Origin of the sequence: Flavobacterium urumqiense (assembly GCF_900108015.1) — a bacterium.
GTDB classification, from domain to species: domain Bacteria; phylum Bacteroidota; class Bacteroidia; order Flavobacteriales; family Flavobacteriaceae; genus Flavobacterium; species Flavobacterium urumqiense.
The window spans coordinates 115,344-173,014 of sequence record NZ_FNVP01000001.1; the positions used below are offsets into that span (position 1 = coordinate 115,344).

The 57,671-nt window shown below is 34.5% G+C and carries 43 protein-coding genes and 2 tRNA genes (2 of these 45 cut by a window edge); 31 read left to right on the forward strand and 14 right to left on the reverse strand.

Translation table 11 applies throughout. The features are described from left to right. Nucleotides 1–1,811: the 5' portion of a S9 family peptidase gene (locus C4S35_RS00510; RefSeq protein WP_103998297.1), read on the reverse strand. Its footprint begins 358 nt before the window's first position; 1,811 of the gene's 2,169 nt are visible here — the first part of the coding sequence; the start codon lies at nt 1,809–1,811; its stop codon lies beyond the left edge, outside the window. A 178-nt stretch (nt 1,812–1,989) separates the two neighbouring features. Between C4S35_RS00510 and C4S35_RS00515 the strand changes: the two genes are divergently transcribed. Continuing rightward, the gene (locus C4S35_RS00515) at nt 1,990–3,306 is read left to right on the forward strand and encodes a hydroxymethylglutaryl-CoA reductase, degradative (protein ID WP_103998298.1); all 1,317 of its coding nucleotides are present in this window, start codon (nt 1,990–1,992) and stop codon (nt 3,304–3,306) included. Between the two features lie 102 nt (nt 3,307–3,408). Then, a complete protein-coding gene (locus tag C4S35_RS00520; RefSeq protein WP_103998299.1) occupies nt 3,409–4,326 on the forward strand; it encodes a GYDIA family GHMP kinase in 918 nt (305 codons plus the stop codon). Between the two features lie 112 nt (nt 4,327–4,438). Here the strand turns inward: C4S35_RS00520 and C4S35_RS00525 are convergent, their stop codons facing one another. From C4S35_RS00525 to C4S35_RS00550, 6 genes are all read right to left on the reverse strand, one after another. Further along, nucleotides 4,439–6,535, reverse strand: a complete 2,097-nt coding sequence (locus C4S35_RS00525; RefSeq protein ID WP_103998300.1) for a peptidylprolyl isomerase — start codon at nt 6,533–6,535, stop codon at nt 4,439–4,441. Nucleotides 6,536–6,643: 108 nt separating this feature from the next. Then, the gene (locus C4S35_RS00530; RefSeq protein WP_103998301.1) at nt 6,644–7,903 is read right to left on the reverse strand and encodes a hemolysin family protein; all 1,260 of its coding nucleotides are present in this window, start codon (nt 7,901–7,903) and stop codon (nt 6,644–6,646) included. Between the two features lie 3 nt (nt 7,904–7,906). After that, entirely contained in the window at nt 7,907–8,101 is a 195-nt protein-coding gene (locus C4S35_RS00535) for a hypothetical protein (RefSeq protein ID WP_103998302.1), read from the reverse strand. Between the two features lie 17 nt (nt 8,102–8,118). Further along, a complete protein-coding gene (lptC, locus tag C4S35_RS00540) occupies nt 8,119–8,673 on the reverse strand; it encodes an LPS export ABC transporter periplasmic protein LptC (protein WP_103998303.1) in 555 nt (184 codons plus the stop codon). Between the two features lie 46 nt (nt 8,674–8,719). Next, nucleotides 8,720–9,970 (reverse strand): BamG family beta-barrel-assembly machinery protein, encoded by a 1,251-nt coding sequence (gene bamG / locus C4S35_RS00545; RefSeq protein ID WP_103998304.1) that lies wholly within the window; start codon nt 9,968–9,970, stop codon nt 8,720–8,722. After that, on the reverse strand, nt 9,963–10,697 hold the full coding sequence (locus C4S35_RS00550) for a type III pantothenate kinase (RefSeq protein WP_103998305.1): 735 nt from the start codon (nt 10,695–10,697) through the stop codon (nt 9,963–9,965). The genes bamG and C4S35_RS00550 overlap by 8 nt, the downstream gene beginning before the upstream one ends. Before the next feature lie 99 nt (nt 10,698–10,796). On the opposite strand from C4S35_RS00550, the gene C4S35_RS00555 reads away from it, so the two are divergent. The 9 genes from C4S35_RS00555 (at nt 10,797) to acs (ending at nt 22,381) form a co-directional block, all read left to right on the forward strand. Then, nucleotides 10,797–10,869 (forward strand) — tRNA-Phe (locus C4S35_RS00555). Nucleotides 10,870–11,487: 618 nt separating this feature from the next. Further along, nucleotides 11,488–11,907 carry an IS1/IS1595 family N-terminal zinc-binding domain-containing protein gene (locus tag C4S35_RS00560; RefSeq protein WP_103998306.1) on the forward strand — a complete coding sequence of 140 codons (420 nt, stop codon included), beginning with the start codon at nt 11,488–11,490 and terminating at the stop codon, nt 11,905–11,907. A gap of 108 nt (nt 11,908–12,015) precedes the next feature. Next, nucleotides 12,016–13,311: a DcaP family trimeric outer membrane transporter gene (locus C4S35_RS00565; protein WP_103998307.1), complete on the forward strand. Its 1,296-nt coding sequence runs from the start codon at nt 12,016–12,018 to the stop codon at nt 13,309–13,311. Nucleotides 13,312–13,344: 33 nt separating this feature from the next. Beyond that, nucleotides 13,345–14,880 carry an MFS transporter gene (locus tag C4S35_RS00570; RefSeq protein WP_103998308.1) on the forward strand — a complete coding sequence of 512 codons (1,536 nt, stop codon included), beginning with the start codon at nt 13,345–13,347 and terminating at the stop codon, nt 14,878–14,880. Nucleotides 14,881–14,891: 11 nt separating this feature from the next. Next, nucleotides 14,892–15,116 (forward strand): DUF6814 family protein, encoded by a 225-nt coding sequence (locus C4S35_RS00575; RefSeq protein ID WP_103998309.1) that lies wholly within the window; start codon nt 14,892–14,894, stop codon nt 15,114–15,116. A 312-nt stretch (nt 15,117–15,428) separates the two neighbouring features. Then, a complete protein-coding gene (locus tag C4S35_RS00585; protein WP_103998311.1) occupies nt 15,429–18,134 on the forward strand; it encodes a sensor histidine kinase in 2,706 nt (901 codons plus the stop codon). 3 nt (nt 18,135–18,137) lie between these two features. Then, nucleotides 18,138–18,497, forward strand: a complete 360-nt coding sequence (locus C4S35_RS00590) for a response regulator transcription factor (protein WP_103998312.1) — start codon at nt 18,138–18,140, stop codon at nt 18,495–18,497. Between the two features lie 59 nt (nt 18,498–18,556). Beyond that, nucleotides 18,557–20,458, forward strand: a complete 1,902-nt coding sequence (locus tag C4S35_RS00595) for an AMP-binding protein (RefSeq protein WP_103998313.1) — start codon at nt 18,557–18,559, stop codon at nt 20,456–20,458. Between the two features lie 15 nt (nt 20,459–20,473). After that, complete coding sequence (gene acs, locus C4S35_RS00600; RefSeq protein WP_103998314.1) at nt 20,474–22,381, forward strand: acetate--CoA ligase; 1,908 nt, start codon at nt 20,474–20,476, stop codon at nt 22,379–22,381. A 114-nt stretch (nt 22,382–22,495) separates the two neighbouring features. Here acs and C4S35_RS00605 read toward each other — a convergent pair whose 3' ends face one another. The 4 genes from C4S35_RS00605 to C4S35_RS00620 form a co-directional block, all read right to left on the reverse strand. Next, a complete protein-coding gene (locus C4S35_RS00605) occupies nt 22,496–25,372 on the reverse strand; it encodes an alpha-amylase family glycosyl hydrolase (RefSeq protein ID WP_103998764.1) in 2,877 nt (958 codons plus the stop codon). A gap of 62 nt (nt 25,373–25,434) precedes the next feature. Further along, entirely contained in the window at nt 25,435–26,520 is a 1,086-nt protein-coding gene (locus C4S35_RS00610; protein ID WP_103998315.1) for a SusE domain-containing protein, read from the reverse strand. Between the two features lie 21 nt (nt 26,521–26,541). Further along, entirely contained in the window at nt 26,542–28,134 is a 1,593-nt protein-coding gene (locus C4S35_RS00615; RefSeq protein WP_103998316.1) for a RagB/SusD family nutrient uptake outer membrane protein, read from the reverse strand. A 17-nt stretch (nt 28,135–28,151) separates the two neighbouring features. Next, complete coding sequence (locus C4S35_RS00620; RefSeq protein WP_103998317.1) at nt 28,152–31,088, reverse strand: SusC/RagA family TonB-linked outer membrane protein; 2,937 nt, start codon at nt 31,086–31,088, stop codon at nt 28,152–28,154. 236 nt (nt 31,089–31,324) lie between these two features. Here C4S35_RS00620 and C4S35_RS00625 point away from each other — a divergent pair, with 236 nt between their 5' ends. From C4S35_RS00625 to C4S35_RS00670, 10 genes are all read left to right on the forward strand, one after another. Then, nucleotides 31,325–32,350, forward strand: coding sequence for a LacI family DNA-binding transcriptional regulator (locus C4S35_RS00625; RefSeq protein WP_103998318.1), 1,026 nt, complete (start codon nt 31,325–31,327; stop codon nt 32,348–32,350). Between the two features lie 279 nt (nt 32,351–32,629). Continuing rightward, nucleotides 32,630–34,159: an MFS transporter gene (locus C4S35_RS00630; RefSeq protein ID WP_103998319.1), complete on the forward strand. Its 1,530-nt coding sequence runs from the start codon at nt 32,630–32,632 to the stop codon at nt 34,157–34,159. After that, complete coding sequence (pgmB, locus tag C4S35_RS00635; RefSeq protein ID WP_103998320.1) at nt 34,152–34,808, forward strand: beta-phosphoglucomutase; 657 nt, start codon at nt 34,152–34,154, stop codon at nt 34,806–34,808. Before C4S35_RS00630 ends, pgmB begins: the two co-directional genes overlap by 8 nt. Nucleotides 34,809–34,920: 112 nt before the next feature. Then, on the forward strand, nt 34,921–37,224 hold the full coding sequence (locus C4S35_RS00640) for a glycoside hydrolase family 65 protein (RefSeq protein ID WP_103998321.1): 2,304 nt from the start codon (nt 34,921–34,923) through the stop codon (nt 37,222–37,224). A 236-nt stretch (nt 37,225–37,460) separates the two neighbouring features. Further along, nucleotides 37,461–39,266 carry a glycoside hydrolase family 13 protein gene (locus C4S35_RS00645; RefSeq protein WP_244175165.1) on the forward strand — a complete coding sequence of 602 codons (1,806 nt, stop codon included), beginning with the start codon at nt 37,461–37,463 and terminating at the stop codon, nt 39,264–39,266. Nucleotides 39,267–39,314: 48 nt separating this feature from the next. Then, complete coding sequence (locus C4S35_RS00650; RefSeq protein ID WP_103998323.1) at nt 39,315–40,973, forward strand: alpha-amylase family glycosyl hydrolase; 1,659 nt, start codon at nt 39,315–39,317, stop codon at nt 40,971–40,973. A gap of 88 nt (nt 40,974–41,061) precedes the next feature. Continuing rightward, nucleotides 41,062–41,739 (forward strand): glycerophosphodiester phosphodiesterase, encoded by a 678-nt coding sequence (locus tag C4S35_RS00655; protein ID WP_103998765.1) that lies wholly within the window; start codon nt 41,062–41,064, stop codon nt 41,737–41,739. A 103-nt stretch (nt 41,740–41,842) separates the two neighbouring features. Beyond that, the gene (locus C4S35_RS00660; RefSeq protein WP_103998324.1) at nt 41,843–42,250 is read left to right on the forward strand and encodes a GxxExxY protein; all 408 of its coding nucleotides are present in this window, start codon (nt 41,843–41,845) and stop codon (nt 42,248–42,250) included. A gap of 35 nt (nt 42,251–42,285) precedes the next feature. Beyond that, a complete protein-coding gene (locus tag C4S35_RS00665; RefSeq protein ID WP_103998766.1) occupies nt 42,286–43,494 on the forward strand; it encodes a BaiN/RdsA family NAD(P)/FAD-dependent oxidoreductase in 1,209 nt (402 codons plus the stop codon). A 124-nt stretch (nt 43,495–43,618) separates the two neighbouring features. Next, nucleotides 43,619–44,359, forward strand: a complete 741-nt coding sequence (locus C4S35_RS00670) for a hypothetical protein (protein WP_103998325.1) — start codon at nt 43,619–43,621, stop codon at nt 44,357–44,359. 53 nt (nt 44,360–44,412) lie between these two features. Here the strand turns inward: C4S35_RS00670 and C4S35_RS00675 are convergent, their stop codons facing one another. Next, nucleotides 44,413–44,889 carry a TspO/MBR family protein gene (locus tag C4S35_RS00675; RefSeq protein WP_103998326.1) on the reverse strand — a complete coding sequence of 159 codons (477 nt, stop codon included), beginning with the start codon at nt 44,887–44,889 and terminating at the stop codon, nt 44,413–44,415. Between the two features lie 113 nt (nt 44,890–45,002). Between C4S35_RS00675 and C4S35_RS00680 the strand changes: the two genes are divergently transcribed. The 8 genes from C4S35_RS00680 to C4S35_RS00715 all read left to right on the forward strand — a co-directional run bounded on the left by C4S35_RS00680 (nt 45,003) and on the right by C4S35_RS00715 (nt 54,437). Next, entirely contained in the window at nt 45,003–46,088 is a 1,086-nt protein-coding gene (locus C4S35_RS00680; protein ID WP_103998327.1) for a diphosphomevalonate decarboxylase, read from the forward strand. A 34-nt stretch (nt 46,089–46,122) separates the two neighbouring features. After that, a complete protein-coding gene (locus C4S35_RS00685) occupies nt 46,123–46,317 on the forward strand; it encodes a hypothetical protein (protein ID WP_103998328.1) in 195 nt (64 codons plus the stop codon). 50 nt (nt 46,318–46,367) lie between these two features. Continuing rightward, entirely contained in the window at nt 46,368–47,306 is a 939-nt protein-coding gene (locus tag C4S35_RS00690) for a mevalonate kinase family protein (protein ID WP_103998329.1), read from the forward strand. A 47-nt stretch (nt 47,307–47,353) separates the two neighbouring features. Next, complete coding sequence (locus C4S35_RS00695; protein ID WP_103998330.1) at nt 47,354–48,307, forward strand: geranylgeranylglycerol-phosphate geranylgeranyltransferase; 954 nt, start codon at nt 47,354–47,356, stop codon at nt 48,305–48,307. 258 nt (nt 48,308–48,565) lie between these two features. Then, nucleotides 48,566–49,474, forward strand: coding sequence for a pseudouridine synthase (locus tag C4S35_RS00700; RefSeq protein ID WP_103998331.1), 909 nt, complete (start codon nt 48,566–48,568; stop codon nt 49,472–49,474). Between the two features lie 86 nt (nt 49,475–49,560). After that, on the forward strand, nt 49,561–49,923 hold the full coding sequence (locus tag C4S35_RS00705) for a nuclear transport factor 2 family protein (RefSeq protein ID WP_103998332.1): 363 nt from the start codon (nt 49,561–49,563) through the stop codon (nt 49,921–49,923). Between the two features lie 303 nt (nt 49,924–50,226). Continuing rightward, a complete protein-coding gene (locus C4S35_RS00710; protein ID WP_103998333.1) occupies nt 50,227–52,494 on the forward strand; it encodes a glycoside hydrolase family 3 N-terminal domain-containing protein in 2,268 nt (755 codons plus the stop codon). A 182-nt stretch (nt 52,495–52,676) separates the two neighbouring features. Further along, on the forward strand, nt 52,677–54,437 hold the full coding sequence (locus C4S35_RS00715; protein ID WP_103998334.1) for a DUF885 domain-containing protein: 1,761 nt from the start codon (nt 52,677–52,679) through the stop codon (nt 54,435–54,437). A gap of 54 nt (nt 54,438–54,491) precedes the next feature. On the opposite strand, the gene C4S35_RS00720 is transcribed toward C4S35_RS00715, so the two are convergent. Then, nucleotides 54,492–54,573: transfer RNA gene (locus C4S35_RS00720), tRNA-Leu, on the reverse strand. A 106-nt stretch (nt 54,574–54,679) separates the two neighbouring features. Between C4S35_RS00720 and C4S35_RS00725 the strand changes: the two genes are divergently transcribed. Beyond that, nucleotides 54,680–56,068, forward strand: coding sequence for a dipeptidase (locus C4S35_RS00725; RefSeq protein ID WP_103998335.1), 1,389 nt, complete (start codon nt 54,680–54,682; stop codon nt 56,066–56,068). A 537-nt stretch (nt 56,069–56,605) separates the two neighbouring features. Then, nucleotides 56,606–56,857 carry a hypothetical protein gene (locus C4S35_RS00730; RefSeq protein ID WP_103998336.1) on the forward strand — a complete coding sequence of 84 codons (252 nt, stop codon included), beginning with the start codon at nt 56,606–56,608 and terminating at the stop codon, nt 56,855–56,857. A 445-nt stretch (nt 56,858–57,302) separates the two neighbouring features. On the opposite strand, the gene C4S35_RS00735 is transcribed toward C4S35_RS00730, so the two are convergent. Further along, nucleotides 57,303–57,671: the end of a saccharopine dehydrogenase family protein gene (locus tag C4S35_RS00735; RefSeq protein WP_103998337.1), read on the reverse strand. It continues 1,002 nt past the right edge of the window; only the last 369 of its 1,371 coding nucleotides appear in the window; its start codon lies off the right edge, out of view; it ends in the stop codon at nt 57,303–57,305.

Below are 57,671 nucleotides of genomic sequence, written 5' to 3' on the forward strand. Positions count from 1 at the left end.
TTCATTATACAATTAGAAGCCATAAATCCACCATAACTCCAGCCCCAAATTCCAATATTTGATTTGTCAACAAAGGCGTAATTTCCGATCACTTTGGCAGCATCAATTTGATCTTCTACTTCGAATTTACCTAACTGTTTTTGAGTACATTTTTTAAAATCAGCTCCTTTAAAACCAGTTCCGCGACCATCAACGCAGGCCACAATATAACCTTGTTGTGTTAACATCATAAACCAATACTCGTTAGAACTACCCCACTGATTTACTACTTGTTGTGATCCAGGTCCTGAATATTGAATCATAAATACGGGATATTTTTTGGTAGCATCAAAATCTTTTGGTTTCATGATCCAAGCATTTAACTCATTTCCTTTTTCTGTTTTCAAAACAAAAAACTCTTTTGAAGGCAAATTATACGCTTTCAATTTTGCAGCTAATGCTTCATTGTTTTCAATAACTTGCATTTGTTTACCCGTTTTAGCTTCATTTAACGTGTAGATTGTGGGCTGTGTTGCTGTTGAAAAAGTATTGATATAATATTGATAGTTTGGACTAAAAACAGCAGCATTTGCCCCAACATTCTTGGTCAGCCTTACTTTGTTTTTTCCGTCAAGACCTATTCTGTAAACATCTCTGTTAATTGAACCATTCTCCACTGATTGATAAAATACAGTATTGGTTTTTTCATCAAACCCATAATAATTCGTCACTTCCCATTTTCCTGCGGTAACTTGTTTTTTCAGTTTCCCATTTTTATCATATAAATAAATATGATTAAAACCGTCTTTTTCACTAGTCCAAATAAAACTATTGTCTTTCAGGAACGTTAAATTATCCGTCACATCTACATACGCTTTATCTTTTTCATTCAAAACCACTTTTGCATCTCCTGAATTTCCATCAATAAACAAAACATCTAAATTATCTTGATGACGGTTCAATACCTGTGCTGACAAAACATTAGAATTGTTTGTCCATTTCATTCTTGCAATGTAAAAATCATTGTATTTCCCTAAATTAACCTTTTTGGTTGCATTAGCATTTACGTCATAAATATGCAAAGAAACTTCTGAATTTTTTTCACCTGCTTTAGGGTATTTGAATGTTTCAACTGTTGGATACAAATCTTTGTGAAAGATTGACATAGAAAATTCCGGCACTTGACTTTCGTTAAAACGAATGTAAGCTAACTTTTTACTGTCTGTACTCCAATCGAATGCTTTTACGAATGCAAATTCTTCTTCATAAACCCAATCCGTAATCCCATTGATAATGGCATTTTTCTTGCCATCAGCAGTGATTGGAGATGATTGATTTGAAGCTAAATCGAATACATATAGGTTATTCTCTTTGGCGTAAGCTATCTTTTTTCCATCAGGAGAAAAAGTTGGTTCCTGAACCTGGAAATCAAATAACTTCTTTAACTGTTTAGTTGCTATGTTATATAAATAATAATCTGCTGTAAAAGAATGACGAAAAATTTGTTTGGTATTGCAAGCTAGCAAAATCATTTTTTCTTCCGCGTCAAATGTATAACTATCAATCACAGGCAATTCCTTATGATCTTTAGTGTCAATCAAAACTGCCACTTTTTTCAACGTAGCAAAATCATATAAATTAACCTGCATACTTTTAGAGGCCTGGTCAAAATTTAAAACTGAATATTGATTGCTATTTTTCATGGATTGCAATTCATCCATTCCTTCCGCACGAAAAGTGCCATTAAAAACTTCATCAATTGTGATTTTTTGCTGTCCAAAAACAGTAAAACACAAGAATAAAAGTAAGACTGTAATTCTATTTGAATTCATAAGATAGATTTAAAGATAAAAACCGTCAATTTTAGTGAAAAAATTACAATTAACGGCTATTTATTATGTTAAATGTAAAAAGCAATATTAAAAACAACAATTTAATGAATATAATTTGAGGTAAATAAAAGCGCTAAAACCGTATCTTTGCAACTAAACATCACATAATCTCTTGAGAATGAATAATGCAGTAACGGGATTTTCTAAATTATCCAAAGAAGAAAAAATAAACTGGATTGCCAACGAATACTTTTCTACTCCAACAGAAGCAATCGCATTGCTGAAAAACTATTGGAATTCCGACAAAAAAACACAACAACTACACGATGAATTCATCGAAAATACAATCACCAACTTCTATATTCCATTAGGAATTGCGCCAAATTTCTTAATTAACGGCCAATACAGCACTATTCCTATGGCTATTGAAGAGAGTTCTGTAGTAGCTGCAGCTTCAAAAACGGCTAAATTTTGGTCCACTCGTGGCGGATTTAAAGCAACAGTTATCAATACCGAAAAAATTGGCCAAGTCCACTTTATTTATAACGGCGATGTCTCCAAACTCAACTTATTTTTTGCCCAAACCAAAGCTGTCTTTTTTACCGAAACGGAAAGCATTACCAAAAATATGCAAAAAAGAGGTGGTGGAATTCTCGATATTGTTCTAAACGACAAAACCGACTTGCTGCCAAATTATTTTCAACTTCATGCTACTTTTGAAACTAAAGACAGCATGGGAGCGAATTTCATCAATTCTTGTTTGGAGCAATTTGCTAAAACATTAAAAGAAGAAGCTTCCACTTATGAATTATTTTCAGAAAAAGAAAAGGACATTCATGTTGTAATGAGTATTCTTTCTAATTACGTTCCTAACTGTCTTGTTCGTGCTGAAGTTTCCTGCCCAATTGAGGAATTAACAGAAAAACACATACAGCACCCAAAAGAATTTGCCGAGAAATTCGTTCAGGCCGTTCAAATCGCTGAAGTCGAACCCTACCGAGCCGTAACTCACAACAAAGGGATTATGAACGGAATCGATGCAGTGGTACTTGCTACCGGGAATGACTTCCGTGCTGTCGAAGCAGGAATTCACGCTTATGCCTCTCGAAACGGAAAATATTCCAGTTTGTCGCATGCAAAAATTGAGAATGGTATTTTTACTTTTTGGCTGGAAATTCCTTTAGCCTTGGGAACTATCGGCGGACTAACCACTTTACATCCTTTGGTGAAATTTTCTCTGGAAATGCTTAAGAAACCATCTGCAAAGGAATTAATGCAGATTGTGGCCGTTGCAGGTTTAGCTCAAAATTTTGCTGCTTTGCGTTCCTTGACCACAACAGGAATTCAGGAAGGGCACATGAAAATGCATTTAAACAATATCATTAATCAGTTTGAGGCCACTGACAAGGAACGTGTTTTGATACGAAAGCATTTTAAACACCATGCCGTTTCCCATAATGCGGTTGTTGACTTTATTGAGAATTTAAGAAAATAATAATCCTTTTTTAAGGAGCTATTCCCGCTATACGTTGCAATCTTTTTTCGGTAAAAACCTAAAAAAAGGATTTCCACTTTTATCGGGGCTAAAAAAATAAAAATGCAACAAACATTCTACAGTAACGGAAAACTTTTAATCACGGGCGAATATCTTGTTTTGGACGGCGCCAAAGCTTTTGCTTTACCCACCAAATTAGGACAAAATTTAATCGTGGAAAACGGAATCAATCACGAAATTCAATGGAAAAGTTACGACTCTGATGGTAGCATTTGGTTTGAAGATACCATTTCATTCTCTGATATTTCAAAAGAAAGAAATTTAGAAAGCGAATCCGTTAAATTAACATTAATCGCTATTTTACATGAAGCTTTTATATTAAATCCTAATTTTATAAATCTTTCAGAAGGATATATAATCACCACAGAACTTGGGTTTCCTAAAAGTTGGGGTTTAGGCACCTCATCCACTTTGATAAACAATATTGCACAATGGTTGCAAATTGATGCTTTTACGCTTCTTAAAAACAGTTTCGGAGGAAGTGGCTACGATATTGCCTGCGCTCAAAACGACACTCCTATTTTATATCATTTAGAACAAGGAAAACCAATTGTTGAAAAAGTGGTCTTTAATCCGCCATTTACTGAAAACATCTATTTTGTATATCTGAATAAAAAACAAAGCAGTAAAAACGCGATAACGGCATACAACATCAATAAAAAACACAATTTGGTCAGAACTATTACTTTAAACGACAAAATAACTTTTGACGCTTTGAAAGCAACTACCCTTAAAACATTTGCTTTAGCGATAGAAAAGCACGAGATTAATATGAGTAACATTTTGGAAATGCAAACCGTAAAAGAATCCTTGTTTCCTGATTTTAATGGCACAATAAAAAGCCTTGGCGCTTGGGGAGGTGATTTTGTTATGGCAATTTCGGATAAAAATCCTAGCGAATATTTTAGTTCAAAAGGCTACCATACAGTTATTCCTTATGATGAAATGATACTATTTTAATTTTCATCTTAAATTCTGTTCAAACTTTAAAACAAAACTTTATTAAAAACAAAATCCCGATACACTAAAAATGTATCGGGATTTTTTATTTGAATTAATTACCTGTAAAATATTAGTAATTGAATTGTTTTCTATTGTCTTCAATTTTAGCACTGCTTTTCAAAGCTGGAATAACTCTGTTCACATCGGAGGCAGCCTGTGCTTTTAATTTAGCCACATATGGAGCATGATTTTTCATAGCTGGCGCTTTTATTGTAGTTGTGTTTTTCACAACATAAACTCCAGTATTTCCCTCAATTGGAGCAGAAACTTTGTTTGCAGCTAATGCAAATGCATTTCCTACAACTTTAGGCTCTAAACCTGCACCCGCTAACATTGGATTTTCCATAGTTATATCAGATACTTGTTGAATTTTTGCACCAGTAGCTTTTGCGATAGCTTCTAATGAAGAACCTGTCATTTTAGCTTTGATCAATTCTGCTTTTTTCTTGTTTTTAAGAATCGGCTCTACATAAGGTCTCGCTAACGAAACGGTTACTAAACCAGATTTGTCTACATTTTTAAGTTTTGCAATTACATGCCCCAAATTAGCCACTTCAAATCTTTTTACTGCACCAACTTTAGTATCATCTTCAAATGCCCATCTCACTATAGTTCTTTGATTCCCTAAAGGTCCAAAAGTCTCATCCATAGCTTTCAAAGTTAACGGGGCGGCTACCGTAAGCTTCATGTCTTTGGCAATTTTACCAAAATCTTTATCAGTTGCGTCCATTTCAAATTTAGTCGCTTGTGTAAATATTTTGTCTGAAGTTGCTTCTGAAGCTTCAATTTTTTGAGCAACAGTTGCTAAACGAATTCCGTCTTGTTTATCCGTAATTTTAATAATATGAAAACCAAAAGGAGTTTCTACTAACCCAACTTTTCCAATTCCGTTATTGAAAACAAAATCATTAAAAGGTTTCACCATTTGATTTGGACCAAAATAACCTAAATCACCACCTTGTTGTGCTGAAGAATCATCTGAATTGCTAAAAGCCAACATCAAGAAACTGTCAGGATTTGCATTCACCTGAGCCAAAATAGATTCTGCTTTAGCTTTCGCTTCTTCTTTTGTTCTTTTCTCTTTTTTGTTAGGAACTTGTGTTCCTTCATAGCTGATTAAAATATGGCTTGCTTTTGCATTTACACCTGACTTCATTCCCATTGATTTAGAAATACAGTAGTATTTTCCAAACATATAAGGTCCGTATACTTCACCTGAAGCAAGATTAAATAATCTGTCTGCATCAACTGCCGGTAAATCTTTTTTAGCAATGTAAGTTGAATCGTAAGGAACATCAGAATTTGAATTCACAAACTCAATTGTATTTGTAGCATTTTTGAATCCTGCCAAAGTATCATTTTTACCAGTTGCCTGATTGTACACTACTCTTCCGGACAACAATCCGTTTATTTTAGATTTAACCTCATTTTCATCTTCTTTTGAAGCTTTATCTTCAATCAAAACATATTCTACTTCACGAGATTCGTCAGCTTTAAATTTCTTTTCGTTTTTCTTCATGAAATCTATAATTTCAGTATCAGTCACTTTTACATCACTGTCTTTAATCGTAGAATACAAACCAGCAACGTAAGCAAAATTTACTTTGTTGGCTTCCATTTCATATTTCATTTTTCCTTCGCTTTCAGTAGTATAAATAGCGGCTTTTATCAAGGTATTGTAAATTTGATATTTGGCATTCAACTCCGCATCTTTCTCTCTATCTTTCAAATATTGAGCTTGTGCTGGATTTGATTTAAAATATTCTTTAAATTTAGCAATATCAAACATCCCTGCTGCATTTAAAAATAATGGATTTTTACCAATATTTTCATCTGATTTTAAAACTTCCAATAGGTGTTTTTCACCCACTCTCAATCCTAATTTCTCAAATTCCGAAGACAATAAAGCTATAGAAACTTCCTGATCCCAAACTCTGTTTGCTGCTGCTGTTGAAGTAATCCCTTGACCACTTTTCTCAACATTGCTTACTTTGATTCTGAAATCTTCGAATGCAATATCTTTTCCATTGATACTACCTACATCTTTGGTGCTTTTACCAAAGCCACCTTTACCAATAAGATCTTGTATTATAAATGCAAATAATGCAAGTGCAATAACTGCTATCAATAAAGCGGAACGTTGTCTAATTTTTGCTAAAACTGCCATTTCTATTGTTGTTAATTTTTATATTCAATTTGCGAAAATACAATTATCTAATTAATAATTATACTTGTAGCGTGTTATTTTGCAAGAAAATTTAATTTTGTAAAAAAACTACTCGCGCACCGCCATTTTAACTAATTCTATTTTCTTGTTTGTGGCCTCTTCTATGACAAAATGAAAAGTTCCTATGGTCATTACAGCGCCTTTTTGAGGAATTTCTTTGGTAAAATCAACTATAAAACCACCAAGTGTTCCATAAGAATCTCTTTCCGGAATATGAAGTTTATACGTTTGATTTAAATATTCTACATCAAATCGAGCCGAGAAAAGGTATGTGTCATCTCCTAATTCCTTTTCAATTAATTCTTCTTCTGAATCGTGTTCATCTTCTATTTCCCCAAAAAGTTCTTCTACAATATCTTCTATCGTAATAATTCCGGAAGTTCCGCCATATTCATCCAAAACAACGGCTACGCTTTTTCGCTTTTTGGTAAGCAAATTCATGGCGTCTTTGATATAAATTGTTTCAGGTACAAATTCAACAGAAATCACTATTTCCCTGATACTATCCGGTTTTTTGAACAGATCAAATGAATGTACATAACCCACAATATCATCCAAAGAATTTTGATAAACCACAATTTTAGAATACCCGGTTTCAATGAACAATTTGTTCAGTTCCGCTATGGATTCATACAAATCAATCGCTACGATTTCAGTTCTCGGACTCATTACATCCCTCGCCTTTACCCCTGAAAACTCTAAAGCATTTTGAAACATTTGTATTTCAGAATCTACTTCTTCATTATCTTCAACAGTACTCATTTGTTCCGTTATGTAATTCCCAAGCTCCACTTTGCTGAAATAAATCTGCACCTGATCGCCTTCGGTTTTAAAGAATTTTTTTAAAACAAAGTCGGAAACCCAGATAAAAAAAGTAGAAATAAAATAGAATAATACATAAAAAGAATAGGCCGGAACGGCAAAAAACTTTATCAACGTATTGGCATAAATCTGAAAGAATACTTTGGGTAAAAACTCCGCAGTTATCAAAACTATTAATGTGGAAAGAATAGTTTGCAGTAATAAATCTATTAAACTTGAAAGATGATAACCAAATGATTCTATCCAGCGCATTAATAACTCACCCATAAAAAAACCATATGTCACCAACGCTATATTGTTCCCAATAAGCATCGCGGCAATAAATTTAGAAGGTTTTTCGGTAAGTTTAGTGAGGATTCTGGAAAGGAAATTATCTTGTTTTTTTTCTATTTCAAGATAAATTTTATTGGAAGAAATGAAAGCAATCTCCATTCCTGAAAAAAAGGCACATAGTATTAAACACAATATTATGATACTTATTTCCATAATTTAAGATTTTTTGCTTCTGTCTTCAAATTTTTTTCCAAATTTCATTCGGAAGAAAAACATAAATACCGCTACAGCTGCAATCCCAAAACTCAACCATGGTGTTGCAGCAGGATCATTGAATTTTGTAATGCCATCATAGATGAAGACGACTGCAAAAATCAAATAGAAGTATGGAATATATTTTAAGTAAGTCATAAATAGAATTTAATAATTTATTGAACAGATTCAAATTCACCAGTGATCCTCTGCGAATTAATCACTTTGAAATCTTTACTAAAATCGATTCCTTGTCCGTTCGAAGAACCTTTAAGGTCTGTTAATTTGAATTTTTTCTCCGTAAAAAACCATTCGTTTTTTTGATCGTAATACAACTGTTCCGTTTCGAGCATCTGCCCGTTCTCCGATTTAATTTTTACTTTTCCCTGCAAATCAATAATATTCGTAAGTTTATAGGAAACTGCATAATTTGCCGTTATAAACGTTCTTTTTGCTTTATTGTCATATAAAGTTACGTCTATTCCTTTGGGAAATTCGGTAAAAGGAAAATCAACATTGGAAAAATCTAACATTTTCGGACTAACCAAAATTGATTTAATCAATCCTGAATCAGTGTATTTTAAATTGACATCATCCGCATCGCCACCAGGAACAAAGTCTGAGAAATTAATTTTTTGAACTTCTTTAAAATTGCTTTCGCAACCAAAAAACAGAGTCACAGCAAAAACTGTGACTATTGTAAAAATTCTATATTTTTTTAGTAAAGTCATATGCTGTGCTTGACAAAGCGATGTGATTAAATTTACTTATCCCGTTCTAGTTGAATTTTCTTTTCTCGAACCATTTGTCGTTTAATGAAAAACTCACACTAAAATTAGCATAATTTTCTTGAACCAAATTTACATTTGTTGTTCCTTTTTTACCCAATTCGAAACCTAAATTCACATTAGAAAAGCTTCCTGTTATTGGCAATCCAACTCCAAGGGTTAATCCCATATCATTTATAGATTCTGAATTAATCATCAAGCCTGTTTTCTCATATTTAAGTCCCCCTCTGTAGACAATTCTTTTCGTATAACTTGAAAATGAATTATAGTTCGGAATGTAATAACCTCCAAGACTTACACTTCCGAATCTTCCATACCCCACATTACTAGCTTTATTATAGGTGTTCTCTTGACCATACGTTTTCTGGTATGCTATTTTTCCTCCCAAAAGCCATTTTCTTGATTCACCAATTCCCATACCAAATGATATTTTGCTTGGGTACCTCACATCAGATTGTGTTTTTTGCTCCCCATAGCTATCCACAACAGACAAATCAAAAGTCGAGTTATAAACTACCGTGGATATATTTCTTGTGTTTTTAGAAGTCAAAGTACCTTCTACAGTATAATTTAAACTACTATACAAAGACAACTTTTTGCTGATTTTAGTTTGATACATCGTTCCAATATTAAAATTCACACCCGATAACTCTGCAGTATTCAATTCGCGTGTACCTAAGGGGACATTTGTAATAATTTCTAAACTATTAGTTTCAATTTTACCAAAATTATAATTTGCATCAGCACCAATACTGAAATTCGGTGTTATTTTGTACCCAATTCCTAAAAATACTTTATTCAGACCACCAGTCCCGCTTAAGCGTTTGTTGGTTTCACCTACTTCTGAAGATAATTTTTGAATTCTATATCCTACAGAAGAATATGGAATTAATCCAAAACCTAAACCAAACTTTCCTAAAGGCAAACCAACCGCTAGATAGTCTAAAGTGGTTCTGCGAGCATTAGCTGACTCCGTGTTTGTTTTTAAAGTTTTAGTCCCATCAGTACCTCCCATGCTAAAAGTCGTAAGTTTTAAGCTAGAAAAACTTGCTGGATTTTCTAAATTAATGTGAATACTATCTTGCTCCACCGCAACTCCTGCCATAGAACGATTTTCAAGCGTTCCTTTAAATCTAATGTCGCCAATTCCGTAAAAAGAGTAAGGTGATGAAGTTCCCTCTTGAGCGATGGATACAAGTGACAAAAGTAAGCAAGCGCTTATTATAATTTTTTTAATCATTTTTGATTTTATATTGAAATGTTTGGTTCAAACTCTCCAAAAGAAAATTTGAATTGGCAAATATGGTATTTTTTAATCGTTTAGCCAAAAAATCTGCATCTCCACCCGTTAAAATTATTATAAAATTTAAATACCGGGATCTATATTCATCGATGAAACCATCAATCTCATAAACCAAACCATTTACTACTCCCGAATGAATGGAATCTGAAGTTGATTTTCCAATTACATCTTTAGGACTTTCCAAGGTTAACAAAGGCAACTTTGCGGTAAAATTATGCAATGACTGATAGCGCAATCGTAATCCCGGCGCAATTGCACCACCATGATACCTATTCTTATCATCAATAAAATCAAAAGTAACACACGTTCCTGCATCAATAACCAATTTGTTTTGTTTAGGAAACTGAAACGCTGCACCGGCTGCAAGAACCATTCGGTCAATCCCTAACGTTTTAGGGGTTTCGTAATCATTGAAAAAAGGAAAAGGATCCTCGTGTGATATAAAATGAACATTTACGTCCTTTTTAAACTCCAAAAAAGACTCTTTTTCAACATCTCCAACAGATGCAACTACCAAATCAGTTATTTTCTGGTGTGTTTTTAAAATATTTTTGATTTTTTTTTGGAAGTCTTTCTCAATAAAAAAAAAAGTATCGATTTGAGTATTGCCCTCAAAAACAGCACCTTTAATTCTGGTATTTCCTATATCAACAGTTAGAATCATAATTTATATTTTGATGTTGCGAAGGTACGAATTGATTTTTTTAAAAAAATGTTTTGGATATACTAAAAATCATCCTATATTTGCACCCGCAATAAGCACGGTACCTTAGCTCAGATGGTAGAGCAATGGACTGAAAATCCATGTGTCCCTGGTTCGATCCCTGGAGGTACCACAAAACCCACTCGTAACGAGTGGGTTTTTTGTTTTAAGTTCTATTTCAAAATACATTCTGCTTAAAAAGAATAATCTGTTTCTGTATCTCCTGAAGATTCGAGACTGGAGGTATCAAAAAACTCGAATAGAAATATTCGAGTTTTTTGTTTTTAAACCCTTTTTTGTAATTTATCAAATGCTAAATAGTTAAATTTTCAATGAATTTTTCTCTACTATCATTAAGAAACAATACCATCTTAAAATTAAAATAAATAATGAAGTACGTAGATTGGTAGTTCATCCAAACCGTGAAATTTTGAAACCATTCGATTAAGTTATATTTTATTTTAAAATTTTAGTTTTTGTCTCACTACAGGACTTAGTTTAAAAAAAAGACTAAACTCTTTTTTATTCGTAGGAAGCTATTGAAAGCATAATCGTAAAGAATTTTTAATTTTTACAATTCAAAACAGGTGTAGAATTTACTGTTGAAAAACTTTTTAAAAAACATTAATTTTAGTAATATCTGATAGTTTTACCAAGATAAATAGGGCTTTCATAATTATTTTTATATTTTTTAATGAAATTCGAAAATAAATAATTGCTAAATTACTATATTTATGCAAAATTTATATATATGGAACTTTTATCGTGTCCGAAATGCCAAAATGATAACATAGTAAAAAGTGGCGTAATCAACAGCAAACAAAGGTATTTATGTAAAAAATGCAAGTATTTTTTTACTGTAAATAAAATTGGAAAAAAAATAGATGATTACTATGTCACCAAAGCACTGCAACTCTATCTGGAAGGCTTAAGTTATCGAGAAATAGAGCGCATTATAGGCGTTTCACATGTAACGGTCAGCAATTGGGTAAAAGCATTTAATATCAAGAAACCCTCTCATGCCAATTACCATCCTACCTACAAGATTTTTAACCATTTGGAATTGGTGGAATACATAAAAAACAAAGAATTACTCTCAGGCGCAGGTATGATAATAACAGAGCTTGGAGATAAGTTTATGCTTATAAAATGGGAGCGCTTTAAAGACTAACTATATCAATTTACACCTATATATAACTAAATTTTTTTTATAAACAAAAAATTAGAATTTGGCACTGTTGAAACTAACCATTTCCCCTAACCAAATTTTTAGCTTGTTATGAAAAAATACTATTTAATCCTTGTACTGGGAATTGCCTCTCTAGAAGGATACGCTCAAACTCCTGCCCCAGCAGTAACGACACCACCCGAAAAAGAATGGGAAATTAGTCTTTATGGCTTTGTAAGAACGGATTACATTTGGGATACCCGAAAATCTGTTATGGCAAGAGAATATGAATTAAACTTATTCCCTTTAGATGAAGTTCTGGATGCCAATGGAAAAGACATAAATGCAGTAGGACAATCTAATTTTCTTTCTGTGACTTCCAGAATTGGCGTAAAAGTAAAAGGACCCAATGTTTGGGGAGCTAAAACATCATCCGTACTAGAAGGTGACTTTTATGGAAATGTAGAAGGATCATCTATTGGAATGTTACGATTAAGACAAGCTTATGTTAATATGGATTGGTCTAAAACATCTTTAACAATGGGACAAACTTGGTATCCACAATTTATTCCTGAATGTTTTCCCGGAGTTGCTAATTTCAATACAGGAATTATGTTCAACCCTTTTGGCTGGGCCACACAAGTAAAATTAAAACAGATGCTAAGCAAAGAGCTATCCTTAACCGTTGCAGCTTACAAAGAGAGAGAATATCCAACCGCTGCCGCAGGAACTGTAGCAGTAGGATCTCAAAACGCAGCTTCTATAAATTCTGCATTACCATCACTTGATGCGCAGTTGCAATACAAAGGAAAAAATGTATTGTTAGGTCTTGGAGCTGAATACAAATCATTGCAACCCTTGACAGTATACAACAATAAGGCTACTACCGAAAAAGTTAATAGCTCTTCTATTTTTGGTTATGCCAAATACACAAATGACAAAATCATTATTAAAGCATACGGAATTTCAGGTGGAAACTTAAATAATCTTGTTATGTTAGGCGGCTATACTGGAACTGTCGCAAACGGAATTCAATCTTACAATCCAGTTAAAACGAGTGCTTTTTGGCTAGACGTTGCGAGCAATGGTAAAACCATCGCACCAGGAATATTCTTTGGATATACAAAAAACAGCGGCTCAAGTACCGCTGCAACTGATTTTCCATCTATTTATATGAGAGGGATTACTATAATAGGAACCGGATCAACAGCAACAGCCAGAGTTGTAGATAATGTTTGGAGAGCTTCTGGAAGAATTGATTTCAAGAAAAATAAATTCAGAATCTCCCCAGAAATAGAATACACTGGAGCGACTTGGGGAAAAGCAGATTTTTTTGGCGAAGCAAACGGAGATAAAAAAGACGTTGGCAACCTAAGAGCGCTGGTTTCCTGTGTCTATGCCTTTTAAAACATTTAACCAAACCACTATAATATAAATTTTATGAAAGAAAAATCAACAAAAGGAATTTGGAAAGTCATTTCCGCATCCTCCATGGGAACAATGATTGAATGGTATGATTTCTACATTTTCGGTAGTTTAGCCGTTGTAATTTCAACTAAATTTTTCCCCGCAGACAATCCAACGGCAGCCTTCCTGGCAACCCTAGCCACTTTTGCAGTTGGTTTTGTAGTTCGTCCCTTTGGAGCACTTTTCTTTGGAAGATTAGGAGATTTAATTGGACGAAAGTATACCTTCATGGTTACCTTGCTATTAATGGGTGGAGCTACCTTCCTGATAGGTTGTATTCCCAGTTATGAAACCATTGGCTTTATGGCGCCTTTATTAGTATTAGTATTAAGAATGCTTCAGGGTCTTGCATTGGGCGGTGAGTATGGCGGTGCCGCAACTTATGTGGCAGAACATGCACCAGTAGGACAAAGAGGATATTGGACTTCCTGGATCCAAACTACGGCAACGGTTGGTTTGTTTATTTCCCTGATGGTCATTTTAGCCACAAGAAATGTTCTTACTCCCGCACAATTTGACGAATGGGGATGGAGAGTTCCGTTCTGGGTTTCGATCATTATGGTTGGGGTTTCGTATCTGATTAGAAAAAACATGGATGAATCTCCCGTTTTTGCAAAAGCTAAATCAGAAGGAAAAACAAGTACCAATCCTTTACAAGAAAGTTTCGGAAATCGTTATAATTTAAAATTTGTTTTATTGGCTTTATTTGGAGCTACCATGGGACAAGGCGTTGTCTGGTACACTGGGCAATTTTACGCCATGAGTTTCTTAAAAACAGTTATGTCTATTGACTCTTCTCAAGTGGATACTTTACTAGGAATTGCACTGATATTAGGAACGCCATTTTTTATTGTATTTGGTTGGTTAAGTGACAAAGTGGGTAGAAAATACATAATGATGGGAGGAATGTTATTGGCCATTTTATTATACAGACCCATTTACAAACAAATGTATGAAACAACATCTGTAAAAAATAAAACTGAAATTGTTGCTAATACAAAAGTAGTTTCTGAATTGAAAGAGAACAAGAAACAAACTATGGATTCAATTTACACCACTAACAAAGAGTATACGGACGGAACCACATTTCTTGAAGTAAAAACGGTATCTTTAGAGAATGGAATTGCTAAGATAGTTGATGGAAAACCTAAAATAGAAACCAAAACTACGATCAATATTAATTGGGACGACAAGTGGACTTTAATCTTTTTAATCTTTATACAAGTGATATTTGTAACGATGGTTTACGGTCCTATTGCAGCATTCTTAGTAGAAATGTTCCCGGTTAAAATCAGATATACCTCCATGTCATTGCCTTATCACGTTGGGAATGGAATCTTTGGGGGCTTACTTCCTGCAATCTCCACCTATTTTGTTATAAATGCAAAAGAAGCCGGAAATCCAGAATTTTATCTCGAAGGACTTTGGTATCCAATTGTTATTGCTGCAGTCAGCTTTGTAGTTGGAATGATTTACATTAAAAATAAAGATAAAAACGCTCACATTTAAAAAACACAGCTATGAATCAGATAAAAAGAGCTTTAGGATTGGTTTGGATCGCTTTAGCAATTGCAGCAGCTTATTTTTGCATCTTTACCTTTGGATTACCAAAATTCATGTCCGGTAAACAAGAGGATTTAGTATTTGGAATTATCATCTTATTTATATTAACGCCACTAATAGTTTTAGGGCTAGGTACCTTTGGGTATTTTTCCTTAATGGGTGATTATGATGAAAAAAAATAATTATCAAATTAATTTCTAATAGGCAGTCTCTACATTAAACGGTAGAGATTGCTTATTTTTATTACATATAGTCACATTAAAAAATGACGATACCATTTTCCGCTGAAAAGTAATATTATCTTCAAATGAAAAAAAGACACGAACAAAAGTTAGTTATACTTTCCATGCTAATGCTATTAGCGTTGAACATACCGCTTTTGCTTTTATTTGACAGTTCTAAACCGCTTTTTGGCTTTCCAATCGTGTACATCTATATTTTTTCGGCGTGGTTATTTTCAATTGCCATCACCTTCCTAATCATAAAAAAATATTATGAGTAGCATAGGACTTTTACTGATTTTAGCACTTTATGTGTCCATTCTTTTTTACATCGCCTATTGGGCTGAAAAAAGAAGCCATTCAAAATGGACGAACAATCCCTATATCTATTCTTTTTCCTTAGCGGTTTATTGCACCGCATGGACTTATTATGGAAGCATTGGTGTTGCTGCAGAATCTGGTTTAAGCTACTTGCCTATTTATTTAGGTCCAATAATAATTATCCCCACTTGGATGGTTATCCTCAAGAAAATAATCCGAATTTCGAGAGTAAATAAAATCTCCAGCATTGCCGATTTTATTTCTTTACGATATGGAAACAGTAGATTTCTTGGTGCATTGGTTACTATGATCTGTGTTTTTGGAATTGTTCCGTACATTTCTTTACAGTTAAAATCGATTTCAGATACCTTCCACATTGTTACCAAAACACAGTCAAGTGATAATATTTTTACCGATACCACAACATATGTTTGTCTCGCCTTGGCTTTATTTGCTTCTTATTACGGAACAAAATACGTTGATGCTTCCGAAAAAAGACGCGGAATTGTTACGGCAGTCGCAATGGAATCGATTTTGAAATTAGTTTTCTTTTTAATCATCGGGATTTATGTAACCTATTTTGTTTATGATGGTTTTGGGGACATTTACACTAAAGCAGCTGTTCTTGAAGATTTTGAAAAAAAGAATTCCATCGGTGACTTAACGAGTGGAATAAATTGGTTTTTCCTTTGCCTGCTGTCCATGTTTGCAATTTTTCTGTTGCCAAGACAATTTCACACGGCAATTGTTGAAAACAATAAAGAAACCCATATTCGAACAGCCATGTGGCTTTTTCCGTTGTACTTGTTACTTTTTAATATTTTTGTTTTTCCAATTGCCTGGGGAGGAAATATACTTTTTCAGGGAAAAGGACTAAATTCAGACACTTATTCCTTGTTGATTCCTCAATTTTTCAACAACAATTTCCTGACCGTTTTAGTATTTCTTGGCGGCTTTTCAGCTGCTATATCCATGATTATAGTTTCATCGATTGCATTGGCGACCATGTTAAGCAATAATCTATTGATTCCTTATGGCTTTATTGGTTCATTAGAAAATTCTTCACAGAAAAAAAATAGTAAACGAATTGTAAACAGCCGCAAAATAGGCATTTTTTCACTAATTATTTTGGCGTATGCCATCTACCGAATTTTCGTTTTAGATTACTCTTTGGTTTCCATCGGCTTGGTTTCATTTGTAGTTATCGGACAATTAGCCCCTTCTTTTTTTGGTGCATTATTCTGGAGAAGAGGTTCAAAAAAAGGAGCTATAACAGGAATCATTATTGGCTTTTTAATTTGCTTTTATACGTTATTGATTCCTTACGCCATTGGAATTACAAAATCTTCCAGCCTATTTATTCAGGAAGGCCCATGGGGAATTACATTGTTAAAACCGTTTCAACTTTTTGGATTGGATTACTTAGAACCTATTCCTCATGCAGTTTTTTGGAGTTTGTTTTTTAATGTTATCTGTTATGCTGCAATCTCTGTAAGTTTCAAAGGGAATTACAGAGAACGCAATTATGCCGAAATGTTTGTGGATATTGACAAGTATATCACCAATCATGAAGATGTATTTGTTTGGAAAGGAACCGCTTATATTTCTGATATTCAAAAAGTTTTGCAGCGATTTCTTGGCGAAGAAAGAACAAAAAGGGCCATGACCATTTTCAATTTAAAATACAACATTGATAAAAACATCACCACTGCCGATGCCCGATTTATAAAGTTCGCGGAGAATTTATTGACAGGACATATTGGTACGGCTTCCGCCAAAATATTAATATCAAGTGTCGTAAAAGAAGATAAAATTAGCCTGACTGAAGTATTGCGAATTCTCGAAGAATCTAAAGAGAATATTATTATCAACAAGAAACTAACGGACACTTCCAATGAATTAAAAAAAATATCCACTCAACTAAAAAATGCGAATCAGGAATTGGTAAACAAAGACATTCAAAAAGACGAATTTCTAGATACGGTTACGCATGAGTTGCGAACGCCAATAACCGCGATTCGTGCCGCAAGTGAAATCCTTCATGACGATGACGATATTCCAGAGGAATTAAGAAAACAGTTCTTGCAGAATATCATTTCCGAATCGGATCGATTGAATCGCCTTATAGATAAAATTCTGGATTTAGAAAAATTCGAAACGGGAAAACAAAAAATATATCTTTCGAAAAATAACATTTCTAAAACTGTTGAAAAAACAGTCCTTTCACTGAATCAATTGATTAAAAACAAAAAAATAAGGATTGAGTTCGATAAAGCTTCTAAAGAAATAAAAGCATTTTATGATGAAGAACGAATCATTCAGGTCATATACAATTTGTTATCAAATGCAATAAAGTTCAGCTCCGAAACAGACGGAAAAATCAACATCAGAATATCAGAGAAAAAAGATGTTGTTGAAGTCCGCATCCATAATAATGGTAAAGGAATTAAGGAAGAAGATTTTGAAGCCATTTTTGATAAATTTTATCAATCCCGAAATCAAAATGTAAAAAAACCAATAGGAAGCGGTTTGGGATTAGCCATTTGCAAACAGATTATAGAACATCATAAAGGAAAGATTTGGGCGGATAATACCGAGGTAAATGGAGCGACATTTATTTTTACTCTACCCAATTATAATACTACTGAAAATCATTAAAAAATGAAAAAAATTTTAATTGTAGATGACGAACCAAATATTGTTATGTCACTTGAATACACATTCAAAAAGAACAATTTTGAAGTTTTTATTGCACGCGACGGACAAGAAGCCTTAGAAATTCTGAAGAACCAACTTCCGGACGTAATCATTCTGGATGTGATGATGCCAATGGTTGACGGTTACGCAACATTGGAACAAATAAAAAAAGACGAACGACTAGAACATTGCAAAATCATTTTCCTAACGGCAAAAAACAAAGAAAAAGATATTGAAAAAGGACTTTCCTTAGGCGCAAATTTATATGTTCTCAAGCCTTTTTCAGTCAAAAAATTGGTAGAGCAGGTACAGGGATTGATTTAAACTATTTGGTTTTTGCAGTGATGCAGGGCTTTTTCAAATTATAAACAACAAACAACAAAATGAACTATAAAGATTTTTACACTGACAGCATTAATCAACCTGAAACTTTCTGGAAAAAACAAGCGATGGAGATAGAATGGTATAACAAACCAGAAACTATTATATCAAAAGATGAAAATGGATATCCGGTTTGGTACAAAGATGGAGAATTAAACATCTGCTATTTGGCATTAGACAAACATATTCAAGATGGTTACGGAGATCAAATTGCCCTTACTTATGATTCACCGGTAACACAAACGGTAAAAAAATATACTTTTTTTGAAGTAAAAACCGAAGTAGCGAAACTCGCGGGAGGAATGCTTTCACTTGGTTTAAAGAAAGGTAACACAGCAATCATATATATGCCAATGATTCCGCAAGCGGCTTTTGCAATGCTTGCCTGCGCCAGAATTGGCGTAACACATTCGGTAGTTTTTGGCGGTTTTGCACCACATGAATTAGCTATTCGAATCGATGATTGCAAACCCAGAGCTATCATAACTGCCTCTTCAGGAATTGAAATCGACCGATTAATCGCATACAAGCCATTAGTAGACGAAGCAATTGAGTTGGCTTCACACAGACCAAAAAAAGTGATCGTTTTCAACAGAAAACTAGGAGCAAGAGTTCCGTTTAAAAAATATGATGTTGATTATGACGCATTGGTTTACGGATCTGAAGAAACGCCTTGTGTTCCAGTAAACGCAACACATCCTTTATATGTACTTCACACTTCTGGAACAACAGGAAAACCAAAAGGAATTGTGAGAGATACCGGTGGTTATGCCGTGGCGCTTAAATTTTCGATGCAATATATCTATGGTGTCAAAGAAAATGAGGTTTTTTGGGCCGCTTCAGATGTGGGTTGGGTTGTTGGACATAGTTTTATTGTTTACGGTCCATTAATCAATAGAAATACCACCATTATTTTTGAAGGAAAACCAATTAAAACTCCTGATGCCAGCACCTTCTGGAGAATTATTGAGGAACATAAAGTCAATACCATGTTTACAGCACCTACCGCGATTCGTGCCATTAAAAAAGAAGATCCTAACGGAGATTTCATTAAAAAATATGATTTGAGTTCTTTGAAAACACAATTTCTGGCAGGCGAACGTTGTGATGTCGCAACATTAGAATGGTATTTAAAACACATTCCTGTTCCTGCAATCGACCATTGGTGGCAAACAGAATCAGGCTGGCCAATGATTGCCAATATGATGGGCGTTGAATATTTACCCATAAAACCCGGATCAGTAGGAAAAGCGGTTTGTGGCTTTGATATTAAAATATTTAACGAAAAAGGCACTGAATTAGGTCCAAATGAAGAGGGTTACGTAGTCTTAAAATTACCATTGCCTCCGGGAACTTTAATGGATTTATGGAATGACAATTCCCAATTTAAAGCAGGTTATTTAAAAAAATTTCCGGGTTATTATTTCTCCGGTGATGGCGGATTTAAAGACGAAGACGATTATATTTTTATTACCGGCAGAGTGGATGATGTGATTAATGTTGCAGGACATCGTCTTTCCACTGCCGAGATGGAAGAAATTGTTGCTTCCCATCATTCGGTTGCTGAGTGTGCCGTAATTGGAATAAATGATGCGTTAAAAGGACAAATTCCTCTAGCTTTGGTTGTAACTAAATTAGATGAAAGCATAGAACATTTTCAACTAGAGCAAGAAATTATAAAATTAGTCCGCCAACAAATTGGGGCTGTAGCATCGCTGCGAAATGTAGTAATTGTGGAACGACTGCCAAAAACACGTTCCGGAAAAACTTTGAGAAAACTAATGCAAAGTATTTCTGATGGAGAAAATTATCAAATCCCTTCAACGATTGATGATGAATCCATCGTTAGTGAAATAGTAACTGTTTTAAAAAAATATGAAATCGGAGTTTATAATACTAAATAAGAAAATATCACAACTATGAGTCGCTATAAAATTAACACGCTAGAAGAATACTTTAAAGAATATAAAAAATCAGTTCGTGAGCCTAAAAAATTCTGGGACAAAATTGCTGCCGAAAATTTTACGTGGTACCAACAATGGGAAAAAGTTGTCGATTTTAATATGGCTGAAGCCGAAATAAAATGGTTTGTTGATGCCAAAGTAAACATCACTAAAAACTGTATTGACAGGCATCTTGCTAAAAAAGGAGATAAAACTGCCATCATTTTTGAACCGAATGACCCCAATGAAGAAGCATTACACATTTCCTATAATGAATTGCACCAACGTGTTTGTAAAATGGCAAACGTATTACGGGAGCAAGGTGTAAAAAAAGGAGATCGTGTTTGTATCTATTTGCCAATGATTCCTGAATTAGCCTTTACCACTTTGGCGTGCGCGAGAATCGGAGCGATCCATTCGGTTGTTTTTGCAGGATTTTCTTCCTCTGCTGTTGCAGCAAGAATAAATGACTGCGATTGTAAAATGGTCATTACTTCCGATGGTGGTTATCGTGGTAATAAAACGATTGATTTGAAAGGAATAATTGACGATGCATTGACCGGTTGTCCTGGAGTTTCGAACGTATTAGTGGTCAAAAGAACGGATACTTCTGTAAATATGAAAGAAGGTCGTGACCAATGGTTGCAACCTCTTTTAGACCAAGCATCAGACAATAATGTAGCCGAAATCATGGATGCCGAAGACCCTCTGTTTATCCTTTATACTTCAGGTTCGACCGGAAAACCAAAAGGTATGGTGCATACTACAGCTGGTTATATGGTTTATACTGCTTATACTTTCAAGAATGTTTTTAGCTATGAAGAAAATGATATTTTCTGGTGTACCGCTGATATTGGCTGGATTACCGGACATTCCTACATTCTTTATGGCCCGTTATTGAACGGAGCCACGACTGTAATTTTCGAAGGAGTTCCCTCCTATCCTGACTTCAGCCGCTTTTGGCAAACAATTGAAAAGCACAAAGTAACTCAGTTTTATACCGCTCCAACCGCCATTAGAGCCTTGGCAAAAGAAAGTATTGAATACGTACAACGCTACCAATTAACCTCTTTGAAAGTCCTTGGTTCCGTAGGAGAGCCTATAAATGAAGAAGCTTGGCATTGGTACAACAATCATGTGGGAGATAAAAAATGTCCAGTAGTTGACACGTGGTGGCAAACCGAAACCGGAGGAATTATGATTTCACCAATTGCATTTGTAACCCCTACGAAACCTACCTACGCTTCGCTTCCATTACCCGGAGTTCAGCCTGTTTTAATGGATGAAAGACGCAACGAAATCGAAGGAAATCAAGTTACGGGTAGTTTGTGTATTAAATTTCCTTGGCCGGGAATTGCAAGGACCATTTGGGGCGATCATCAACGATATAAAGACACTTATTTCTCTGCCTTTCCAGGCAAATATTTTACAGGAGACGGCGCTTTGCGTGATGAAGTTGGGTATTATAGAATTACGGGTCGTGTAGATGACGTAGTTATTGTTTCAGGGCATAACCTGGGAACGGCACCAATAGAAGATGCCATCAATGAGCACCCGGCAGTTGCGGAATCAGCCATTGTAGGTTTTCCTCATGACATAAAAGGAAATGCCTTGTATGGTTTTGTAATTTTAAAAGAAACCGGAGAATATCGTGATAGAGAAAATCTTAGTAAAGAGATAAACCAACACATATCTGATCACATTGGACCAATTGCAAAACTCGATAAAATCCAGTTTGTTTCCGGTTTACCAAAAACCCGTTCCGGAAAAATCATGCGTAGAATTTTGCGTAAGATAGCGGAAGGGGATTATTCAAATTTTGGTGACATCTCCACTTTATTAAACCCTGAAATCGTAGAGGAAATCAAAAACGAAAAAGTATAATTTTTTTTTAGTTGTGGTAATTTGTTGAAAACTGCTTCCTTTAGGGAGCAGTTTTTTTGTACAAAAAAAGGCTGCCCTTTTTAGAGACAGCCTGCTTAATGTTAATAGTAAATATTACTCTTTTATAAATTTCAGCACTTCAGTTTCATTATTATCATTCAGCACTTTTACAATATAAAGTCCTTTGCTCAAATCACTGATTGCAAAAGGAGTATCTTTAAAATGATTCGTATTAAAGCTTTTTACCAATTGTCCGGTGGTAGAGAAAACTTGTACTTTAACGGTATTTGTATTTAAAGTAAAATAACTTGAAGCTGGATTTGGATACAAATGAATGGCATTGGTTTTTTCATAATTAGCAATTGCTAAGTTTGCTACTTTATTGCCGTAAATTCTAAAGTCGCCTGCAGGAATACTAATCGGAGCATTCACATTAGTGACCGTAATTGAAGAATTATCCATCAAGTTGTACCAAGTACCTGTGTAAGGAAAACCCGTAGGTACATCTTTCGTAGTCAAATCAAAATTAGCTAATACTAACACATCTTTAAGTTGCGTTCCCGCCAAAATGCTGTTGGTAATCTTAATATTAGGCGTTAATGAAGTTCCACTTGTTATAGTTGCCGTTCCAGAGAATACAGGTTCCGCTATTTTCATACTAATCATTTTAGCCCAATCCGTGTAGATTTTATTTCTTCCTGCGTCTCCTAACCAATTATTATCCCATTGCGGTTGTGGTTTTTTATCTAATTTACAATCACCGGAAATACCATCCGAAGAAGTGTTCACCGTACCGTCATTGCAACTAAAAATAGAAATATCCCAACCTAATTCACCAAATTGCCAAATCATTTTAGGTCCAGGAACTAATAAAGAAACGGCTCCTAAAGCTGACATTCTTGACAAAGCCGTTGCCGGAGTTTTTACACTGTAACCCCCAAGACTATTTCCATATTGGATATTTTTGTACATCAATCGCTCTTCATCGTGACTTTCAGCATAGCCCATCAATCTGTTTGCGGTAAATCCATGACTGGCACTATTCATTCTTGAGATATCATTGCTAGAATTATATCCCATCGTCAACTGATTGTATGGATCAGTCATTTTACCCCACATCATTATACCTTTGCTAGGAGCTTCGTCAATTCTATAATTTGCCCATTCTTTTTCCTCAGTATCGCCTCCTAAATGTTCAAAAATAGTATGATGTGTCGGATCCAGACTCCAGGAATAATCCGCATAATCTTTTAAGATGGCAACTCTGTCCGCTTGATACGCATTAGTGCAATTTTCGTCATTAGCCGTACAATTTTGCGTAAAACCTTTAGTTAAATCCCAACGAAAACCGTCAATTTTATATTCTTCGATCCATTGTTTAACTACTCTTTTTACGTAGTTTTTTGTCAAAGCAGAAGTATGATTGAAATCGTTACCTACACTATAACTGTGTTTTGCAACCGTATTAAAATAAGGATTCTCCGCTGATGGTGACCCCCAACCGTCATTATCAGGATCGTTCATCCACATTCTGACCATTGGATTTCTATCAAAAGCATGATTCAAGGCTACATCCAGAATTACTGCAATTCCATTTTGATGACATACATCTATCAATTCTTTCAATTTGCTTGAAGTACCGTAAAACTTATCTAATGCCATGTGAAAAGAAGTGTTGTAACCCCAACTTTCGTTTCCTTCAAATTCCATTACAGGTAATAACTCAATGGCATTTATTTTCAAATTCTTGAAATAATCAATTCTGTTAATTACATTTTGGTAACTTCTACCTGCATCAAAATCTCTTACCAACAGTTCATAAACTACTAATTTTTCCTTTTCCGGTTTTACAAAATTAGTCGTTGCAGTTGTCCATGGATAAGTCGTCTGACCCGTTTGCAAAACGGTCACTTCTCTCTGCTGACCTGCAGGATATATCGGCAAATTTGGATACGATACCGCCGGAATGTAAGGATCATCATCCGCCGATAGCACCAAAGTAGAATACGGATCTGCTGTCTTTACCAAAGATGGTGTCCCTGCAATAGGAGTTGCATCTACTACCCAATATTGATAAGTATAATTGGTACCTGATATCAATCCGGTTAATTCCAACCAAAACTTTCCTGAAGTTGGATCTTTTTTCATGGCATAGCTCGCATCCGGTTGCCAGTTATTAAAACTACCTGCAACGTATACGAAATCCTTTAACGGAGCATCTAAAACTAAAGTAGCTTTTGTAGCATCGGAAGTATAATTGATTCCGTCCAGTAAACCAGTAGGCATTGCTGCGCTAACGGTTCCTGGATTTACTATGACTGTAAACTTTTTGGTGACAGTAGCGCTTCCTTGCGTTACCTCCAAAACATAATTTCTATTACTAGTTATATTAGTATCATTAAAAGTATAACTTGAAGTACTTGGATTTGTATTCATACTTGTACCATTCACTTTTAAGTTATAGCTGGCGTTTCCATTGGTATTGTTAGCTGAAATATTTTGACTGCCGCCAGAAGTTATAATTACAGAGCTGTTTTCAGCTGGGGAAGTAAGGTTTACTTGAAAAGCTCCAACTTCAGCATAGGTATCCTGTGATTTTTTGTCGCCCGTACCATCCTTTGCTTTAACAAGAAAACCTATTTTACCTATTCCATTTCTATTGTAAAAAGCATTTGGGGTAAATGTAATTCTATAGATATCCGCACCTGCGGTGTAGATTAATTTATTAGCTTCATTAGATGCTGTCCATGAACCATTTGTTGGGCAATCTAAACTGTTGGCATCATTCGTATCATAAGACCAAGCCCACAGATACAAAGAATGATCAGAAATTCCCCAGGCAGCTTCATCTACAGAACTTCCGCTAATAGTTATCGTAATCGCTGTTGTCTCTTCAAAAGGATTTGGGCTAATAGTATTCGCTACCGTTTGCTGCTGAGCCGAAGCGAATATCGACAAGAAAAGCAGGACTAAAAGTATAGTTTTTTTCATAGCTTTTGGTTTTATAAAAAAAGGGCTATCCATCAGATAGCCCTTTCAAATTTAAAAAAATATTAATTTTTTGTAAGCGTATATTTGTAATTTCTAGGTGAACTTAAATCTAATGTTATGGTATAATTTCCAGCAGAAGGAACTTTGATATTTGCAGCATTTCCTGGTTCTAATGAACCATTTGCCCCATCATCACCATAAGCTAAATCCCAACCATCATTAGCTCTAAATTTTATTTCTGCAGCAGACAAATTTAAAGTAACAGTCCAAACTTTAGTCGTTGGGTTGTAAGTCATGTTGTGATCTTGAACTCCATTATCAGGCCATCCGTTTGGCGTACTTGAACCTGTAACTGCCCATGAAGTAGCAGTAGCTTTGTATGTTAATTTCTCTGTATCTACTTCAATTTTGTAATAACCAGAAGCAGGAATTTTAAAATTTGGTCCAGATAAAGCAATAGTACCCGGTGCAGTCCCAGCAGCATACTCGCCTTTCCATTCTGGGAAACTTGTAAATTTATATTCATCCTCTTCTTTCACTCCTTTAAAAGGAGCAAAATAAATATATCCTTCAAAATCTACTTTGCCATAAGCAGAAGCAGAAAGTTGCGGAGAGGTAGCAGGATCCCAATTGTTTGGATATCCAGATGCTTTTGCATAACCACCAGGAACCCATAATTTAGGATTTTCAGTTGTATAAGGAGTAATTACGATTCCAACTACGTTAGAAATCATTACTACAGTTCCAACGGTTGCTTTAACTCTAACTTCAAATTCAGCTTGAGTAAAAGGAGTACTTTTTAATGCTAATGCAGCACCATTCATAATTTCAACTGAAACTGACGCTTGGTTTTCAGATTTTCTAGATGCTAATTCTTTTGGTGTTTTAAAAGCATTTCCTTTTTTGTCGATTTCAACACTGTAAACAACCTCTACACTACCACCAAAGTTAGCAGATTTCCATGTAAAACGCTCTGCTTGTGCAGTAGCATTTACTGGTGATAGAACATAAGCAGCACCAGAAGTTGGAGCTGTTAATACCGGAGAGTCAACTCCTTCGATAACGGGTCTGTCTTGAACATCTTGTACGGTACAAGAGAAAGCAACTACTGCAAATAAAGCAATTATTGATTTAGTTATATTTTTCATTTTTATATATTTTTAAAATTATTAATATCCAGGGTTTTGTTGTAATTTACTATTTGAAGACAAAGCTGTCGCAGGAATTGGGAATAAATCTCTGTAAGACTGTGTTGGAGATCCTCCAGCAACATTTCCTTTCCAAGGCCATAAATAACTACCTCCAGAAAACTTACCAAAACGAATTAAATCCGTTCTTCTATGTCCTTCCCAGTGTAATTCTCTAGCTCTTTCGTCAAGAATAAAATTTAAGTTTAAATCCCCTTGAGTTACTGCTGTTCCTTTAGCTCTTGTTCTTAAAGCATTAACATAATCAGTTGCTGTAGTCATACTACCACCTGCACCTCTTACTGCGCATTCAGCATACATTAAATAAGCATCTGCTAAACGGAACATAGGAAAATCAGCATCAGAGAAGTTACCTCCTTTATCTGAACCTTGTTTACCATTCACATCTACATTTCTAAACTTTTGAATTGCATATCCGTCGGTGAAATTACCAACGTTTTTGATTTCTTTAGTTTGTCCGTCAGTATAGAATTGTCCACGTGTGTCCGCTGTATTTGAAGAAAACTTATCTACAAATGCTGAAGTAGTTCTAATACCACCCCAACCACCGTTGATTCCGAATGAAGCTGCATTCATAGTACCACCAACTGGTGCGTGAGTCAAGAAAGTAGTTCCACCATACGTTTGAGTGCGAAGACCATCAAATGCAATAGCAAAAATAAATTCGTTTTGAGCTCCATTTTTATCATTGTCAGCTAAAAACAATTGATTGTAATTTGTATGCAACTTATAAGCTGAACCCGTAATTTTTGTAATTAAAGGAACTGCTGCTGCATAATGATCTGTACCTGTATATACTTTTGCATTCATATACAATTTTGCTTGTAACATCCAAGCTGCAGCTTGATCTACTCTGTAAGCCTCATTTGATTTTGCTGCTTTTAATAATGGGGTAATCGCTGTTAACTCCTCATCAACAAATTTGTATAATTCTGCTCTTGTAGCATATTCCGGGTAAAAGAATGTACTTGGAGAATTTTCAGTTACTAAAGAACCACCACCAAACATATCAATTAAATGCCAATACGTCATCGCTCTCAAGAAACGAGCTTCAGCTCTGTAAATAGCGATTTCTGCTTTCAAAGTAGCATCTACTCCTCTAGCTGCTAATTTCTCGTCAGTAGTTTGTCTCAAAAACTCATTACAGTTCACGATTTGGAAAGAGTAACGTGCAAAAACAGCAGTTACAAAACGGTCCAAAGAAGTCCATGTTTGTGAATGAAGATCTTTTATAGTCCCGTCATTCCAAGCAATAATTGCCTCATCAGTGGTTAATTCCTGTAATAACCAATATCCTCTCACATATTGACTTTCTCCCTCATCTATTCCAGAGATATCTGCTGTTCCTGAAGGACCTGATTGTCCTGAAGTTGCAAATCCAGCATATAATTTGGCAAGATTTTGTTTATACGACTCCGGTGTGCTGAAAAATTGGTCAACCGCAATGGCGTCACCAGCTTCTGGAGATTGGATCAAATCATTAGTACATGACGGAAACAAAAATACCATCATTAACAATGAAATACCCAATAATTTTATTTGTGTCTTTTTCATTTTTCTTGTTATTTGTATTAGAAATTAACGTTTAAACCTAACGTGAAAGTAATTGGTCTAGGATATAAATTATTATCTATACCATTCGAAATCTCTGGATCTAAACCATTATATTTAGTAATGAGCAGAACATTTTGCGCTGATAATGTCAATTTAACTAATGAACTTGAATTTGGCTTTTGATTAAAAGTATAACCAACATTTACATTGTCTAACCTTATAAAAGAAGCGTCTTGGATGTAATAATCAGAATGCAATTGAAAGTCATCTGTTTTAGTAAAACCTGTTTCTAAAAGATTAGCAACACCATTAGATAAATCCGTTTGTCTTAATAGTACATTGTTATAAGTTCCAAAATTAGAATCTACATTATTGTACATATAATTCCCCCAAGATCCTCTCCAAGTCATACCCATATCAAAGTTTTTATAGGTTACGCTTGTATTGAAACCGTAGAAAACATCTGCTGCTGGTTTGTGGAAACGGTATTTATCTTGTTCCGTAATGAGTCCATCTTTGTTTCTGTCAACAAAAACTCCATCAAGTGGTTTCCCGTTTGCTCCATAGGCTTGCTCATATACATAAAATGAATTTGGCGCATACCCCACTTGGTGATTTTGGATTTTATTTCCTGTTCCTCCAGCAATATCTCCTTCAGGAATACCCGGAGTATTTGGTTGAGTAGTAGTCAACTTAGTGATTTTAGAATCTTGAAAAGTAACGTTACCGCCTATTCTCCATTCTAAATTATCCGTACGAACCGGAATAACTTCCGCTAACAATTCAATCCCTTTATTGTCAATGTTTCCAATATTATAATTGTCTGTATTTGAAAATCCAAAGAAAGAAGGATTATATGTTTCCAGCAATAAATCTTTAGTGGTTCTTTTATAAACGTCAACACTACCTGTAAATCTATTGTTGAACAATCCATAATCAAGACCAGCATTAACAGTCGTAGTTTGCTCCCACTTCAGGTTACTGTTGTACTTTTGCGGTCTGTAAGTTGTGTAAAAAGTATTACCCAGTTGATATTGCGCTGTAGTATTTGAAGCTAAGTACAAAGGAATAGAAGGATAAATCCCAATATTCTGCTGTCCAGTAATACCCCAACCTCCTCTAAGCTTTAACGTAGAAATACTACTTACATCTTTCAAGAAACTTTCTTCATTCAATTTCCATGCTACTGCAACAGCAGGAAAATTACTCCATCTGTAATCTGGCGTGAATCTAGAAGTTCCATCACGTCTGTAAGAAGCAGTCAAGATATATTTATCAGCAATAGTGATATTAGTTCTGGCAAAAAAGGATTGCAAGTTAATACGAGATGGAGTAAATGACTCTATCGTTGTAACATCATTTTGAAAGTTATAATTAGATTTGTTCTTTGAGTCTTGAAAATCTTGGTACGTATATCCACCAGTCACATCAATTTGTGTATTAATCGCATCTACTTTCTTGTTGTAGTTCAAATACAAATCCATTACTTTATTCTTTCTGGATTCAATATTCTTGTAGGTATTACTATATCCTGAACCCTTAAGTCCGTTCAGATAATCAGCATTAGTTCCACCACTTCCAGTACCAGTTAATTGGTCGTAACCAAAGTTAGCAACCGCTTTCAATTCTGGCAAGAAATGCATTTTATATTCCGTTTGGATGTTTCCAATGCTTCTGTATGAATTACCAAAATTATTTTGTTGGTTAATCAAAGACAATGGATTTCTTCCTGCTAATTGATTAATTTCCGTAGGTGAAGCATACCACTGGAAGTAAGTATCATCGGCATTTCTAACCGATTGGGTAGGATCAAAACTAATCGCAGCACCAATCGCTCCTCTGTTACTATAATTGCTTTTAATTAAAGAAGTATTGTTGTTTACTTCAATTTTTAAATGTTTGTCCAAGAAATTTCCTGTAACACTAACACCAAGAGTACTTCTTTCCATGTTATCTCTTTTTAAGATACCATTCAAGTTAGTATATCCTACAGACGCTCTGTAAACTACATTATCCACACCGCCGCTTAAAGCAATGTTATGATCTGTACCAATAGCAGTTCTGTAAATTTCATTTTGCCAATTAGTATCCGCAGTGCCAAGTAATTTTATTTGAGCTGGAGTTCCATTAGCAGTAACAAAATCTTTAAATTGAGTTGAAGACAAAGCATCAACTCTGTTAGTAACTTCAGAAACTTGTAAATTCCCGTTGTAACTTACTTGAATTTCACCTGCTTTTCCTTTTTTGGTAGTAATAATAATTACCCCATTAGAAGCGCGAGATCCATAGATAGCAGTCGCGGAAGCATCTTTCAATACCGTAATGGACTCAATATTATTTTGATTGATAGTAGATAAAGGATTTTTACCACCTTCTATTCCGCCGTTATTAACCGGAACGCCATCAATAACATATAAAGGATCATTTCCTGCAGACAATGAGGAACCACTTCTAATTCTTATTGTCGCACTTTCACCTGGAGAACCACCTCCATTAATGATTTGCAAACCAGCTACTTTACCTTGAATCATTTGATCCGCAGAATTCACCGGTCCTTTATTAAAATCCTTAGCTGTCAGTACTGTTACTGCGCCCGTTGCATCTTTTTTCTTAACGGTACCGTAACCTACCTGTATAACGACCTCTTTCAATTGATTTTCATCTTCTATTAAAGAAACCATTACTGATTTTTGAGAATCATAAGTAACTACAGAAGCCTTATAACCAATAAAAGAAAATACAATCTTATCGCCTTTCTTTATATTAGACAATTGAAACTTTCCGTCAAAATCTGTAGAAACACCATTTGTAGCGCCTTGTACATTTACATTTACTCCCGGAATTGGCTGTCCTGACACTTGATCAAGAACAGTTCCATTTACAGTATTCTGAGCCAGAATACTAAGAGGCAGTAGCAGTAATAAAAATAACAACTTTTTATAAATTGTTTTCATACTTTTTGTTTAAATTAATTTGAAATTTTGTTGTGTTTTTAACTTTTAATTTTACTTCGAATGTTAAATTTATGTAAATTTTGTCACGCCCGACAAACACTGTTTTTTTTTGGTTTACGAAAACGTGATAGTGTTGAAAACTTTCTTTATTATCTAATTATTTAAGGGATAAATTGCCATTAATAAAAACAAATTATATCTTTATTACGAAAATAATTATTATCAATTTTACAATTATGAAAAGGAAGGTAACGCTTAAACAAATTGCTAAAGAACTTGATGTTTCGATTTCTACGGTTTCAAAATCTTTAAGAAATAGTTTAGAAATTGGAGAAGATACCAGATTAAAAGTGCAAGCTTTTGCCAAATTTTACAATTACAAACCCAATAATATTGCCCTGAGTTTAAAGAATCGAAAAACAAAAACTATAGGGATCATCATACCAGAAATTGTTCATCATTTTTTCTCCACTGTCATTAATGGAATAGAACAGGTTGCAAACGAAAACGGATACAGCGTAATCATATGCCTATCCGACGATTCTTTTGACAAAGAAGTACTTAACATGGAAATGCTTGCTAATGGAAGTATCGACGGTTTCATTATGTCCCTTTCTAAAGAGACCCAGTTCAAAGGCGATTTTCATCATATTACAGAAGTAATTGACCAAGGAATGCCTGTTGTAATGTTTGACAGAGTTACCAATGAAATTCTTTGTGATAAAGTTATCATTGACGATAAACTTTCCGCTTATGAAGCAGTTCAAAGCCTTATTGATAAAGGAAGAAAGAAAATTGCTCTGGTTACCACTGTCGATTACGTTAGTGTCGGTAAACTGCGCACCGATGGGTATATAAAAGCACTATTAGACAACAACATCCCTTTTGATGAAAATCTAATTATTAAAATCGAAGACGTAGATACTTGCGAAATAATAATCGGAAAACTACTGGAAGACAAAGCTATTGATGCCGTTTTTGCCGTTAATGAACTTTTTGCTGTAATCTGTATAAAAACAGCGAACAAAATAGGACTGAATGTCCCAAAAGACTTGGCAGTTATAGCCTTTACCGATGGAATTATTTCAAAATATTCCACTCCTACCATCACAACCGTAAGTCAAAGCGGTATAAAAATGGGAAACAAAGCCGCAAAAATGTTGATTGAGCGATTAGAATCCGAACATGAGGACGAAGAGGAAGAGAATTATAAAACAGAAGTAATTGAAACCCATTTAATAGAAAGAGAATCTACTTCTTAGAATTTATCAGTTTTCAGTCGCAGTTTCAGTTTTCAGTTGCTTTCTGAAAACTGAAACTAAAATATGTGACTGGTTTTTAAAACAAATAGCAAATATTCTATATGATATTCATTACTACAACCTTGTAGTAAGAAATATTTCTTTTTATTTGTTTATAATAAATAAAAGTTTGAAATATATTTTTATATTTACCTCATCAAAGCTTTTACTTTTACTTCGAAAATAAGACAAGTTTTGATAAGCATAGCGCTTATCGTATTAATTTTTTAAATTACGATAATGGAAAAGCGTAAATTAAGTTTCTGGCAAATTTGGAACATGAGTTTCGGATTTCTGGGAATTCAAATGGGTTTTGCCTTGCAAAACTCTAATGTCAGCAGAATATTTCAAACTTTAGGTGCAAATATTGATGACATCCCAATTTTATGGGTTGCTGCTCCTTTGACCGGATTAATTATTCAACCAATTATTGGCTATTTTTCAGATAGAACCTGGACAAAATTAGGACGAAGAAAACCTTATTTTTTAGCAGGTGCAATTTTAGCATCGGGAGCCTTATTTATAATGCCTAATTCTCCAGTGCTATGGTTTGCAGCAGGAATGCTTTGGATCATGGATGCTTCTATCAATGTTTCAATGGAACCATTTCGTGCTTTTGTTGGAGACAACCTCCCAGAAAAGCAACGCACAATGGGATTTGCAATGCAAAGTTTTTTTATTGGTATTGGTGCTTATTTCGCTTCAAAACTACCTTTGATTTTTACTCATTTAGGAGTTCAAAACACAGCACCCCTTGGAATCATTCCTGATTCAGTAAAATATTCCTTTTATTTGGGTGGAATTGTATTTATCCTAACGGTACTATGGACCGTTATTACTTCTAAAGAATATTCCCCAGAAGAATTAGAAGCTTTTGAGAAACACAAAGAAGCAACTTTTATAAAAGAAGAACATTCTGCTGATTGGTTTGCATCTAATGCAAAATCGCATTTAACAAAGGGAATTTCATTTCTAATTGTTAGTGTACTATTTTCGTTAGCCATCTTTCAATTTGATTTAAAGAAAGATTTATACGTTTTATCACTTGGGCTTATTGGTTTGGGCGGCTTGGCAATGTTAATTTCGGGATTAATGCAAAAAACAAATAATACTGAAAATGGATTTGTAACTATTATGAATGATTTTCAGTTTATGCCAAAAATCATGAAACAATTGGCCTGGGTTCAATTCTTTTCCTGGTTTGCGCTTTTCTCGATGTGGATTTACACCACTCTAGCCGTTACTCAACACATTTACGGCACAACAGATACTACTTCTACTGCATACAATACTGGCGCAAATCAAGTAGGTGAAATGTTTGCTAATTACAATTTAATTGCGGCACTTGCTTCTTTTTTACTGCCTTTGTTAGCCAAATATACCAGTAGAAAATTTACCCATTTTGCGGCATTAGTATGTGGCGGTCTTGGTCTCATATCGATTTATTTTATAAAAGAACCAACCACATTTACGATGGAATGGCTTCCAATGATTGGTGTTGGAATTGCTTGGGCAAGTATTTTATCTATACCATACGCCATGCTATCCGGCTCATTGCCAGCTGCCAAGATGGGATATTACATGGGAGTTTTCAACTTCTTTATCGTAATTCCACAATTAGTTGCCGCATCCATTTTAGGATTTTTAGTCTCTAAATTTTTTAACAGCGAACCTATATACGCACTTTTAATTGGTGGAGCATCAATGATTCTTGCCGGAATTATTGCACTTACCATTAATGACGAATCAAAAATTATAATAAATGAATAAAAAAGCATTCATCTTCGACCTTGACGGAGTTATTGTTGACACCGCCAAATACCATTTTCTGGCTTGGCAAAAAATTGCAAAAGAATTAAATATTGATTTCACACTCGAACATAACGAACTTTTGAAAGGAGTTAGCCGAGTACGTTCCTTAGACATAATTTTAGAATTAGGCAAAGTAAAAGCTTCGCAGGAAGACAAAAACAAATGGTTGATTCAAAAAAACGAGGACTATCTAACTTATCTGGTTGACATGGATGAAAGTGAAATTCTTCCCGGTGTTTTTACAATTTTAAAATTTTTAAAAGAAAAAAACCAACCTGTAGCTTTAGGTTCCGCGAGTAAAAATGCCAGACCTATTCTGGAGAAAACAGGTATCTTAAGTTATTTTGATGCTATTGTAGATGGAAATGATGTTACCAATGCCAAGCCTGATCCGGAAGTTTTTCTTACAGCGGCTAAACTATTAAACATAAGCCCTGAAAACGCACTAGTTTTTGAAGATTCAGTGGCCGGTGTACAAGCCGCCAATATTGGAAAAATGACCAGTATAGGAATTGGTGAAGAATCGATTTTGCATGAAGCAAAATACATCTTTAAAGACTTTATAGCCATAGATACCAATTTCATAGAAGAATTAATTAGAAAATAAAAAGATAGATTAAAAAGAAACAAGAAGCAAGAGGTTAGAAAAACTGCGATGAATTTGAACAACTCTAAACTTCTAGACCTTAAACTTTTTAAACTTTAAACAAAAGTAAAGAATGAACCAAGATTATATAAAGCCGGACAATTGGTCGATCATTGAAGAAGGATTTGATGTAGAGAGCGTAAAATCATCTGAGAGTCTTTTCAGCATTGGTAACGGAGCGATGGGACAACGTGCGAATTTTGAAGAAAATTATACCGGTGAAACATTTCAAGGAAGTTATATTGCCGGAATATATTATCCTGATAAAACCAAAGTGGGTTGGTGGAAAAATGGATATCCTGAATATTTTGCCAAAGTTTTGAATGCTCCAAATTGGATTGGAATCAACATCGAAATCAACGGCGAAAACTTGGATTTGAATACGTGTAAATCAGTTACAAATTTTCGTCGGGAATTAAATATGAAAGAAGGCTGGTACGACCGTTCCTTTGAGGCGACTCTAAAAAACGGAACTGAAATTTCAGTAAATATCCGTCGTTTCCTATCTATAGTTCTAGATGAAGTTGGCATCATCAATTATGAAATCATACCTTTAAATAAAGATGCCAAAATAATTTACAAACCTTACATAGATGCTGGGGTATCCAATGAGGACGCTAACTGGGAAGAAAAATTCTGGGAACCACTAGATGTAAAAAAGGCAGGAAACGAGGGTTTCATAACTGCACAAACATTCAAAACGCATTTCAAGGTAACTACTTTTATGCAAAACAGTATTCTGATTAATGGGGAAAAAACAAGTATTTCTCCTTCAAGTATCGAAGCTGTTTCGGATAAAATTAAATTTAATTATGACGTTGTTGTGGCTCAAGGCCAAAAATCATCTATCCAAAAAATTGGTGGTTACACCGTTTCTTTAAATCATGCAAATACGCAAACTGCCGCCGAAAAAGTAATCCAAACAGCACTTGCAAAAGGGTACGATACTATGTTACAAGACCAAATTAATGCTTGGGCAAAAATTTGGGAAATGTCTGATATTACGATTGAAGGTGACGTGAAAGCGCAACAAGGAATTCGTTTCAATATTTTTCAGTTGAATCAGACCTATTTGGGAAAAGATTCTCGTTTGAATATTGGACCAAAAGGATTCACAGGAGAAAAATATGGGGGATCTACTTATTGGGATACTGAAGCCTATTGCATTCCGTTTTACATGGCGACCAAAGACCAAGAAGTGGCACGAAACTTATTGACGTACCGCTACAATCAATTAGACAAAGCTATTGAAAATGCTGCAAAATTAGGTTTTACAAACGGCGCAGCTTTGTATCCAATGGTGACGATGAATGGCGAAGAATGCCATAACGAATGGGAAATTACATTTGAAGAAATTCATAGAAACGGAGCTATTGCATTTGCCATCTATAACTTTTATAGATACACTGGCGATTACAGTTATATTCCAGAAAAAGGACTGGAAGTATTGATAGGGATTGCACGTTTCTGGCATCAAAGAGCGAATTTCTCGACTAATCTTGATAAATATGTAATCCTAGGAGTTACAGGACCAAACGAATATGAAAACAACGTAAACAATAATTTCTATACCAATTATATTGCAAAATGGTGTTTGGATTACACATACGAACAGATTCAAAAAGTATCATTAGAATATCCATCGGATCATAAAAGAATTACTGAAAAAGTAAAAATCGCTGAAACGGAATTACAGTCTTGGAAAAAAGTTGCTGATAATATGTACTTCCCTTTTTCGGAAGAGCATAATGTTTACCTGCAACAAGATGGATTTTTGGATAAAGATTTAGTTAGAGTAGCTGATTTAGACAAAAGCCAAAGACCAATAAACCAAAAATGGTCTTGGGACAGAATTCTACGTTCCCCTTATATTAAACAAGCCGATGTTTTGCAGTGTTTCTATTTTTTTGAAGATCATTTTTCTAAGGAACAACTAAAAAATAATTTTGAATTTTACGAATCATTTACGGTTCATGAAAGTTCACTTTCGCCATGCGTACACTCGATTCAGGCTGCTTTATTAGACAAAATGGATATGGCCTATACGTTCTATTTGAGAACTTCACGTCTTGATTTAGATGATTACAATAAAGAAGTAGAAGAAGGTTGTCATATCACCTCAATGGCCGGAACTTGGATGAGTATCGTTGAAGGTTTTGGAGGAATGAGAATTAAAGACGATAAACTTCATTTTTCTCCAAAAATCCCGAAAGAATGGAACGGCTATTCCTTTAAAATAAATTTCAGAAATCAAATTTTGAAAGTGGACATTACTCATGAAGAAACTTCATTTTCAATCGATGGTCAAAAAGAGCTGTCAATAATTGTCAATGGAAAGGCAATTGTTGTTTTGGCTAATAAATCAGTATCCGTGTAAGAAAATTAATTGTTGGAACTTGTAGTCAATTCTATCATTTAATAAGGTGCCCCTCAAGGCTCACAGACAATCCCAATTTTTATTGGGATTGTTTAATTACCAACCGTTTTTAAAATTCAGTTTTCTGCTAACGCAAATTTAATATCCCTAAAAAGTATATAATAATGAATAAAATTGGTACATTCCCGTTCATAAATAGGAGCTTTCTAAAAAAAATAATCTTATTCCTTTTCTTTATGTCTTTATCCTTAAACGCTCAAATTCAAAGGATCGAACCTCCTTTTTGGTATGCGGGTATGAACAATCCGGAATTACAAATTCTGTTTTACGGTAAAAATATAGCTGAATATCAAGTTTCAGTATCTAATGCAATAAAAATCATTAACGTTACCCGAACTGAAAATCCAAATTACATTTTCATCACAATTGATACGAAAAAAGTGCTGGCAACTAATTTGACTTTTACTTTTAAAAACAACAATAAAGAGTCGTTCACACAAGAATATTCTCTAAAGAAAAGAAGAGAAAATTCAGCGCAACGCAAAAGTTATGATTCCTCAGATATGATGTATTTGCTGATGCCAGACCGTTTTGCGAATGGAAATAGAAATAATGATAGTGAAAACACCACAACTGAAAAATACAATAGGGAATTACCTGGAGGCAGACATGGTGGTGACATTGAAGGGATTATAAAAAATCTGGATTACATCTCTTCTTTAGGAGCAACAACCATATGGAGCACGCCACTTTGCGAAGACAACGACCCTTCTTTTTCGTATCACACTTACGGTCAATCTGATGTTTATAAGATAGATCCTCGTTACGGTACCAATGAAGATTATATACGTTTGTCTTCTGAAATGCATAAAAAAAACATGAAATTGGTTATGGATTATGTAACCAATCATTGGGGAATTAAACATTGGATGATGAAAGATTTACCTACAAACGGATGGATCAATCAATTTGATAATTATACCCAAACTAATCATAAAAGAACGGTTATCAGCGATACCCATGCGTCTAAAATTGACACAGAAACCTGCTTAAACGGATGGTTTGCACCAGCAATGCCGGATTTAAACTTATCTAATCCTTTGACATTAAAGTACCTTATCCAAAATGCCCTTTGGTGGATTGAATATGCAGATTTAGATGGTTTTAGAGTTGACACCTATAATTACTCTGATCCAGTAGGAATTGCAAAATGGACAAAATCCATTACAGATGAATATCCAAATTTTAATATCGTAGGGGAAGTTTGGATGCAAAGCCAAGCGCAAATGGCCTATTGGCAAAAAGACAGCAAAATAAGCCAAATTCAAAATTATAATTCCCATTTACCAAGTGTAATGGACTTTACATTATATGAGGCAACAACAAAAGTTTTCAATGAAGATGATGGCTCTTGGGACAAAGGAATGATAAAATTCTATGACAATTTTACCAATGACTTTCTGTATCCTAACATCAACAATATGTTGGTTTTTGTTGAAAACCACGACACCAATCGGTTCAATCAGACGTACGGAAACGACATTAGAAAATATAAAATGGCAATGAGTTTACTGGCAACCATCCGTGGAATTCCGCAATTATATTACGGAAGCGAAATTGGCATGACAGGCGATAAAAACAAAGGTGATGGAGATATTCGCCAAGACTTTCCGGGCGGCTGGGAAGGAGACCAAAACAATGCTTTTATAAAAGAAGGAAGAACTCCTGGGCAACGTGAATATTTCGATTTTACGGCTAAGTTATTCAATTGGAGAAAAAGCAAATCAGTAGTTCATTTTGGAAAAATGACACATTTTATTCCAGAGAATAATGTCTATACCTATTTTAGATACAATGCCAATGAAACTGTTATGGTTTTAATAAACAACAGTAATGAAACCCATAAAATAAACACACATCGTTTCAAAGAAAACATCAAAGATTTTAAAACCGGAAAGGATGTAATTTCGGAATTAACATTTGATGTTACAAACGAAATTATTATTGAACCAAAATCAGTTTTGATTTTAGAGTTGAAATAATTCAAACCTAATAAGGCAGTTAAGAAAATAATCATTTAATTATAGAAAATGAAAAAATATTCAATTCCACTTTTACTATTAACCATGACAATTCTAAGCAGTTGCTCCATTACAAAAACAGTTTCTGAGAGTACCAAAACACCTTTCGTTTGGGAAGGAGCGAATGTTTATTTTCTAATGACGGACCGTTTTAATAATGGTGATACTTCAAATGATATAAACTTCAACAGAACTAAAACACCGGGGAAACTTCGTGGTTTTGAAGGAGGAGATATCATAGGAATTTCTAAAAAAATAGAGGAAGGCTATTTTGACAAACTGGGAATTAATGCTATTTGGTTTACACCAATTGTAGAACAAATTCACGATGGTGTTGATGAAGGAACGGGTTTAAGCTATGCCTTTCATGGGTATTGGGCCCGAGATTGGACAAATTTGGACCCTAACTTTGGAACAAAAGAAGACTTAAAAGCATTAGTAGAAAAAGCACACGCCCACGGAATCCGAATCATTCTTGACGGGGTGATCAATCATACAGGACCGGTAACGGCTGAGGATACGGTTTGGCCAAATGACTGGGTGAGAACAGGACCAACTTGTGATTATAAATCCTTCGTAAATACAACTGCCTGCACATTAGTAGAGAATCTTCCGGATGTAAAAACAGAAAGTATGGAAAATGTGGATTTACCTCCTTTTTTAATCGAAAAATGGAAAAAAGAAGGACGTTACAACCAAGAAATGAAAGAATTGGATGTATTTTTTGCCCGTACCGGTTATCCTCGAGCGCCCAAATATTACATCATTAAATGGTTGACTGATTATATTGCCGATTACGGAATTGACGGCTACAGAGCCGATACTGCAAAGCATACTGAGGAAACGGTTTGGGGTGATTTTAAAACACAATGTAATTATGCCTTTACAACTTGGAAGAAAAACAATCCTGCAAAAGTGTTAGACAACAATTCTTTTTATACAATTGCAGAAGTGTATAATTATGGAATAAGTGCAGGACAAACTTTTGATTTTGGAGATAAAAAAGTCAATTATTATGAAAATGGCTTCAACAACATGATCAATTTCGAATTCAAATGGGATGCGCAAAAAGACTATGAATTTATATTCTCCAAGTATTCTGATAAGCTAAACAATGACTTGAAAGGATATAGTGTTTTAAACTATTTGTCTTCGCATGATGACGGCGGACCTTTTGATGCCAAAAGAACAAAAAGCAAAGAAGCAGGAACTAAATTATTATTAAGTCCCGGACTTTCTCAAGTATATTACGGTGATGAAAGTGCGCGTTCTTTAGTGGTTGAAGGCACTCAAGGTGATGCGACATTGCGTTCGTTTATGAATTGGGATACTATTAAATCAAATCCTTCAACACAAAAAACGTTGTTGCATTGGCAGAAATTAGGACAATTCAGAAAAAATCATCCTTCAGTAGGTGCCGGAATCCACAAACAAATTTCGGCTCAGCCGTATGTTTTTTCCAGAACTTTTGCTCAAGGTGAATTTACAGACAAAGTAGTAATTGGATTGGATTTGGCAATTGGATTAAAAGAACTTACTGTAGGTTCTATTTTCAGTAATGGAACGACCGTAATGGATACCTATTCTGGCAAAGAAGCAATAGTTTCCAATAGAAAAGTAAGTATCGATTCAGAATTTGATATTGTTTTATTGGAATTGAAAAAATAGAAATCTAAATCTTTACAAAATAGAATCAAAAACGTCTTTAGAAATGAAGGCGTTTTTTTTATGTTTACCTTTACAGAAAATAAACAAAATGCTCAAAATCGGTCATCGTGGTGCCAAAGGACATGAATCGGAAAACACATTGATTTCCTTCCAAAAAGCATTAAACATGCAAGTAGACGGAATTGAACTGGATGTACATCTGAGTGCTGATGGCGAATTGATGGTTATTCATGATGAAACAATTGACAGAACGACCAATGGAAAAGGTTTTGTAAATAAACTATCTTTGCGCGAATTGAAGACTTTTCAAATTGATGATAAGCATCAAATTCCAATGCTAAAGGAAGTTTTTGATCTGGTAAACCAAGACTGTTTTATCAATATTGAACTCAAAAGTTATGATGCCGCAGAGAAAGTAGTTTCCCTTATTGAGAAATATGTAACTAAAAAAGGATGGAAATACGACCGTTTTTTAGTTTCCAGTTTTGATTGGAATGCCCTGCAACAAGTTCGGTTTTTAAATGAAGAAATTCCTATTGGTATTTTAACAGAAACTGATTTAGATTTGGCTTTGGCTTTTGCCAAATTCATTCAGGCAAAATCAATCCATCCCTATTTCCATTTATTGACAAAAGAGAATACGGCAAAAATCCAGGAAAAAGGAATTCAGGTTTACCCTTGGACCATTAATGAAATAGAAGATATCCAAAAAATAATAGCTTTCAATGTAAACGGAATTATTACAGATTTCCCAAATAGAATATGAACCAAAATTTGACATTATTATTTCCATTTTTCCAAATAGGATTTTATTTTTAAACCATTAAGTGAGTTAAGTCAATTAAGTAGCTAGCTAAATAGTACAATTTATGACAAAAAAAGAGATAACGCAATTATCCTATGAAATTATTGGTTACGCCATAAAAGTTCACAAAAAACTAGGACCAGGTTTATTAGAAAAAATTTATGAAGAATGCTTAAAATATGAGTTAGAAAAAAACGGGTACAATGTTAAGCAACAATTTAATGTAGAAATCGATTACTACGATTTAGAACTAGCACATCCATTACGATTAGATTTATTAGTAAATGATTGTATTATTGTAGAGTTAAAAACAGTTGAAAAATTCCACCCCATTGATGAAGCCAAATTATTAAAGTACATGAAACTATTAAGTGTTCCACAAGGATTACTTATTAATTTTAACACTACCAACATCACAAAATCGTGCAAACCCTTAATAAACGAATATTTTTCAAGGCTAGCTGATGATTAAACTTAAAAATCTTAACTTTCTTAATGGTTAAAAAAATGAATCAGAATTTTGATATAATAATAGTAGGAGGTGGCGCAGCAGGTTTTTTTACGGCAATAAATATTGTGGATAAAAACCCAAAATTAAAAGTTGCCATTCTGGAACGCGGTGCAGAAGTATTGAATAAAGTTCGTATTTCTGGTGGCGGAAGATGCAACGTGACGCACGCTTGTTTTGAGCCTAATGAATTGGTTAAGTTTTACCCGCGTGGCGAGAAAGAATTACGCGGACCTTTTCATCAGTTTAGTTCTGGTGATACGATTGAATGGTTTGAAAAACATGGCGTAGAACTCAAAATTGAAGCGGACGGACGAATGTTTCCCATTTCTAATTCTTCGCAAACCATTATCGATTGTTTCTTGACGGCTACTCAAAAACTAGGAATTGCAGTGCTTACGGGGCAAAGTGTACAATCTATTTTTAAGAAAGAAAACACATGGAAAATAGAAACGCAAAGTGAAAATTATCTTGCCGAAAAACTAATTCTGGCTACAGGAAGCAATCCTAAAGTTTGGGAAATGCTTCAAACTTTTGGTCACGCTGTCGTCAACCCGGTTCCTTCCCTGTTCACTTTTAATATCAAAGATTCAAGAATAAAAGAATTGCCCGGAGTTGCAGCTCAAGTTACTGTAAAAGTAAAAGATACCAAACTCACATCAACAGGACCTCTGTTGATCACGCACTGGGGAATGAGTGGCCCGGCGATATTGAAACTCTCTGCTTGGGGCGCTCGCATCTTGCATGACAAAAATTACCAGTTTACCATTTTTGTAAATTGGTTGAATGATGAAGACACCGCGGATGTTGAGAAAAAGCTAAAAGACTTAAAACAAGAACACGCTAAAAAATCCGTTTCTAAAAAATCCCCTTTTGAATTAACCAATAGATTATGGGAAAGTTTAGTGCTCGCTTCAGGAATTGAAGCAGAGACAAAATGGGCCGATTTGTCTAAAACACAATTGCAAAATTTAGCGAATCAATTGACTAATTGTACTTTTCAAGTCAACGGAAAAAGCACGTTTAAAGAAGAATTTGTGACTGCCGGCGGAATTGATTTAAAAGAAATTAATTTCAAAACCATGGAAAGTAAACTGCATGAAAACTTATATTTTGCAGGTGAAATCGTCAATATTGATGCTATTACCGGTGGATTTAACTTTCAGAATGCTTGGACTAGCGGGTTTATTGTGGCGAATGCTGTATAAATAAAAGTCACTAACCTGTAAAACTTTAATTAAGAGAACTTTAGTTTTTGATTAACATGAATTTATTATTCTGATTTAATTTTGATAGAATGATTTGAATATGTTTGTAATCAAAATATTACGAATGATAAAAATCTACTTTTCTTTTCTATTACTGTTTTTTGTGTTTCAATCTACTTTTTCACAAACCGAAAAATTAATTGACGGCAAAGTTTTGCACGAACGATTTCCTGTCGGAAAAGTTGAAGTGGTCAATTTTAATTCTAAAAAAACTACAATTACAAATGCAGCCGGTGAATTTTCTATAGTAGTAAAAACGGGCGATGCACTCCTTTTTGTCTCAATAAACCATGATATCAAAAAAATTGTAGTGGATCAAAATACCATTGACAAAAACAATCTTCTTATTTCATTAATTCTTAAACCAGAGCAATTAGACGAAGTTGTTGTTACAAAACTGCCTTCTATTAAATGGGAAAAAGATAAGAAATGGGAACAAGGAAAGATTGATCAATACGCTGTGGAGAAAGCAGCAAGAACTCCAAAAATCCTTGGGATTAATAATGGAACTATCGAAAACGGAATGGATTTTATGCGAATTGGCGGAATGATTTTAGGCTTATTCGTAAAAGAAAAAGAAAAAATCAAAAAAAGTCCCCCAAAAATCGAATTCATAGCATTAGCAAAAAGCAGCTGTGATCAGAAGTTTTATACAGAAACTTTAAAATTAAAACCAGATGAAATACCTCTTTTCCTTCAATTTTGCGATGCAGATCCTAAGTCGAAAACACTAATTGAAAATCACAACATACTCAGCATGATGGATTTTTTATCCACCAAGAATATTGAATTTAAGAAGCTGTAAGACTTTGAGAAATAGATGAAATTATGATCACAAGATAAACTGAAAACTGCCAACTACTTATTTAGCCACCAAATACTTGCATTTAAAACAGCAGCAAAACTTACCCAAGCCAAATACGGAATGAATAAATAACCCGCAATTCTATTGATTTTAGAAAACTGTATATAGGTTTCATAAATCATTAGCAACAACACAATAATCTCTAAACCGGCCAGCATTGGGTTGTGTAATCCAAAGAATAAATACGACCACAATGCATTTAATGCCAATTGTATGGCAAAGAAAATCAACGCTTTTTTGACAATTTCTTTTTCAAATTCGATTCGGTTCCAGACTAATCCTGCAGCAACACCCATCATGATATAAAGCATACTCCAAACGGGTGCAAAAATCCAATTGGGCGGATTAAAACTTGGTTTTACCAAAGTTGGGTACCAAGTCACAATTGCAGAACGGGTAACCATTCCAGAAAAATAACCAATCACAAGACAGGTTACAACCATCGTTAAAATTCGAGTAATCTTAGTCATAATTATATTTTTCTAATGTGGGTCAAATTTAATCAAAACTTTAGTACAAATCGATAAATAAACAAATCAAAGGATAAATCAAAAAAAGTATCTTTGCATAAATTTTATCATTCATGTTTACAGCAAACGATTTTATTCCAAAAAAGTATTCACAAACTATCGAACAAGGTAATTTCGAATGGAGTGCGCCCAGTAATATTGCTTTAGTGAAATATTGGGGGAAAAAAGACAATCAGATTCCAGCCAATCCTTCGGTAAGTTTTACGTTGAATAATTGTAAAACGATTACCAAATTGGCTTTCGCCAAAAAAATAAACACTGGAAATTTTTCTTTTAACTTACTTTTTGAAGGAAAACCAAAAGAGGATTTCAAACCGAAAATCCACAAATTCTTGGAGCGAATCGAAATTTACTTGCCATTTTTGAAAGACTATCATTTTACGATTGACACGGTAAATACCTTTCCGCACAGTTCCGGAATTGCCTCTTCAGCATCAGGAATGGCGGCTTTAGCAATGAACATGATGAGTTTAGAAAAAGCGTTAAACCCGGAAATGACGGAGGAATATTTCTATCAAAAAGCCTCTTTGTTAGCTCGTTTAGGTTCGGGAAGCGCTTGCCGCAGCGTAAAAGGGCAAGTGGTAGTTTGGGGAAACCATAAAAATATCTCCGGAAGTTCCGATTTATTTGGAGTGGAATTTCCTAATGCTATTCATGATAATTTCAAGAATTACCAAGACACCATTTTACTGGTTGACAAAGGCGAAAAGCAGGTTTCAAGTACCGTTGGTCATGATTTAATGCACGACCATCCTTTTGCCGAAAGGCGATTTGCACAAGCACACGAAAACTTGGACAAACTAATTACCATTTTTAAAAACGGAAATTTAGAAGAATTTATCAAAATTGTAGAAAGTGAAGCCTTGACTTTGCATGCCATGATGATGACTTCGATGCCCTATTTCATTTTAATAAAACCCAACACATTAGAAATCATTAATGCCATTTGGAAATTTAGAAATGACACCAAAATCCCTGTTTGTTTCACATTGGATGCAGGAGCAAACGTGCATGTTTTGTATCCAAATAAGGATAAACCAAAAGTATTACAATTTATTCAGGACGAATTAGTTGGCTATTGCCAAAATCGTCAGTACATTTGTGACCAAATTGGGAATGGAGCTATTGAGATTGAATAATTTTTAATATCTTTATTTTTAAATAGTTGAAATCATGGACATTCAATCTGAAAAATTAGAATTAATAAAAATGTTATTAGAAACTAATGACAAATCCATAATTGAAGCTGTAAAAGATATTTTGAAGGCAGAGAAAAAAGAAGCTTGGGAAAAATTAACTCCTGAGCAACAAGAAGAAATTAATATCGTAATACAAAAAGAAAATCGAGGTGACATTGTCGATTTTTAAAATTATTAAAATCAAATTACCAATCCCAAATTGCTAATTACCAACATCATATGAAAGGACCTTTATTTTATTCAAAAATATTACTCTTTGGCGAATATGGAATTATTCGTGATTCAAAAGGATTGTCCATTCCTTACAATTTTTATAACGGTGCGCTTAAAAAAGACGAAAATCCATCTGATGAAGCTATAAAATCAAATGGAAATTTGAAACGTTTTCTTGTTTATTTAGAAACATTGCAAAAGGAGCAACCCGACTTAGTTACTTTTGATTTAGCAACGCTGAAAAATGATGTTGAAACGGGAATGTATTTTGATTCCAGCATTCCGCAAGGTTACGGCGTAGGAAGTAGTGGTGCACTTGTTGCTGCTATTTACGACAAATATGCACAAAATAAAATCACGGTTCTTGAAAATCTGACTCGTGAAAAATTATTGCAGTTAAAAAATATATTTTCTCAAATGGAGAGTTTTTTCCACGGAAAAAGTTCTGGTTTGGATCCATTAAATAGTTATTTGAGTATTCCAATTCTTATTAATTCAAAAGATAATATTGAAGCAACGGGAATTCCTAATCAAAGTTTTGATGGGAAAGGTGCCGTATTCTTATTAGATTCTGGTATTGTGGGCGAAACGGCTCCGATGGTAAATATTTTCATGGAAAACTTGAAAGACAAAGGATTTCGTGCTATGTTGAAAAATCAGTTTGTAAAATATACCGATGCTTGTGTGGAAAATTTCCTTGGTGGTGACATGAAGTCGCTTTTCATGAATACCAAGAAATTATCAAAAGTAGTTTTGAATAACTTCAAACCTATGATTCCGGAACAATTTCACGGAATTTGGCAACAAGGAATTGACAGCAATGACTATTATCTAAAATTATGTGGTTCAGGTGGCGGTGGTTATATATTAGGTTTCACTGAGGATCTAGAACGTGCAAAATTATCTCTAAAAGATTATAAACTGGAAGTAGTTTATCAGTTTTAGCCCTAGCCCCTAAAGGGGACTTTAAAAAAACAAATTAAATCCTTATAATGTTAAGCAGGCAGCACAAACTTTTATTGATGAAAATTATAAGTTTGTTCTCTGTCGTTAGAGGCTATAACATTCCAATTATTATTTTGGCGCAATATCTTTCGGCTATATTTATTCTTGCGCCGGAGATAAGAGCTTTGGACATTCTGCTAGATTTCAATTTATTTCTGATTGTTTTCGCTTCTTCGTTAACGATTGCTTCCGGTTACATCATTAATAATTTTTACGATAGCAAAAAAGATTTAATCAATCGTCCGAATAAATCCATGCTCGACCGATTAGTAAGTCAAAAAACAAAACTTACGGTTTATTTTTCTCTTAATTTCATTGTGGCCTTAATGTCAATGTTTGTGTCCTGGCGCGCTTTTTTATTCTTTTCTGTTTATATATTTTTCGTCTGGTTTTACTCTCATAAAATAAAAAAATATCCGATAATAGGAAATTTGACAGCTGCTTTATTGGCTGTTTTACCATTTTTTGCCATCTTATTATATTATTACACTAAAATTTCCTTTAGCGATATTGAGATTTATAAAAGTCAGCTTGCTGTAATTTTCGCTCATGCTTCTTTTTTATTTCTATTACTTTTAGTTCGGGAAATGATAAAAGATTTAGAGAATCTAAAGGGAGATTTAGCAAATGGTTACAACACAATCCCAATTATATATAGTGAAGCCGTTTCGAAGAAAGTAATCACGATTTTAACCATTTTAACGATTTTTCCCGTTTATGTTTTAATAGAAATTTACGATGTAGGTTACATGGATATTTATTTTTATGCCTGTTTAATCATCCTGATTTTTTTTCTGCTTTACTTATGGAAATCAAACACGAAATCACAATTTTTATTGCTTCATAATGTTTTAAAATTCCTTATTGTAGCTGGCGTATTTTGTATTGTTCTTATCAATCCAAGTGTGTTGTGGCATGGAAAAAAATTATTATTGATTTAAATTTTACTTTCTAGAAATTATAAAAAAGGTAAAAACAATTCTCCAATAATTCCATTTGATTAGCCCCGATTAAAACGGCATCCTTTTTCTTTTTTCTTTAAAAAAGAAAAAGATACAGTGTAAAGCGGGAAATAGCTACAAAAAAATAAAATAAAACTCCTTAATAAGCTTATTAATTAGGTAGTTAGCGTTTTCTAATTGTCAAAAATCGTTTGTCAATTATATAAATACTATCTTTGCGCAAATTATTGGAATATTATGAATAACAAGGAGGGCAATAATAAGAAAAGTGGCGCTAGAGCAAATAGCTCAAGACCAAGTTCGAATAAGCCAAAACCTGCCATGCAGAAGCGCGCTCAAGGGCCAAAAAAAGTCAAAGTAAATACTAAAGTTGCCGAAGTTGCTACTGATAAAGTAGAGAAAAAACCAAATCAGGCACCAAAGAGACCAAAAGTAAAAGACGAAATTCGTTTGAATAAATATATTGCTAATTCTGGTGCGTGCTCGCGTCGTGATGCCGATATTTACATTCAATCCGGAACGGTTAAAGTAAATGGAATTCCTGTTACTGAAATGGGATATATGGTAAAACCGGGAGATGTTGTGAATTTTGACGGTTCGACTTTGACGCCGGAGAAAAAAGTTTACATCTTATTGAACAAACCAAAAAACTTTACGACAGCCATGGACGAAGGCCAGGAATATCGTAATGTATTGGAATTAGTAAAAGGTTCTACAACTGCAAAAATTGGAGCTGTAGGTAGAATGGACAAGAATACCACTGGTTTGTTATTGTTCACAAATGATACGGATATGATTCGTAAATTTACTTTACCGAGTCAAAAATCATCTAAAATATACCAAGTTTCATTAGATAAAAACTTGAAATTTGAGGATTTAGAAAAAATAAATAAAGGTTTAACTCTTGATGGACATCGAGTTTTTGTAGAAGATGTAAGTTACATTGATGGTGAAGCGAAAAGTGAAATTGGCTTGCAATTAAGATCGTCTAACGTAAAAGTAGTTCGTAATATTTTTGAACATTTTAGTTATGATGTATTAAGGATTGACAGAGTTTCTTTTGCTGGTTTGACCAAAAAGAATTTACCAAGAGGAAACTGGAGATTGCTTACAGAACAAGAAATTATTAATTTGAAGAACGTTTAATATTTCTTTGAAATTATAAAACTAAAATCCCTTTTCGCTTAGAGTGAAATGGGATTTTTTTAATTAAAAATTGAAACTCAATTACCATGACACCAGAAAAATTACAGTCGATTGCTTTTAAATGGTTCGAAACCTTTAACAACAAAGAATTAGAAAAACTATTGTCACTGTATGATGATGAGGCCGTGCATTTTAGTCCAAAACTAAAAATTCACAAACCAGAAACCAATGGATTTGTTACGGGGAAACAAGCATTGCGTGACTGGTGGCAGGATGCGTTTGAACGTTTGCCAAGTTTGAACTATAAAGTAAAATCGCTTACTGCAAATGGAGATCGTGTCTTTATGGAATATATCAGAACCGTGAATGGAGAAGAAGATATGCTTGTTGCAGAAGTACTCGACATTAAAGAAAATAAAATAATTGCGTCCCGAGTATATCACGGATAAAATAACCTCATTTAAGTACTTATTTTAACAATATAGAAAAACAACTCCTAAAATCCCATTCCCTTTAAAAGGAATTGGATTTTTTTTTTAAACAGACAGCTTTAAAGCAAAAATAACTTCACTTTCGGGAAACCTTTCTTTTAAAACGAAAACGTTAAACCCCTTGAAAATTAAGGAAATAATCTGTCTGAGGTAGCGCTGTACAAAAAATAGCATATATTTAAAATTGAGTAATTAAAAATATAATTTTATTCATTAGTTTTTAAATATTTTAAAAAACCAACCAAAAGACAAACACAAAAAATGAAAAAAACAATTCTCTTATTATTTGTAATCATCCTCTGCCCAAAGTCCTCCTGGAGTCAAGACAGTAAAGCTCAAAAATCAGAAATAAACCAGAAAGTTTCTGACTTACTTTCTAAAATGAGCATTGAAGAAAAAATTGGGCAAATGACTCAAATTACCGTCACTAATTTTGAAGCAAAGGGCAAACCTGGTGTTTTTGACATGGCAAAATTAAGAGAAGCGATTCAAACATATCATATAGGTTCTATCTTGAATGTACCAAATCCCGGCGCACCAACAATTAAGAAATGGAACGAAGTCATTACTACAATAAGCAATGAAGCCAACAAAACCAGACTCAAAATTCCGGTGCTATATGGTATCGATGCCATCCACGGATCAAGTTATACTGCCGGCGCCACTTTGTTCCCGCAACAAATAGGAATTGCAGCAACATTTAATACTGAAATTGCCAGAAAAGGAGCGGAGATTTCAGCTTATGAAACTAGAGCTTCCTCAATTCCATGGGTTTTTTCGCCAGATTTAGACTTACCTAGAAATCCTTCTTGGTCAAGAATATGGGAATCTTTTGGAGAGGACGCTTATTTATCTTCTCAAATGGGCAAGGCAATGGTGGAGGGATTTGAAGGAAATAATGTGGCTTTTAAATACCATGTAGCTTCTTGTATGAAACATTTCATAGGTTATGGAAGTACTACAACTGGAAAAGATAGAACCCCAAGTATTATCCCAGAACGTGTTTTAAGACAATTTGATTTAACAATTTATCAAGCTGCAATTAAAGCCGGTGCCAAAAGCATTATGGTGAGTTCTGGCGAAATAAATGGAACTCCTATTCACGCGAGCAAACATCTGATTACAGATATATTGAAAACAGAATTAGGATTTGAAGGCGTGGTCGTTACGGATTGGAAAGATATTATTTATTTGCATTCTCGCCATAAAGTAGCGGAGACTAATAGAGATGCCGTACGAATCGCTGTTTTGGCTGGAATTGACATGAGTATGGTACCGGAAGATTATACCTTTTATACTGATTTATTAGATTTGGTAGCCAAAGGTGAAGTCCCTGTGTCACGAATTGATGATGCCGTTTCCAGAATTTTACAAATGAAATTCAAATTAAATCTATTCCAAGATACCGTTGCTAATTTAAAGGATTACCCAAAATTTGGCTCACCGGAATTTATCAGCGAAGCTTATAATGCAGCGGCAGAATCAATTACTTTATTAAAAAATAATGACGCTGTTTTACCTTTAGCAAAAAATGAAAAAATATTAGTCACAGGCCCTACTGCGAATAGCATGAAATATTTAAATGGTGGGTGGTCCTACAACTGGCAAGGCGAAAATTCAGACACCTATGCTGCAGATAAATTTACTATACTAGAAGCTTTAATGGATAAAGCAGGACATGAAAATGTGCTTTATACACAAGGGGCCGATTTTGCTACTTTTAATGATGCCGAAATAGAAAAAACTGTAGAATTAGGAAAAAGCGCTTCGAAAATAATTTTGTGTCTCGGGGAAAAAAATTATACTGAAACTCCTGGTGACATTAGTAATTTATACATAACCGAGTCGCAATCCAGACTAGCCTTGGCTTTATCGAAACTAAACAAACCTATTATTTTAGTTTTGAACGAAGGAAGGCCGCGATTAATCAGCAACTTTGAAGACAAAATGAATGCAGTTATCCAATGTTACCTGCCTGGAAACGAAGGCGCCAGAGCTTTGGCTGACATTCTTTTCGGAACTATTAATCCAAGTGGAAAATTACCATACAATTACCCACGGTACCCTAATTCATTAGAAAAATACAATAGAAAACACACTGAGAGTTTAGAAGACGAAGAGCAAAATAACGATGCTAAATATGAAAAAAGCTATTCTCCACAATTTGAATTTGGTTCTGGTTTATCATATACCACTTTTGCGTATTCAAATTTAAAAATAGATAAATCAGAAATAAATGATACCGATGATTTAATAGTAACTGTTGATGTAAAAAACACTGGAAAATTAGCCGGAAAAGAAGCGGTTTTACTTTATTTATCTGATAATTATGCCAGTATTACTCCTGAAGTAAAAGCATTAAAAAGATTTACAAAAATTAGTTTAGTGCCAAATGAAACCAAAACTATAATCTTCACTTTGAATCAGAAAGATTTACAGTTTGTGAACAATGACTTGAAATGGATATCCGAAAAAGGAACATTCAAAATACAAATTGAGAAACTTACAAAAGAGTTTTTGTTAAAATAAAATTGCTTTTAAATAATGATTAAAGAAAAGCTTCTCGATCTGAGAAGCTTTTTTGATTATCGGCAAGAACCCAGCCAGCTGCCAAAAATAACTAATAGTTGAATAGCAAACATTCAAATATATTTGAATTATTATCAGTTTTTTTTAATAAATTAGCTACAAATATTTAACAATCAATCATTATGAGAAAAATAACCATTGTTTTTATTACTTCAATTATTTCATTAGTACTGGTAAACTGTAAATCCAACGAAAAAAAAGAAGATTTTAGTGCCTTGACAGAAAATTATTTTGATGATAAAAATGCACTGGATCCTTTGAGCGCAACACAAAATGGTCAAAACGAATACAACGATCAATTGCAATTTGAAATGACGGATAGTTATAGAAAATCCCAAGCAACATTTTTTGACAAATATGAAAAAGCACTACTAAATATTGATGAAACTAAACTTTCTGAAGAAGAAAAAAATAGCTATGAAATCATTAAATGGGAAGTAGGAATAGGAAAAAAATTGCTGAAGCAGCCTACTAATTTGATGCCAATCCATCAATTTTGGGGAACACACTTGACAATGGGACAATTTGCCGGAGGAACAAGTGCACAGCCGTTTAAAACAGAGAAAGACTACACCAATTTCTTAACGAGGATGGATAAGTATTCTGTTTGGATTGATTCGGCCATGGTTTATATGAAAAAAGGAATCAAACAAGGTATTGTCATACCAAAAGCGTTAAGCGTAAAGTTAATACCTCAATTTGAAGAAATGGCAACCTCAAAAATAGAAGATAATTTATTTTATTCGGCTATAAAATTAATGCCAGCCACTTTCTCTGATGTGGTAAAAAAAGATTTTACAGAAAGATATATTGCCTTAATTAATGATAAATTGATTCCGCAGCATAAAAAAATGACTGAATTCCTAAAAAATGAATACCTCCCTGCGTCGAGAACTACAAGCGGAATAGGAGTTTTTCCTTTTGGAAAAGAACTATATGCTACTTATGTAAAACAATGGACCACTACTGAAATGACTCCTGAGGAAATCCATGAATTGGGATTAAAAGAAGTCGCTAGAATAAATGCCGAAATGGAAAAGGTAAAAACTCAAGTTGGGTTTAAAGGCACTTTATTAGCGTTTTTTGAGGAAGTTCGAAATAAAAAGGAATTAAAACCTTTTAAAAAACCCGAAGAAGTTATTGCCAATTTCCAACGTATTTATGCTCGCATAAAACCGAACGTGAACCAATTATTTTCGTTGCAACCTAAAACAAAATTTGAAATTAGAAGAACGGAAGCTTTTAGAGAAAAAACTTCCAGTGCTGAATATATGCAAGGTACTGCAGATGGTTCGCGTCCCGGTATTTTTTATGTACCAATACCAGATTTAGTTAATTATAATCTGTATGGAGATGAAGATTTGTTTTTGCATGAAGCCATTCCTGGACATCACTTTCAAATTTCCTTGCAACAAGAAAACAGTAGTCTTCCAGATTTCAGGAAATTCAATTGGTTTGGTGCTTATGGTGAAGGCTGGGCTTTGTATACGGAAAGTTTAGGTAAAGAATTAGGGTTATACAAAGATCCCTATCAATATTTTGGCATGTTAGGCAACGAAATGCATAGAGCTGTACGATTAGTTGTTGACACTGGCTTACACTCAAAAGGATGGACCAGAGAACGAGCAATCCAATATTCTCTAGCAAATGAAGCGGAGAGCGAAGCAAGCATAATTCCAGAAATAGAACGTTACATGGCAATTCCTGGACAAGCTTTATCTTATAAAATCGGCCAATTGAAAATCATGGAATTGCGCAAAAAAGCGCAGGATAAAATGGGATCCAAGTTTGACATCAAAAAATTCCATGAAAAAGTATTGGAATCCGGAGTGGTGCCTTTGGCATTATTAGAAAATAAAATTAATGCCTGGATAAAAGAGTAATAATTTTGAATAATAAGTATAAAAAAAGCTTCTCGATTGAGAAGCTTTTTTTTGTGCGGATAATAGGACTCGAACCTACACGCCTTGCGGCACCAGATCCTAAGTCTGGCATGTCTACCAATTTCACCATATCCGCGCAATTGTGGGTGCAAATATAAACATATCTTCTAACTTTCAAAGCAATTTATGGAAAAAATATTCATACTATTTTTTGTACTTTTGAAACTATAAAATTAAAATCCATGGAAAATATAAAATCTTATGTTCTACAACATAAAGATCGTTTCATAAACGAATTAATCGAATTATTAAAAATCCCATCCGTAAGTGCTGATGCCGCTTATTCTCAAGATGTTATCAAAACTTCCGAGGCTGTAAAAATCAGCTTAGAAAAAGCAGGATGCGATTTTGTTGAGATTTGTGACACACCCGGATACCCAATTGTCTATGGTGAAAAAATCATCGATCCAACTTTGCCGACGGTTTTAGTTTATGGTCATTATGACGTTCAACCGGCAGATCCAATGGAATTATGGGCTTCTCCACCCTTTGAACCCGTTATTAAAAAAACAGATATCCATCCAGAAGGCGCCATCTTTGCTCGTGGAGCTTGTGATGATAAAGGCCAAATGTATATGCACGTAAAAGCATTAGAATACATGATACAATCCAATACTTTGCCTTGTAATGTCAAATTTATGATCGAAGGCGAAGAAGAAGTGGGTTCAAAAAGTTTGAGTTGGTTCGTGGAACGCAACCAGGAAAAGCTAAAGAATGATGTAATTCTGATTTCGGATACCGGAATGATTTCAAACCAACAACCATCCATCACTACAGGATTACGTGGATTAAGTTATGTAGAAGTAGAAGTTACAGGACCAAACCGTGATTTGCATTCCGGTTTATATGGAGGAGCAGTTGCTAACCCGATAAACGTACTAGCAAAAATGATTGCTTCCCTTCATGATGAGGACAATCACATTACCATTCCCGGTTTTTATGACAATGTACAAGAATTATCGCTTGAAGAAAGAGCCGAAATGGCTAAAGCGCCTTTCAACTTAGAAAATTATAAAAAAGCACTCGACCTTAACGATGTTTACGGCGAAAAAGGATATGTTACGAACGAAAGAAACGCTATTCGTCCTACGCTTGACGTGAACGGAATTTGGGGAGGATACACCGGGGAAGGTGCTAAAACTGTAATTGCAAGCAAAGCTTTCGCTAAAATTTCGATGCGTTTGGTTCCAAATCAAGATTGGGAACAAATCACCGAACTTTTCACGAAACATTTCATAAGCATTGCTCCTGCCGGCGTTACTGTAAAAGTAAAACCACATCACGGCGGGCAGGGCTACGTAACTCCAACTGACAGTATAGGATACAAAGCCGCGAATATGGCCTATACCGAAACCTTTGGTGTGCCCGCCATTCCGGTTCGCTCCGGTGGAAGTATTCCTATCGTTGCCTTATTCGAAAAAGAACTGAAAAGCAAAACCATTTTGATGGGATTTGGTCTTGACAGTGATGCCATTCACTCGCCAAACGAACATTTCGGAATTTTCAATTACCTGAAAGGAATCGAAACAATCCCGTTGTTTTATAAATATTTCGTAGAACTTTCGAAATAGATTATTGCAATACCTTTTATACAATCCGTTCAGCAATGAGCGGATTTTTTTTTGGGCGTTACCTCCGGTCGGGCTTTCCATTACAATCTTTTTATTTTTTAAAGAAAAAAATAAAAAGGATTTTCATTGCAATCCCTAACGCAAACTGCTAATCGCCATACTATTTTGTGTAAAAATTTGTTTATTAAAGGTACATAAGCGAAAGTGCTTTACTAAGTCTCTTTCCACATATCTTTCACAAACTTTAAATATGGAATTTTCAACGGCTAATTTTAGGTTTTTAGTCAGCCTGAACGTTTCGCGCATAGATCTCGTGGCGGCCTAACGAACTGAGTTCTTTCCCCAAAGATAAACTTTTTTCGAAAGGAAAAACGTGAAGCTACCGAAAACCAGCCATGAGATTTTTGCGCTGTTAGTATCTGGCATAGAACATATTAACCTTCCATTTTAATAAATAATTACATAAATTTTCGTATAATTTTGTAATAAATTTAACAGTATAAGAAGTAAATTGCATTCAATTTAAAATACAATATTATGAATTACGAAAACAACGACAAAAGCGAAGGACCAATTGCAAAAGCAATTGAAGAACAAACTGCCAAATTACCGTCTGATGTGTTTTTGTGGTCAGCACTTGTAGCAATTGCTGTTTCCGCAGGATTGAAAATTGCTGGACGAAAACACTCAGCCTTATTTGTTGGACAATGGGCGGCACCTTTTTTATTATTGGGAATCTATAATAAATTAGTCAAGCTAGAGGGTCATGACCAAAATGACAAAGGTTAGAAACTTTGCACCCCCGTTTATCGCGGGGTTTTTTTCTGGCGAAAACTTCATCTCTAAAACGGTCACGATATCGTTGCTGCTAACCTGTATATAAACTTTCCAAAGTAGCGCATATACACCAAATTTTGTTTGGCTTTGCGCTACTTTGTTTCGTTTTATCTGTATTAAAATACAAATAAATTTTCTTACAATTCACCAAAGCGACTTCAAATTATTGGAATGCGTTGCGTGAGGGATGGCAGTGAAAATCCTTTATGTTTTTTCTTTAAAAACATAAAGATTGCAGCGTACAGCCCGACCCAAAGTTGCGAGGAGGAACGACGAAGCAATCTGGAGGGTCACGCCCAAAAAATAGGTAGCCAATAAATGAAGTGCATAAAAAAATCCGCAACTCTAGACTTTTATCAAGAGAAGCGGATTTATCGAACTACAAATCTAAAAACTATTAACTAAAAACTTTTACTGGATTATAACCCAAATAAGGCATGGCTTGTTCTTTGAAAACAACGCCATATTCTTCTAATTCTTTCAAAATAGGTAAATACACTTCTTTACGAATTGGAAGTTGTACTCCCGGAGTGGTAATCTTACCATTTAAAATTAGCAATGTTGCCATTGCAACCGGCAAACCTACTGTTTTTGCCATGGCAGTATAGGTTTGATCTTCTCCTATGCATACCATTTTAGAATCGATTTGTCTTTTTACACCATCTAATTCGTATCCAAATTTATGGTACATCACAATCATATCTTTATCTTCGGGCTGAAGCGTCCAGCTATCACTCAATATTTTTTCTAATATTTGTGCCGGAGT

What these genes read in the sequence shown, in the direction of transcription:
- C4S35_RS00515 (WP_103998298.1), top strand. Translation starts at nt 1,990, where the DNA reads ATGAATAATGCAGTAACGGGATTTTCTAAATTATCCAAAGAAGAAAAA.
- C4S35_RS00520 (WP_103998299.1), top strand. Translation starts at nt 3,409, where the DNA reads ATGCAACAAACATTCTACAGTAACGGAAAACTTTTAATCACGGGCGAA.
- C4S35_RS00525 (WP_103998300.1), bottom strand. Translation starts at nt 6,535, where the DNA reads ATGGCAGTTTTAGCAAAAATTAGACAACGTTCCGCTTTATTGATAGCA.
- C4S35_RS00530 (WP_103998301.1), bottom strand. Translation starts at nt 7,903, where the DNA reads ATGGAAATAAGTATCATAATATTGTGTTTAATACTATGTGCCTTTTTT.
- C4S35_RS00535 (WP_103998302.1), bottom strand. Translation starts at nt 8,101, where the DNA reads ATGACTTACTTAAAATATATTCCATACTTCTATTTGATTTTTGCAGTC.
- lptC (WP_103998303.1), bottom strand. Translation starts at nt 8,673, where the DNA reads ATGACTTTACTAAAAAAATATAGAATTTTTACAATAGTCACAGTTTTT.
- bamG (WP_103998304.1), bottom strand. Translation starts at nt 9,970, where the DNA reads ATGATTAAAAAAATTATAATAAGCGCTTGCTTACTTTTGTCACTTGTA.
- C4S35_RS00550 (WP_103998305.1), bottom strand. Translation starts at nt 10,697, where the DNA reads ATGATTCTAACTGTTGATATAGGAAATACCAGAATTAAAGGTGCTGTT.
- C4S35_RS00560 (WP_103998306.1), top strand. Translation starts at nt 11,488, where the DNA reads ATGGAACTTTTATCGTGTCCGAAATGCCAAAATGATAACATAGTAAAA.
- C4S35_RS00565 (WP_103998307.1), top strand. Translation starts at nt 12,016, where the DNA reads ATGAAAAAATACTATTTAATCCTTGTACTGGGAATTGCCTCTCTAGAA.
- C4S35_RS00570 (WP_103998308.1), top strand. Translation starts at nt 13,345, where the DNA reads ATGAAAGAAAAATCAACAAAAGGAATTTGGAAAGTCATTTCCGCATCC.
- C4S35_RS00575 (WP_103998309.1), top strand. Translation starts at nt 14,892, where the DNA reads ATGAATCAGATAAAAAGAGCTTTAGGATTGGTTTGGATCGCTTTAGCA.
- C4S35_RS00585 (WP_103998311.1), top strand. Translation starts at nt 15,429, where the DNA reads ATGAGTAGCATAGGACTTTTACTGATTTTAGCACTTTATGTGTCCATT.
- C4S35_RS00590 (WP_103998312.1), top strand. Translation starts at nt 18,138, where the DNA reads ATGAAAAAAATTTTAATTGTAGATGACGAACCAAATATTGTTATGTCA.
- C4S35_RS00595 (WP_103998313.1), top strand. Translation starts at nt 18,557, where the DNA reads ATGAACTATAAAGATTTTTACACTGACAGCATTAATCAACCTGAAACT.
- acs (WP_103998314.1), top strand. Translation starts at nt 20,474, where the DNA reads ATGAGTCGCTATAAAATTAACACGCTAGAAGAATACTTTAAAGAATAT.
- C4S35_RS00605 (WP_103998764.1), bottom strand. Translation starts at nt 25,372, where the DNA reads ATGAAAAAAACTATACTTTTAGTCCTGCTTTTCTTGTCGATATTCGCT.
- C4S35_RS00610 (WP_103998315.1), bottom strand. Translation starts at nt 26,520, where the DNA reads ATGAAAAATATAACTAAATCAATAATTGCTTTATTTGCAGTAGTTGCT.
- C4S35_RS00615 (WP_103998316.1), bottom strand. Translation starts at nt 28,134, where the DNA reads ATGAAAAAGACACAAATAAAATTATTGGGTATTTCATTGTTAATGATG.
- C4S35_RS00620 (WP_103998317.1), bottom strand. Translation starts at nt 31,088, where the DNA reads ATGAAAACAATTTATAAAAAGTTGTTATTTTTATTACTGCTACTGCCT.
- C4S35_RS00625 (WP_103998318.1), top strand. Translation starts at nt 31,325, where the DNA reads ATGAAAAGGAAGGTAACGCTTAAACAAATTGCTAAAGAACTTGATGTT.
- C4S35_RS00630 (WP_103998319.1), top strand. Translation starts at nt 32,630, where the DNA reads ATGGAAAAGCGTAAATTAAGTTTCTGGCAAATTTGGAACATGAGTTTC.
- pgmB (WP_103998320.1), top strand. Translation starts at nt 34,152, where the DNA reads ATGAATAAAAAAGCATTCATCTTCGACCTTGACGGAGTTATTGTTGAC.
- C4S35_RS00640 (WP_103998321.1), top strand. Translation starts at nt 34,921, where the DNA reads ATGAACCAAGATTATATAAAGCCGGACAATTGGTCGATCATTGAAGAA.
- C4S35_RS00645 (WP_244175165.1), top strand. Translation starts at nt 37,461, where the DNA reads ATGTCTTTATCCTTAAACGCTCAAATTCAAAGGATCGAACCTCCTTTT.
- C4S35_RS00650 (WP_103998323.1), top strand. Translation starts at nt 39,315, where the DNA reads ATGAAAAAATATTCAATTCCACTTTTACTATTAACCATGACAATTCTA.
- C4S35_RS00655 (WP_103998765.1), top strand. Translation starts at nt 41,062, where the DNA reads ATGCTCAAAATCGGTCATCGTGGTGCCAAAGGACATGAATCGGAAAAC.
- C4S35_RS00660 (WP_103998324.1), top strand. Translation starts at nt 41,843, where the DNA reads ATGACAAAAAAAGAGATAACGCAATTATCCTATGAAATTATTGGTTAC.
- C4S35_RS00665 (WP_103998766.1), top strand. Translation starts at nt 42,286, where the DNA reads ATGAATCAGAATTTTGATATAATAATAGTAGGAGGTGGCGCAGCAGGT.
- C4S35_RS00670 (WP_103998325.1), top strand. Translation starts at nt 43,619, where the DNA reads ATGATAAAAATCTACTTTTCTTTTCTATTACTGTTTTTTGTGTTTCAA.
- C4S35_RS00675 (WP_103998326.1), bottom strand. Translation starts at nt 44,889, where the DNA reads ATGACTAAGATTACTCGAATTTTAACGATGGTTGTAACCTGTCTTGTG.
- C4S35_RS00680 (WP_103998327.1), top strand. Translation starts at nt 45,003, where the DNA reads ATGTTTACAGCAAACGATTTTATTCCAAAAAAGTATTCACAAACTATC.
- C4S35_RS00685 (WP_103998328.1), top strand. Translation starts at nt 46,123, where the DNA reads ATGGACATTCAATCTGAAAAATTAGAATTAATAAAAATGTTATTAGAA.
- C4S35_RS00690 (WP_103998329.1), top strand. Translation starts at nt 46,368, where the DNA reads ATGAAAGGACCTTTATTTTATTCAAAAATATTACTCTTTGGCGAATAT.
- C4S35_RS00695 (WP_103998330.1), top strand. Translation starts at nt 47,354, where the DNA reads ATGTTAAGCAGGCAGCACAAACTTTTATTGATGAAAATTATAAGTTTG.
- C4S35_RS00700 (WP_103998331.1), top strand. Translation starts at nt 48,566, where the DNA reads ATGAATAACAAGGAGGGCAATAATAAGAAAAGTGGCGCTAGAGCAAAT.
- C4S35_RS00705 (WP_103998332.1), top strand. Translation starts at nt 49,561, where the DNA reads ATGACACCAGAAAAATTACAGTCGATTGCTTTTAAATGGTTCGAAACC.
- C4S35_RS00710 (WP_103998333.1), top strand. Translation starts at nt 50,227, where the DNA reads ATGAAAAAAACAATTCTCTTATTATTTGTAATCATCCTCTGCCCAAAG.
- C4S35_RS00715 (WP_103998334.1), top strand. Translation starts at nt 52,677, where the DNA reads ATGAGAAAAATAACCATTGTTTTTATTACTTCAATTATTTCATTAGTA.
- C4S35_RS00725 (WP_103998335.1), top strand. Translation starts at nt 54,680, where the DNA reads ATGGAAAATATAAAATCTTATGTTCTACAACATAAAGATCGTTTCATA.
- C4S35_RS00730 (WP_103998336.1), top strand. Translation starts at nt 56,606, where the DNA reads ATGAATTACGAAAACAACGACAAAAGCGAAGGACCAATTGCAAAAGCA.